Source organism: Chryseobacterium sp. Marseille-Q3244, assembly GCF_940807095.1.
Taxonomy (GTDB): domain Bacteria; phylum Bacteroidota; class Bacteroidia; order Flavobacteriales; family Weeksellaceae; genus Chryseobacterium.
In genome coordinates this window covers 1-57,671 of record NZ_CALNWX010000023.1, presented here as the reverse complement: position 1 = coordinate 57,671, position 57,671 = coordinate 1, and the positions used below count along the sequence as shown (strand labels likewise).

The 57,671-nt window shown below is 36.2% G+C and carries 56 protein-coding genes and 1 pseudogene (1 of these 57 running past the window's edge); 30 read left to right on the top strand and 27 right to left on the bottom strand.

Translation table 11 applies throughout. The features are described 5' to 3' along the window. Both NBX25_RS23370 and NBX25_RS23365 read left to right on the top strand, forming a co-directional pair. A protein-coding gene (locus tag NBX25_RS23370) for a DUF262 domain-containing protein (protein ID WP_250255665.1) crosses the window boundary here: on the top strand, positions 1-777 show its 3' portion. Its footprint begins 1,116 nt before the window's first position; the window shows 777 of its 1,893 coding nt (coding positions 1,117-1,893); the start codon falls outside the window, past its left edge; its stop codon occupies positions 775-777. Then, positions 764-3,223: a DUF262 domain-containing protein gene (locus NBX25_RS23365; protein WP_250255664.1), complete on the top strand. Its 2,460-nt coding sequence runs from the start codon at positions 764-766 to the stop codon at positions 3,221-3,223. The genes NBX25_RS23370 and NBX25_RS23365 overlap by 14 nt, the downstream gene beginning before the upstream one ends. 95 nt (positions 3,224-3,318) lie before the next feature. On the opposite strand, the gene NBX25_RS23360 is transcribed toward NBX25_RS23365, so the two are convergent. Beyond that, positions 3,319-3,807 (bottom strand): hypothetical protein, encoded by a 489-nt coding sequence (locus NBX25_RS23360; RefSeq protein ID WP_123856919.1) that lies wholly within the window; start codon positions 3,805-3,807, stop codon positions 3,319-3,321. Positions 3,808-4,114: 307 nt separating this feature from the next. On the opposite strand from NBX25_RS23360, the gene NBX25_RS23355 reads away from it, so the two are divergent. The 10 genes from NBX25_RS23355 to NBX25_RS23310 all read left to right on the top strand — a co-directional run bounded on the left by NBX25_RS23355 (position 4,115) and on the right by NBX25_RS23310 (position 19,490). Beyond that, the gene (locus NBX25_RS23355) at positions 4,115-5,248 is read left to right on the top strand and encodes a 1-acyl-sn-glycerol-3-phosphate acyltransferase (RefSeq protein WP_123856921.1); all 1,134 of its coding nucleotides are present in this window, start codon (positions 4,115-4,117) and stop codon (positions 5,246-5,248) included. A 737-nt stretch (positions 5,249-5,985) separates the two neighbouring features. Next, positions 5,986-8,364, top strand: a complete 2,379-nt coding sequence (locus tag NBX25_RS23350) for a TonB-dependent receptor domain-containing protein (protein WP_250255663.1) — start codon at positions 5,986-5,988, stop codon at positions 8,362-8,364. An 83-nt stretch (positions 8,365-8,447) separates the two neighbouring features. Continuing rightward, positions 8,448-8,636 (top strand): class I lanthipeptide, encoded by a 189-nt coding sequence (locus NBX25_RS23345; protein ID WP_123910793.1) that lies wholly within the window; start codon positions 8,448-8,450, stop codon positions 8,634-8,636. Positions 8,637-8,776: 140 nt separating this feature from the next. Continuing rightward, positions 8,777-11,872 (top strand): lantibiotic dehydratase, encoded by a 3,096-nt coding sequence (locus NBX25_RS23340; RefSeq protein WP_250255662.1) that lies wholly within the window; start codon positions 8,777-8,779, stop codon positions 11,870-11,872. After that, positions 11,859-13,085: a lanthionine synthetase LanC family protein gene (locus tag NBX25_RS23335; RefSeq protein ID WP_250255661.1), complete on the top strand. Its 1,227-nt coding sequence runs from the start codon at positions 11,859-11,861 to the stop codon at positions 13,083-13,085. Before NBX25_RS23340 ends, NBX25_RS23335 begins: the two co-directional genes overlap by 14 nt. Positions 13,086-13,089: 4 nt before the next feature. Next, a complete protein-coding gene (locus NBX25_RS23330; protein WP_123910790.1) occupies positions 13,090-15,297 on the top strand; it encodes a peptidase domain-containing ABC transporter in 2,208 nt (735 codons plus the stop codon). A gap of 271 nt (positions 15,298-15,568) precedes the next feature. Next, entirely contained in the window at positions 15,569-16,597 is a 1,029-nt protein-coding gene (locus NBX25_RS23325) for a hypothetical protein (protein WP_123910789.1), read from the top strand. A 3-nt stretch (positions 16,598-16,600) separates the two neighbouring features. Continuing rightward, positions 16,601-17,527, top strand: a complete 927-nt coding sequence (locus NBX25_RS23320) for a hypothetical protein (protein ID WP_123910788.1) — start codon at positions 16,601-16,603, stop codon at positions 17,525-17,527. Continuing rightward, a complete protein-coding gene (locus NBX25_RS23315; RefSeq protein WP_250255660.1) occupies positions 17,527-18,762 on the top strand; it encodes a hypothetical protein in 1,236 nt (411 codons plus the stop codon). The genes NBX25_RS23320 and NBX25_RS23315 overlap by 1 nt, the downstream gene beginning before the upstream one ends. Before the next feature lie 182 nt (positions 18,763-18,944). Next, positions 18,945-19,490: a hypothetical protein gene (locus NBX25_RS23310; protein WP_250255658.1), complete on the top strand. Its 546-nt coding sequence runs from the start codon at positions 18,945-18,947 to the stop codon at positions 19,488-19,490. Positions 19,491-19,582: 92 nt separating this feature from the next. On the opposite strand, the gene NBX25_RS23305 is transcribed toward NBX25_RS23310, so the two are convergent. From NBX25_RS23305 to NBX25_RS23290, 4 genes are all read right to left on the bottom strand, one after another. After that, on the bottom strand, positions 19,583-21,070 hold the full coding sequence (locus tag NBX25_RS23305; protein WP_250255656.1) for a serine hydrolase domain-containing protein: 1,488 nt from the start codon (positions 21,068-21,070) through the stop codon (positions 19,583-19,585). An 87-nt stretch (positions 21,071-21,157) separates the two neighbouring features. After that, positions 21,158-21,742 (bottom strand): helix-turn-helix domain-containing protein, encoded by a 585-nt coding sequence (locus tag NBX25_RS23300; RefSeq protein ID WP_250255653.1) that lies wholly within the window; start codon positions 21,740-21,742, stop codon positions 21,158-21,160. Positions 21,743-21,904: 162 nt separating this feature from the next. After that, positions 21,905-23,644, bottom strand: a complete 1,740-nt coding sequence (locus NBX25_RS23295; RefSeq protein WP_250255652.1) for an amidohydrolase — start codon at positions 23,642-23,644, stop codon at positions 21,905-21,907. Between the two features lie 235 nt (positions 23,645-23,879). Further along, the gene (locus tag NBX25_RS23290; RefSeq protein ID WP_250255650.1) at positions 23,880-25,388 is read right to left on the bottom strand and encodes a hypothetical protein; all 1,509 of its coding nucleotides are present in this window, start codon (positions 25,386-25,388) and stop codon (positions 23,880-23,882) included. A 411-nt stretch (positions 25,389-25,799) separates the two neighbouring features. On the opposite strand from NBX25_RS23290, the gene NBX25_RS23285 reads away from it, so the two are divergent. The 11 genes from NBX25_RS23285 (at position 25,800) to NBX25_RS23235 (ending at position 30,769) form a co-directional block, all read left to right on the top strand. Continuing rightward, the gene (locus tag NBX25_RS23285; protein ID WP_047400697.1) at positions 25,800-26,015 is read left to right on the top strand and encodes a RebB family R body protein; all 216 of its coding nucleotides are present in this window, start codon (positions 25,800-25,802) and stop codon (positions 26,013-26,015) included. A gap of 17 nt (positions 26,016-26,032) precedes the next feature. After that, positions 26,033-26,551 (top strand): hypothetical protein, encoded by a 519-nt coding sequence (locus tag NBX25_RS23280; RefSeq protein WP_250255648.1) that lies wholly within the window; start codon positions 26,033-26,035, stop codon positions 26,549-26,551. A 211-nt stretch (positions 26,552-26,762) separates the two neighbouring features. Then, positions 26,763-27,587: a hypothetical protein gene (locus NBX25_RS23275; protein WP_123910781.1), complete on the top strand. Its 825-nt coding sequence runs from the start codon at positions 26,763-26,765 to the stop codon at positions 27,585-27,587. A gap of 28 nt (positions 27,588-27,615) precedes the next feature. Beyond that, positions 27,616-27,996 carry a hypothetical protein gene (locus NBX25_RS23270; protein ID WP_123910780.1) on the top strand — a complete coding sequence of 127 codons (381 nt, stop codon included), beginning with the start codon at positions 27,616-27,618 and terminating at the stop codon, positions 27,994-27,996. A gap of 23 nt (positions 27,997-28,019) precedes the next feature. Further along, positions 28,020-28,247, top strand: a complete 228-nt coding sequence (locus tag NBX25_RS23265) for a RebB family R body protein (protein ID WP_250255646.1) — start codon at positions 28,020-28,022, stop codon at positions 28,245-28,247. A gap of 479 nt (positions 28,248-28,726) precedes the next feature. Beyond that, positions 28,727-28,987: a RebB family R body protein gene (locus NBX25_RS23260; RefSeq protein ID WP_123910778.1), complete on the top strand. Its 261-nt coding sequence runs from the start codon at positions 28,727-28,729 to the stop codon at positions 28,985-28,987. Positions 28,988-29,059: 72 nt separating this feature from the next. Then, positions 29,060-29,317, top strand: coding sequence for a RebB family R body protein (locus NBX25_RS23255; RefSeq protein WP_164464463.1), 258 nt, complete (start codon positions 29,060-29,062; stop codon positions 29,315-29,317). Between the two features lie 82 nt (positions 29,318-29,399). Continuing rightward, positions 29,400-29,678, top strand: a complete 279-nt coding sequence (locus NBX25_RS23250) for a RebB family R body protein (RefSeq protein ID WP_123910776.1) — start codon at positions 29,400-29,402, stop codon at positions 29,676-29,678. A gap of 85 nt (positions 29,679-29,763) precedes the next feature. Further along, the gene (locus tag NBX25_RS23245; RefSeq protein WP_123856959.1) at positions 29,764-30,042 is read left to right on the top strand and encodes a RebB family R body protein; all 279 of its coding nucleotides are present in this window, start codon (positions 29,764-29,766) and stop codon (positions 30,040-30,042) included. Between the two features lie 85 nt (positions 30,043-30,127). Continuing rightward, entirely contained in the window at positions 30,128-30,406 is a 279-nt protein-coding gene (locus NBX25_RS23240; RefSeq protein ID WP_123910775.1) for a RebB family R body protein, read from the top strand. An 84-nt stretch (positions 30,407-30,490) separates the two neighbouring features. Then, a complete protein-coding gene (locus tag NBX25_RS23235) occupies positions 30,491-30,769 on the top strand; it encodes a RebB family R body protein (protein ID WP_123910774.1) in 279 nt (92 codons plus the stop codon). Between the two features lie 67 nt (positions 30,770-30,836). Here NBX25_RS23235 and NBX25_RS23230 read toward each other — a convergent pair whose 3' ends face one another. The 4 genes from NBX25_RS23230 to NBX25_RS23215 form a co-directional block, all read right to left on the bottom strand. Further along, positions 30,837-31,514, bottom strand: coding sequence for a response regulator transcription factor (locus NBX25_RS23230; RefSeq protein ID WP_250255644.1), 678 nt, complete (start codon positions 31,512-31,514; stop codon positions 30,837-30,839). Between the two features lie 7 nt (positions 31,515-31,521). Continuing rightward, entirely contained in the window at positions 31,522-32,091 is a 570-nt protein-coding gene (locus NBX25_RS23225) for a sensor histidine kinase (RefSeq protein ID WP_250255669.1), read from the bottom strand. Between the two features lie 149 nt (positions 32,092-32,240). Continuing rightward, positions 32,241-32,861, bottom strand: a complete 621-nt coding sequence (locus NBX25_RS23220) for a hypothetical protein (protein ID WP_123910771.1) — start codon at positions 32,859-32,861, stop codon at positions 32,241-32,243. A gap of 10 nt (positions 32,862-32,871) precedes the next feature. Next, entirely contained in the window at positions 32,872-33,585 is a 714-nt protein-coding gene (locus tag NBX25_RS23215) for a hypothetical protein (RefSeq protein WP_250255642.1), read from the bottom strand. Between the two features lie 190 nt (positions 33,586-33,775). Between NBX25_RS23215 and NBX25_RS23210 the strand changes: the two genes are divergently transcribed. Then, positions 33,776-34,639, top strand: a complete 864-nt coding sequence (locus tag NBX25_RS23210; RefSeq protein ID WP_250255639.1) for a helix-turn-helix domain-containing protein — start codon at positions 33,776-33,778, stop codon at positions 34,637-34,639. Positions 34,640-34,795: 156 nt separating this feature from the next. Further along, entirely contained in the window at positions 34,796-35,518 is a 723-nt protein-coding gene (locus NBX25_RS23205; protein WP_250255637.1) for an FAD-binding oxidoreductase, read from the top strand. Between the two features lie 64 nt (positions 35,519-35,582). On the opposite strand, the gene NBX25_RS23200 is transcribed toward NBX25_RS23205, so the two are convergent. From NBX25_RS23200 to NBX25_RS23185, 4 genes are all read right to left on the bottom strand, one after another. Continuing rightward, a complete protein-coding gene (locus tag NBX25_RS23200; protein ID WP_250255635.1) occupies positions 35,583-36,161 on the bottom strand; it encodes an NAD(P)H-dependent oxidoreductase in 579 nt (192 codons plus the stop codon). Further along, the gene (locus tag NBX25_RS23195) at positions 36,158-37,183 is read right to left on the bottom strand and encodes a saccharopine dehydrogenase family protein (RefSeq protein ID WP_250255633.1); all 1,026 of its coding nucleotides are present in this window, start codon (positions 37,181-37,183) and stop codon (positions 36,158-36,160) included. Before NBX25_RS23195 ends, NBX25_RS23200 begins: the two co-directional genes overlap by 4 nt. 54 nt (positions 37,184-37,237) lie before the next feature. Continuing rightward, a complete protein-coding gene (locus NBX25_RS23190; protein ID WP_250255631.1) occupies positions 37,238-37,804 on the bottom strand; it encodes a Crp/Fnr family transcriptional regulator in 567 nt (188 codons plus the stop codon). 509 nt (positions 37,805-38,313) lie between these two features. Further along, entirely contained in the window at positions 38,314-40,083 is a 1,770-nt protein-coding gene (locus NBX25_RS23185) for an aminopeptidase P family protein (RefSeq protein ID WP_123910764.1), read from the bottom strand. Positions 40,084-40,534: 451 nt separating this feature from the next. On the opposite strand from NBX25_RS23185, the gene NBX25_RS23180 reads away from it, so the two are divergent. From NBX25_RS23180 to NBX25_RS23170, 3 genes are read left to right on the top strand one after another with little or no spacing between them, the layout of a single operon-like run. Then, the gene (locus NBX25_RS23180; RefSeq protein ID WP_123910763.1) at positions 40,535-40,972 is read left to right on the top strand and encodes a DUF6526 family protein; all 438 of its coding nucleotides are present in this window, start codon (positions 40,535-40,537) and stop codon (positions 40,970-40,972) included. Positions 40,973-40,993: 21 nt separating this feature from the next. After that, positions 40,994-41,161 carry a phosphatidate cytidylyltransferase gene (locus tag NBX25_RS23175; RefSeq protein WP_123910762.1) on the top strand — a complete coding sequence of 56 codons (168 nt, stop codon included), beginning with the start codon at positions 40,994-40,996 and terminating at the stop codon, positions 41,159-41,161. Positions 41,162-41,170: 9 nt separating this feature from the next. Continuing rightward, entirely contained in the window at positions 41,171-42,277 is a 1,107-nt protein-coding gene (locus NBX25_RS23170) for a DNA topoisomerase IB (protein ID WP_250255630.1), read from the top strand. Between the two features lie 295 nt (positions 42,278-42,572). Here NBX25_RS23170 and NBX25_RS23165 read toward each other — a convergent pair whose 3' ends face one another. From NBX25_RS23165 to NBX25_RS23105, 13 genes are all read right to left on the bottom strand, one after another. Then, positions 42,573-43,460: a helix-turn-helix domain-containing protein gene (locus tag NBX25_RS23165; protein ID WP_123910760.1), complete on the bottom strand. Its 888-nt coding sequence runs from the start codon at positions 43,458-43,460 to the stop codon at positions 42,573-42,575. Between the two features lie 157 nt (positions 43,461-43,617). Beyond that, positions 43,618-45,864 (bottom strand): TonB-dependent receptor, encoded by a 2,247-nt coding sequence (locus NBX25_RS23160; protein WP_123910759.1) that lies wholly within the window; start codon positions 45,862-45,864, stop codon positions 43,618-43,620. A gap of 168 nt (positions 45,865-46,032) precedes the next feature. After that, positions 46,033-46,920, bottom strand: a complete 888-nt coding sequence (locus NBX25_RS23155) for an urea transporter (protein WP_250255628.1) — start codon at positions 46,918-46,920, stop codon at positions 46,033-46,035. A 192-nt stretch (positions 46,921-47,112) separates the two neighbouring features. Beyond that, on the bottom strand, positions 47,113-47,814 hold the full coding sequence (locus NBX25_RS23150) for a hypothetical protein (protein ID WP_250255626.1): 702 nt from the start codon (positions 47,812-47,814) through the stop codon (positions 47,113-47,115). A gap of 189 nt (positions 47,815-48,003) precedes the next feature. After that, positions 48,004-48,792 (bottom strand): urease accessory protein UreD, encoded by a 789-nt coding sequence (locus tag NBX25_RS23145; protein ID WP_250255624.1) that lies wholly within the window; start codon positions 48,790-48,792, stop codon positions 48,004-48,006. Continuing rightward, positions 48,793-49,431, bottom strand: coding sequence for an urease accessory protein UreG (ureG, locus tag NBX25_RS23140; protein ID WP_045499433.1), 639 nt, complete (start codon positions 49,429-49,431; stop codon positions 48,793-48,795). Between the two features lie 113 nt (positions 49,432-49,544). After that, entirely contained in the window at positions 49,545-50,234 is a 690-nt protein-coding gene (locus NBX25_RS23135) for an urease accessory protein UreF (RefSeq protein ID WP_123910755.1), read from the bottom strand. Position 50,235: 1 nt separating this feature from the next. Beyond that, positions 50,236-50,745: an urease accessory protein UreE gene (ureE, locus tag NBX25_RS23130; protein ID WP_123910754.1), complete on the bottom strand. Its 510-nt coding sequence runs from the start codon at positions 50,743-50,745 to the stop codon at positions 50,236-50,238. Next, positions 50,735-51,385, bottom strand: coding sequence for a hypothetical protein (locus NBX25_RS23125; protein ID WP_123910753.1), 651 nt, complete (start codon positions 51,383-51,385; stop codon positions 50,735-50,737). The genes ureE and NBX25_RS23125 overlap by 11 nt, the downstream gene beginning before the upstream one ends. Before the next feature lie 204 nt (positions 51,386-51,589). Then, positions 51,590-53,311: an urease subunit alpha gene (ureC, locus tag NBX25_RS23120; RefSeq protein WP_250255622.1), complete on the bottom strand. Its 1,722-nt coding sequence runs from the start codon at positions 53,309-53,311 to the stop codon at positions 51,590-51,592. 1 nt (position 53,312) lies between these two features. Next, entirely contained in the window at positions 53,313-53,681 is a 369-nt protein-coding gene (gene ureB / locus NBX25_RS23115) for an urease subunit beta (protein WP_250255620.1), read from the bottom strand. A gap of 12 nt (positions 53,682-53,693) precedes the next feature. Then, positions 53,694-53,996, bottom strand: coding sequence for an urease subunit gamma (ureA, locus tag NBX25_RS23110; protein WP_089690243.1), 303 nt, complete (start codon positions 53,994-53,996; stop codon positions 53,694-53,696). A 157-nt stretch (positions 53,997-54,153) separates the two neighbouring features. Beyond that, positions 54,154-54,519, bottom strand: a complete 366-nt coding sequence (locus NBX25_RS23105; RefSeq protein WP_123910750.1) for a hypothetical protein — start codon at positions 54,517-54,519, stop codon at positions 54,154-54,156. Positions 54,520-54,928: 409 nt separating this feature from the next. Between NBX25_RS23105 and pruA the strand changes: the two genes are divergently transcribed. After that, positions 54,929-56,554 (top strand): L-glutamate gamma-semialdehyde dehydrogenase, encoded by a 1,626-nt coding sequence (gene pruA / locus NBX25_RS23100; protein ID WP_123910749.1) that lies wholly within the window; start codon positions 54,929-54,931, stop codon positions 56,552-56,554. A gap of 330 nt (positions 56,555-56,884) precedes the next feature. Continuing rightward, positions 56,885-57,094 (top strand): cytochrome C551, encoded by a 210-nt coding sequence (locus NBX25_RS23095; protein WP_250255618.1) that lies wholly within the window; start codon positions 56,885-56,887, stop codon positions 57,092-57,094. A gap of 449 nt (positions 57,095-57,543) precedes the next feature. Here the strand turns inward: NBX25_RS23095 and NBX25_RS23090 are convergent. Next, positions 57,544-57,671 (bottom strand): annotated as a pseudogene (locus NBX25_RS23090) (pseudouridine synthase); the annotation flags it as partial.

The following is a 57,671-nucleotide window of genomic DNA, read 5'->3' as shown; positions in this document are numbered from 1 at the left end:
TTCAAAAGCAAGAGTGATCTTACAGACTATCTGATCGGAAAAATTAAAACCGATTCAGCCTCCTGGTTTAATAATAAGAAGAAGATTACACTAATCTACGAACAAAAAAATCTTCAGAAACTCAGGAATCTGTTTTTCCTCTTCAATGTAGAAACCTGCATAAAAATATCTCTTTCAGGAGACGGAGAAGAAACCTACCGGCTTCCTTTTAAACTGAATAAAGACAACAACTATGATATAGAGCATATAGACTCTAAAACAGAAAGAGAGCCTTCAGAAATGGATAATAAAGAAAAAGCAGAATATCTGAGAGATCTTTATCTTGATTATGAAACTGAACTTTATTACAAAATACAGGAACTACATCCGGAGGCCTTTGCAGAAGGAAAATTTTCACAACATTGGGTTGAAACAAACATTCTTACAAACTTACCTAAACTGGATGTGATTCTGGAGGAGGTATTGGAAGAACTTGACAAAAAACTGTCCGGAGAAGGAGATCAGCTGCCTGATAAAAACTGTATTGGTAACCTGACCGCTTTAAACAGTACCATCAACAGAAGCTACGGTAATTCTTTTTACAAAACAAAAAGAAGACGGATTATTGAGGAAGATCAGGCAGGAACCTATATTCCCGTTACTTCTAAAAATATATTCCTGAAATACTATTCCAAATACCCACAGAAATATTCCAGATGGACTGCCTCAGATGTAAATGAATACACAAAAGAACTGGAAAGCTGTTTAAATAAATTTATGCAAGATGAGAACGTATAATTTAAAAGACTTCTTAACAGCTCCTATTACTTCCGTAATAGAAAACGAGGAGGATTACTGCTATGAAACGATCAGTTATGATTCTCAAAGGAACCATAGTGACGAAAGCGGAAATATTCTTTCATCATTAAAGATCCCTTTGATACAGAGAGACTATGCTCAGGGCAGAGAGTCCAATACGGATCTGAGAGAAGGTTTTATTGCCAAACTGCTTCAGCATCTTGAGTCTGGAGAAGAACTGAAATTAGATTTTATATACGGATCTGTAGACCGGAACAACGGAACAGTGTTTCTTCCCCTGGATGGCCAGCAAAGGCTTACCACTCTGTTTCTTCTACATTGGTATATTATTAAAAAAGAATGTGACCCGGGCTCAGATTATGAAGAAATGTTTACAAAGTTTTCCTATGAAACCAGAGATACATCAAGAAGATTCTTTGAAAAGCTCTCAGGATTTTGTCTGAAGGGCAATCCAAAAGAAGACATAAAAAATGCCTATTGGTTCAGTGACCAGTACCGTCTGGATCCTACCATTGATGCGGTACTCAATACCCTTGAAACGATTCATACTTTCTATAACAAACTTCAGGAAAAAGGTGCTCTTTATCTCAACCTTGATAAAATTGTATTCTACGTTCTTCCTATGGATCAGTTTAAACTTACGGATGATTTATATATAAAGCTGAATGCAAGAGGAAAATTACTATCTTCCTTTGAGAATCTGAAAGCTGATCTCATAGGATGGATCAAGAACTGTAGTCATTTTGACAAAGAGGTAGAAAATGGCAATCTCATACTCCCTCACTTTGACAGCATTGCCTTAAAATTTGATAACCAATGGTCCCGCTTTTTCTGGAAACAGGCAAAAACCAATCGAATCTCTAAAAAAACTGTAGACCCATATTTTTTCAGATTCATCCATCGTATTCTGATTAATGAATATATTGTAAATTATAAAGGTACAGCAGGAGATCTTCTGACTGATGAAACATATACATCACTTCTCTCAAGAGAAAAAGAACTGTATTTTACCAGTTTTGATTTTTACAGACCACTGATTTCAAAAGAATTTGTATTAAAGCTGGAAAAACTTCTGGATTTTTATTCAGATCATGGTTTTGAAATATTTGATCACCTACAGCCTCTATGGAATACTGATTATAAATGGGATATTTTCAAAGGAGATGAGAATAACAGGTTTACGATGGAGGACAGAATGCTGTTTGATGCTGTAAACGCCTATGCAGAAAACAATAATACTTTCGATCTTTCACGGTTTAAAGACTGGATCAGAATAGTATGGAATCTCATAACAGATCCTGATATTAGAAGTATAGGAGCCAATAAAACAGCAATTCAGTTTATCCGTAGGATTGCAGAATTCTCTTCTGATATACTAGGAAGCCTCACCAGCGGCTTATTGGATACCTGGTTAGATGATCATAAAAATATTCACAGTATTCAACTTAAAGAAGAAAAACAGAAAGCGTTGCTTCTGTCAGATAATAAAAAATGGAAGGAAGCTCTATTCAACGCGGAAAGCTTTGGTATGCTGCAGGGTAATATTTCTGTGCTTTTGAACGAAACAAGTTCTCCTGAAATACTTCATGATAAATTTGAGAAGTTTAAATATTTATTTTCAGAAACCAGTCCTAACCAATTAATTGAAAATGAAGACAATAGTATCATGCGCTATATTCTGGCATCCTTTACAGATTGGGAAAAGCTACAATCATTCAATTTTTCCAGCACAGTACTGAACTGGAAAACTTATCTCCGCAGAAATAATGAGGTTATAGGTGCCATAAGACAATTACTCCCGCTTGACGAAGATTCTATACAGGATCATATTCTTAAAGCTATCAAAGGGCAGTCCCGTATTGATACTGCAGATGAAAGGCTTAGAATCGCCCACGCTCATCTTTATCAGGATAATGCATTTCACATATGGATGCAGAAAGATGGAGTAAATAAAATCAAATGGTTATGGGCCCACTTCTTCGCTATCAGACCAAGTGCTTGGTACAGTAAAGTAATGATCGATAATTACCGTAATGAACTTATTGAAGAATTGATCCAGACTTTTGGAATTAATACCCTCAATAATCACCGATGCGGCGATTCTGCCTATTTTTGGGGTGAAAGCCTTGAAATCAATAAGCACACTGAAAACTATAACATAAGTTTTTATTTTGATAGTGAGAAAATGCTTTATATAGGCCTTAAAAAGGACCTTAATTCCCATTTACCCTATGAAGATACTGACATTCATGAAGATGCTGACAAAATATGGATAAAGAAATTTGAGTTTGATTATTCATCCATAATAAGTCCTCAAGAAATAGGTTTGTTTATAGAAGAAATTAGAAACCGCTTAGCAGATGACAGCTCATTTTCAAAGGAACTGGAAGTAGAATATGTGACAACCGATCAGACCACAGAATAATCAAATGTTCTGATTTGTATTTTAACATAAAAACCAGCTGAAAGAGATTTTTTCAGCTGGTTTTATTTGAATCTAGATGGAGACTACTTTCTGTTTTATATTTGGTCATTCTGACTTTCCCTATTCGCTTCAATTTTTTTTACTTGTTTTTTTACTTGCATAGCCAGGTAATCATTGCTTATAAGATAAATAAGAAATAAGAAAAATAGAGAAACCACGATATATAGGAAAATAATAATATGATAGATATTCTTTGGAATAAATGATTCTATCAATAGAATGGTTATAAACCCACCGCCAAAAATAAAAAGAGTAAAATACATTAGTGCATTTGCAGTATATTCCTGATATTTCGTAATGTTTACGATAATTTTCCCCTGTTCATTTTCCTGTAAATACAAAAAGATTTTCCGGTAGACACTCCAGTCATATTTTCCCCCTACGTATTCTTTAAAAGCCTTCAGTTTTTGAGCAAAGGCGAGGTTAGTCTTTATACCAGTCTGTAACTCAAAAAGTTTCTCTTCAGCAATTTCTTTTTGATTTTCCAGATGGTTTTCTCTGATAATGGTAAATAATTTTTCCAATTCTTCCGTTTTTTTTAAACTGGATTTAGGTTCAAAAAATTTGTCAACAATTTTGAATAATAAATTAAAAGCCTCGTTAATCATATATTTGATATTTTAAATTTAGTGGTTATTATATAAGAAAAAATGATCTAAAAATATAAAAGCACCTAAAATATCAATAAAAATTACGGTTATATTATGGTTTCCAGTAAATAGTGGTGATTTCCCCAATTCCTACGCCATTCATAATACTTTAACAACCTTTATACCCTATCCCCAGATAAATTTTCGTTCTTTTGCAAAAAGTTTTAATTTTTACCATAACATGTCGAAGTTTGATGAAATCCGGTATTTTCATGATCAGGAAGTGAATGAAAGATTACAAAGCATAGCCCGTGATCCGATGATGAAAGCCCTGATGAACTTTACTTTTCCCGGTGAGGATGAGCAGGTTTGGCTGGAACAGTTTAAAGATGTCCATTCTATAAGTGATTTTCAACATCAGTTTGTTGCGTATGCTGTTCGTCAGATTCTTGCCAAAAGCTCTGAAGGATTAACTACTTCAGGTTTCGATAAACTTGATAAAAATACCTCTTATCTTTACATTTCGAATCACAGGGATATTGTATTGGATACTTCCCTGCTTAACCTTGTTTTGTTGGAAAGCGGCCACATTATGACGGCTTCAGCCATTGGGGATAATCTGGTGAAAAGAAACTTTTTGAATGTATTGGCTAAACTGAACCGCAACTTTTTAGTTCAAAGAGGGTTGTCACTTCGTGACCAGCTTACCAGTTCACAGGTGATGTCTGAATATATTAAAGAACAACTGCTTCAGGAAAACCGTTCTGTTTGGATTGCGCAGCGTGAAGGTCGTGCAAAAGATGGGAATGATGCTACTCAGCAAGGGGTTTTAAAAATGCTGGCCATGGCAGCCGGGGATCAATCACTGATAGAATATTTTAAAACATTAAAAATTGTTCCTATCTCTATTTCCTATGAATATGATCCTACAGATTCCTTAAAAATGCCTCAATTATTGGCACAACACAGAGAGGAAGAATACATTAAAGGGAAAAACGAAGACTTCAACACCATACTCAGCGGAATTTTAGGTCAAAAGAAACGAATTCATCTGCATGCCGGTGATGTTATTGATACAGAACTGGATGGCATTGCAGCTACCATTGAAAATAAAAACAAACAATTGCAGGCCATTGCACAATTGATTGATGATTCCATCATTCAAAATTATAAACTTTGGCCCACGAAATATATCGCCTACGATCTGAAAAACAATACGGATACCTATGCTTCACAGTATACAGAACAGGAAAAACAATTGTTTATCCGAAGATTGGAAATGCGAATTGACCCATCTGATCCTGTTTCTAAAGAATATTTCCTGGCCATGTATGCCAATCCATTGATTAATAAGTTAAAGACTGAACATAAATAAATTATTTATCTACAAATTCAGATAGATATTCTCCTGTATTTTAGAAATATCACGGAATCTTAAAAGATTTTTTTGGCCACGGATGCACGAATGAATAAAAAATTGGTGCATTCGTGGCTAAATTATACATCAGCTTGCAAAGAATCAATGAAATGGATTCCAGTCTTTGATACTTTAAAAATAGAGCAACCAAAACTTAAAATTCTTTACGCCTAAAAACAGAAGGATCATAACCTATTAAGAAAAATAAAGGTTTAATAGGAGTTAAGCTTTTTTAAAAAATATGAATAATTTCTAACAACAGATTTTCTCATATCTACAAAGAGAGCCTCAATCATTTTTAATAGATTCACCACACGATATTTTTAAGCTTTGATAAATAGATATTCTTTTTATCCCTAAAATTGATTTACAAACTATCTAAAAACCACAGGTTCTTTTTCATCAATTTTTCATACAATAACCTCAATTAAGAAATAATTTACAAAATTAGAATCCATTCATTTAACATAATATCACAAAATAGAGAAATAATTACGTTTTTTTAATACAAATTCAATAAAAAGCAATTTTTTTAAAATTATGTAACCCATAATATATTGAAAATCAAAAATTTACAATAAAATATTTTTCAGAAAAATTAAAAATATTTTTTTATTCACTTTAAGATTTGGTCAGTTAATAAAATTTTATTTCCTTTGGAAGGAATAATAACCATATAAAACTGACCTAATAACATGATACTAAGTAAATTTACTACTCCTTTAACTGTATTTACACTTTTAAGTAGTGGAGTTGTATTTGCTCAGGAATTCTCTGTTACAGGTAAAATTACAGACTCTCATAAGCAGTCGCTTCAATTTGTTCAAATCAAGTTACAAAAGACTGATAAAACATTAGTAGTAAACGGATTAACAGACAGTAATGGTAATTTTTCTCTTAAAAGTGAAAAAGGTGATTATATTCTTATTACTGAATATCAAGGTAAAAAATATTTTGAAAAGAAAATTAGCCTCCAATCCAATATAGATTTAGGTCAGATGCAAATTGCAGAAGATCAATCTATAAAAATTGAGGCGGTCAATATCAAATCGTCAAAAAAACTTATTGAACGAAAAGTGGATCGTTTAGTATATAACGTAGAAAATTCTATTGCTTCTCAAGGGATGACAGGACTAGATGCTTTACGAAATACACCGCTTATCAGACTTCAGAATGAAAGTATTTCTATCGTAGGAAAAGGAAATGTAGTAGTGATGATCAATGACCGGTTGATTAATCTTTCACAGAATGAGTTAGCAGGTTATCTACAATCTCTGAGATCAGATGATATCTCTAAAATTGAAGTCATTACCACTCCACCTTCAAAATATGAAGCTCAGGGGAATAGCGGAATGATCAATATCATCTTGAAGAAAAATCCGAATCTGGGCTGGAGCGGAAATGCCAGTGCTTCTTATCAGAAAACCAGTTATTATGGGTTTGGATCAGGGTTGACATTAAATTATCAGTCAAAGAAAATCAGTTCATCTCTGAAGCTTCGCCAGTATAATAACTCAACAAGACCTAAAGGTACGAGAAGTCTTATAGGATCTGACAATGGGATCTATACTAATGAAGTAAGAAAAGATGAAGTAAAAATATTGGGCTTTAACTATAGCTTAGATTATAAGATTAATGCGAAACAAAATGTAGGAATCATTTACGATTTTAACAGGCAGCGTAGCACCATGAATGCGGATGGAGCCAGCAGGTATGAACAACTAGGGATTATTGACTCTACTTTAAGCACAGTACAAAAGCAAGTTTGGAAAACACCTACCCATACTTTAAATGCGTACTATGATCTTAAATTAGATACTTTAGGAAAAAAATTGAGCATAACAGCCAATTACCTCAGCAATGCACCTGATAAAGTAAATGATTTTAATACATTAAATAATTTTTCAGCACAGGAAACTACCATTCGGAATAGCAGCGCTATGGATTATAGCATTTATTCGGGACAGGCAGATCTTACCCTTCCTTACCAATGGGGAAATATTGAAACAGGGGTAAAATATACATCATTTGATAATAAATCCAATGTTGAATATTACAATCTTATAGGTCCGGATTATATTATAAATCCAGCGAATAGTAATCGTTTTCATTATAAAGAACATAATTATGCAGCTTATGTAAGCTATCAGAAAGATTTCAGTGAAAAATGGTCTGCAAAGGCAGGTTTAAGGTATGAGTATACTCAATTTAACGGGACCAATCCGGGAGTACAAGGGTATGTAACAGAAGGTAAATATGGAAGATTATTCCCTACCGCTTATGTACGATATAAACCAAGTGATGATCATGTATTTTCCCTTAGCTATTCCAAAAGAATAGAAAGGCCAAGTTTTCAAACGCTTAACCCTTTCAGATGGTATACCAATCCTTATATGTATTTTACCGGGACCCCTACCCTGTCTCCTTCATATAATGATAATGTTGAGCTAACCTATACGCTTAAAAGTAAGTTCAGTGCAACGCTATATACTCAGTATAATAAAAACGGATTATCAAATATAGCCCGTCTTGTAGATGGTATTTATACCAACGTTTTTGAAAATGCATATAATGAAAATAAAGTAGGTTTACAATTAACATATAATGATACTTTCTTTAATATATGGGAAACATCGCTAAGCGCAACCGGAACTTATGCGTCCACAAGACCGATCATCCCTGAAGCTGAAAAAATTAAATTGTCTTCATTTTCATATACCATATATAATACAATAAGCCTTAATAAAGCAAAGACCTGGTCCTTATTAGTGAATTTCTGGCATGATCTGCCTTATGTATATTCTAATATAAAGATCAAAACTCAGATGAATTTCTCTCCGGGAATTAAAGCATCATTTCTGGATAAAAGACTTAATGTCAGCGCAGTAGTAAGTGATGTGTTCAGAACATTAACAAGTGAGGGATATTCTTACAATGCAGGTTATCGCAATGAGTTTTACAACTACTTTGACCAAAGAAGACTTAACCTGAGTGTCAATTATTCTTTTGGAAATAGAAAAGTAAAAGGGGCCGGAAAAAATATAAGATTCGAAGAAAAATCAAGAGCTAACTAAAGCAAAAATACACACGCGCGTGCAGGAGGAACTCGAAAATCCTTTAAAAGAGTAGAGACTAAAAATTATAAAATTTTAATATCATGAACAACAAATTCAGCCAACTGCAATTAAACAAAAAAACAATTGCTAAACTAAACGAAAGACAACTAAGCACTGTAAAAGGAGGTAACAAAGTAATTGCACCAGTAAGAGATGGTGACTGTACTACTACTTCAGTGACTAACAATTGCACCACTACATCAACAACTGGAGCAACAACTAACTTATAAATTCCTGAAACCTTCCCAATTGAAGAAATTGGGAGGGTTTCTTCTATTTTCTAAGCTAAAAATCCAACATATTTATTGGCAATTTATAGCATCTTGATCTTATCTTTTATCGTAAGAAGTCTCATTTATAATATAAAAATTTGAAACCAAACTTCCTTATTCCTACAAATTTTTTTGTGGTCAGAATTTCGACCCTTTCATTTGCCAACATGCAGCACCTGAATGATGCCATGATGGCAAAAGATATTCATGCGGTTAAAAGATATTTTGGGGAAACAATCTTCCTTAATGCCGTATATCTTGCTAGTAGAACTTTTTATTATACCGCTTTGGACTGGCTGAATGACGAGAAAACAGCATTTGATCCTTCAGACCGTATTCTTCAAAGTTTATACAAATATTATTCCAGAATGTGTACCCGATGTACACCTTATGGGCTATTTGCAGGTTTTAATTCAGGAAAAACACACCAAGGAGAAACAAATATTCTATTAAAAAGTAATGATTATACTTTAAAAGTACGAACCGATGTCCTTTTTCTCAGAAAATTAAAAGATCTTATCATTGCAGAGGATAACGAAAAAATCCCTTACTTTTTAAATAACACCCTTTATACCAGTGGGGATAACTGGAGATACATCAGCTGGAGTAAACGGTACGATTATGAAATAGCTGAAGTTTCCATCAATCCTATATTGAGTTCTATTATTGATCAGGCTCAAAACGGAACTACGATTTCCGAAATAAAAAATCTTATTTCAAAACAGATATCAGGTATTGATGACCAAGAAATTATAGAGTACATCAACTCCCTGATAGAAAGTAAAATATTAGTGGATAAACTTCCACCTTATATGACAAGTCTGGAAGATCCATTATCAGAACTCCAAAAATATCTTTCACAGTATGGGTATAAAACGGATTCATTGCAATCCATTGCAAAAATACAGAACAAAACATACGATGTCTTTACATCAGACCGTATCGTAGAAGAAATTGAAAACAAGGCTGAGGAATTTGCTGATATTATTGAAGAAAACAGGCAAATTGTTCAAATTGATTCTATTATCCCTCTAAGAGAACAGTCCATAAACCAAAAGGTAATTTCTTTATTATCCAAAAGAACTGAAGAACTAATTCCGTTGGTTAAAAGTAAACCTCATCACAGGTTAACAAACTTCACCAAAAGGTTTATCAGGAAGTTCGAATCAATGGAGGTTCCATTGGTTAAAGCTCTTGACCCCGACTTTGGTGTAGGATATGATTATCACATAAGTGGCAATCTTGAAGAGACCCCATTACTGGATGAGCTTTATTTTACTTTTGAAAGTCCTGAGAACCATGAAAGCGTACCCCCTATTGTCAGATTGGTTCTTGATAAATATATTCACTGTTTTTCCCCTGAAAACTTCACGCCTATCATCCTAACAGAACAGGATGTAAAAGCAGTAGGCAAAAAACAGGATCCCCCTCTTTATTTTGGCTATAACAACCATATTTTTGGTTCATTTATATGCAAATCTCAGCAGGATGTTGATAGTGGAAATTTTAAATTCCTTACCGTCTCTCCTATTCCTACTCCATTGGCTAATATTATATTATCAAGATTTGCCTATCATGATCCGGAATTGGCAGAGAACTTAAAAACAATTTCGGAAAAAGATTCCGAAGACTGCATTTATGTAGAACTCCTTCATCATAGAGAAGATAGGCTGGGTAATGTTTTACAACGTCCCAACTTTCATACCTATGAACTTCCTTATGCTTCGGAGAGTAAAAATAATGATGACTCCGTTATATTGATTAATGATATTTATATCCGTTTTGAAAACGGAAGATTAAAACTAAGATCAAAAAGACTAAACAAGGAAATAAAACCTAAATATACTAATGCCTATAACTATGGCGAAAACCAGCTGCCGGTTATTAAATTTTTAGGCGATTATCAATTCAGTGGGATTGATTTAGGATTTCTTTGGAATTGGGGATTCCTTGAAAAAAACAGTTTCCTTCCACGAGTAGAATACAAAGAATTTATCCTGTCTGAAGCCTGCTGGCGAATTGATATGGACAAAGAGATGACCGCAGAAAAATTGAAAAAGCTTGTCATCAACAAATGTATTCCTCAGTTCTGTACCATCAAAGAGAGAGATAATGTCCTGGTTTTAGACACTACTAACGAAACCTGTCTCCACATTTTAGCCAGAAATATTACAAAGGAGGATATCTTCTTGTATGAGTATTTTGAACCTTTACAATTACCTGACGAAAATGGAAAAGCATTTGCTTCTGAATTTATCTTCCCTTTTACAGTAAAAGAAGAAAAAACTTCACCTGCCAATCATTTTTCCCATCACACTGAAACGAAGAAAAGAAAATATATACCGGGTGATGAGTGGAGTTTCTATAAGATCTACACCAGTCATAAATATGCAGATACCATCATCACAGAAGTTCTTGCAGACTATGTAGAACATTTTGAGCAGGATGACTCTGAACACCCTTGGTTTTTCCTAAGATTTCAAGATCCTGAATATCATGTCCGTTTCCGTATTAAGAGGAAGATCAATGAAGAAAGCCTTCAGTATCTGAATAATAGACTTTCTGTGCTTTTGGAAAATGACATGATCAGCTCTTTTGAAATTGACACCTACAAACAAGAAATCGAAAGATATGGTGCTGAAAATATAGAGCTTTCAGAGAAATTCTTTTATTATGACAGCTTAGCGGTAATGAACTTTCTTAAAATTGAAGATCTTAACGAAGAGATCAGATGGAAAACAGGTGTTTTTTCACTCAACCAGCTGATGAATGATTTCCAGGTTTCATTGGATGATAGAATTTATCTATTTGAACAGCTCTATCAAACCTTTCTTCCTGAGCATGTGGATCATTCCAATCCGGAATATGTACAAAAATTTAAAAAATCAATCGATAAAAAATACAGAGATAACAGAGATTACCTGGAGGCTGTTCTCCGTCAGCATGATTACAGTGAAATAGAAGACTTCATTCAACCATTTATAACAAGGTCAGAGAATATTAGAGAACTAACCTCTCTAATAAAAAATACAAAATCAGGATCTTCCTACATTACCTTATTGCAGGACTATGTTCATATGAATATGAACCGTATTTTTTTAACAAAAGCAAGAATGCATGAATTCGTTATTTACTTTTTCATGTTTAAAACCTACAATTCGATAAAACACAGAAAGCAAAATGCAGAAGCTTGAAATTCAAAATATTATCAATAACATTATAACACAGATTGATCAAAACATCTCTATTTTTTCAGATGCTTCGATAGAATATGGAAAAATGGGAGCTGCATTATTGTATTATTACGGTTACAAACATTTTGATAATAAAGAATTTCTGGATAAAGGAGAACTGATGATTGAGGAATCTATTCAACTTATTTCTAAAATTTCTACTGATGATGAATATATTCCCAAATACAAGGGAGACTCTGTTGCTCAAACGCTGGCAAGTTTTGGCAAAGGGTTGATGTTTATTCAAAATCATTTTGATCTTGACTATGATTTTTCCGAATACTATGAATACCTCAATGATACGCTGCACGAAACGGTAAAGCAGGATCTGGCCAGGAAAGATTATGATTATTTCAGTGGAAGCCTTGCCAGTGGTTATTATTTTCTTAACCGGTATATTCATGATAAAGATCCTTATGCCCAAAAGGTTTTAAATGAAATTGCAGCTTCTATCATTAAGAATGCGGTTATTCTTAATCAGGAAGAAGTGTATTGGCCTTCGCCAAGCTATAACAATCAGGTTTATCTGGGACTTTCCCATGGCTCAGCGATGATTCTCAATTTCCTGACTAAGATTTACGAACATGGAATTCTGGAAGCAGAAGAACAGAGATTCAAAGAAATCATCTATAAGGCTGTTTATTTTTTAATGAAGCAAAAAAGAAATCAAACCAACGGTTTTTTCCCTTATAGATACCCTAACGCTGAAACGGTAAATGAAACTCAGCTATCGATGTGCTATGGAGATCTTGGGATACTCTATGCATTATATAATGCTGTAAAAAGATTCCAACTGCAGGAATTTGAAGATGAGATTGTACAAATGTTGCATGAAAGCTCACAACGAAAACTAAAACACAGTCATACCCAGGATTCAAGTATTCTTTATGGCTGTTCCGGTCTTTATTATATGTTTGCTGATCTTTACAACAGAACTTCCGAAAAAATCTATGGTGAATCATCCCAGTATTGGTATGACCAGATCATTTTTTACTGGAATTCCGATAAAGAAACACTGGCAGGTTTTCAATTTGATTATGAAGACGATCAGCAAATTCACCCCTCAGCAAAGTATTCTTTCTTTTGGGGAATCGCCGGAATTGGAATTACCTTGATGCAAGGCAGCCAGAAAAAGCTCCCTTTTCCTCACGAATTATTATTAACTGGAATCTAAGCTTATGAAATTCATTCCTCAACATGATCAGATGGATTGCGGACCGGCTTGTCTTTCCATGATTGCCTCTCATTACGGACGAGATATAAGCCTCCAATATATACGGGACAGATCTTATCTTACCCGTGAAGGAGTTTCGTTGCTTGGTTTGCAGGAAGCGGCTACAGAAATAGGATTTGAAACCATGGGCGTTCAGTTACAGGTTGAAGATTTGGAAGCCCTTCCACTCCCTTGTATCATCCATTGGAATCAAAATCATTTTGTTGTTTTACAAGGGATAAAAAAAAGGATATTCAGTAAGAAAAAAAGGTACAAAATTGTTGATCCCGGTCATGGGTTCATCTCTTTTAATGAAGATAAATTTAAAAAAAGTTGGGTAGATGATGCAGAATCCGGCATCGCATTACTTCTGGAACCTGAGGAGAAGTTTTATAAAAACACCAATCAGAATACCCAGGACCCTATTTCCTATAAAGAATTGGTTTCTTACCTCATGCCTTATAAAAAGCAATTGGTTTTACTATTCTTTTTACTGATATTGGGAGCTTCAACAACACTTATTTTCCCTATTCTTACTCAAAAACTTATAGATAATGGGGTCAATAAAAAGAATATCAACCTGATTGGGATCATCCTGTTGGCCCAATTAGCTTTTTTTTCAGGAAACATCATATTCGAAATTATCAGAAACTGGATTACGCTGAAGATTGGAACCAAAATCAGCATCCAAATTATATCAGATTTCCTCAAAAGGCTTTTACGTCTTCCAATAAAATTTTTTGACACCCGTCTCTTAGGAGATTTTAGTCAGCGTATTCAGGATCATGAAAGAATAGAACAGTTCTTAACATCGCAAAGTATTCTGACCTTATTTTCTTTAATCACGTTTTCTGTCTTCTTCGGAGTCTTATGTTACTACGATTACAGAATAATGCTCGTGTATATTGTTTTAACCTCTATTTCTGTAGTGTGGTCACTTTTCTGGCTGAAAAAGAGAGAGATTATAGATTATTTTAAATTTCATCAGCGTGGAGAAAATCAAGAGACCATTTATGAAATCATCAATGGTGTTTCTGAAATGAAATTAAATAATTATGAAGAACTGAAAAGAAAAGAATGGGAAAATATACAACAGAAACTCTTTAAAACGAATTTGAGAATCCTGAAAATCAATCAAATTCAGCTGTCTGGTTTTGAAATTCTTAACCAGTCTAAAAATATTCTTGTTACGTTTCTTGCAGCCTATTTTGTGGTGATTGATTCGATGTCTTTGGGAACCTTATTAAGTATCTCTTACATTATAGGACAGATGAATAGTCCTGTTAATCAGTTAGTCAATTTTTTCCGCTCTTTACAGGAAGCTAAACTGAGTCTTACCAGGCTTAATGAAGTTCAGAACCATCCTCAGGAAGAGCAGATTGGACTAGAGGACTTGCGTATTCATCATTCTGTTTTTACAGAAAACGGAACTCCATACGGAATTCGTTTTGATAAGGTATCCTTTCAGTATGAAGGCCCCAAATCACCATTTGTACTAAAAGATATTGATCTCTTTATTCCTCAGGGTAAAATAACGGCTATCGTTGGTGCAAGTGGCAGTGGCAAAACAACACTGATGAAACTTCTCTTAAAATTCTATGATCCTACAGCTGGAAAAATATATTACAATGATCAAAACGTACACGACCTATCTCCTAAAAGCATAAGGGAAAACAGCGGAACCGTAATGCAGGACGGATTCATTTTTTCTGACACCATCGAACGTAATATTGCTACCGGAGATGAAGTTATTGATGATAACCGAATGCAGCATGCTATTAATGTAGCGAATATCAAAAGCTTTATAGATGAACTTCCCCTAGGTCTCCGTACAAAGATTGGTGCTGCCGGTAATGGAATATCCGGGGGACAGAAGCAGCGTATTTTAATTGCAAGAGCTGTATACAAAAATCCGCATTATATCTTTTTTGATGAAGCTACATCAGCTCTGGATGCTGATAATGAAAGAATTATTCACAACAACCTTCAATCATTTTTTATGGGAAAAACGGTAGTTATTATTGCTCACCGCCTGTCTACCGTTAAAAATGCAGACCAGATCATTGTTCTTAAAAACGGTCATATTGTGGAGCATGGAAATCACAGGCAATTGGTAGATACAAAAAAGGAATACTACAACCTGGTTAAAAATCAATTGGAATTGGGAAATTAAACCCTACTTTCCTTTATTTCGATTTCGAATAATTCCAATTTAATTTTTCTTCTACTTGATCATTATATTCAGAAAATTACATTATTTACTTTTAAAAATCTTCTTTATCTCCAAAATCTACGTGAGATAACTCTTCAAATCACCATTCAGATCAAATCATAAGCGTTGTCCTTTACGGGTTCCCGTAATGTTCCTCAGCCTGTTGTTCGTAGTTTCGGGCATTATAAAACAAAGTGTTTTTTATAACCTCATTCAAAACAACAGATACATTATGAATAAAAAAACAACTCCTGCAGATCTCTTTTTGGGAATTCTTGCCTTATTACTTATCAGCGTAAGTTTTTACCAAACCTGGCTTGGATTACAACAGATCTTTGGCCCCGCATCATTTGTCATTGCTTTGGTATTATCACTGCTGCTCCTCTTCCTATGCTGGATGCTGAGAAATGCCAAAATGGAAGGTAAACCTACCGGAAGCCTGGTGGGGATTTACATTTTCATTGCTTCTTTCTGTTTCATAGCCAATTTTAATGCCCTTTATACCAGGTTTATGAAAACAGATATTTATACGGATGAACTTCGTGACATCAATAAAAATTTCACGACTCTTGAAAATGATGTAGAATCGAAATTAAGCTATAAGTATAATAAAGCGACTACCCAGAATATTGAGATCAAGAAAAAACAGATGATGGAACAGATCAAAGATCCCGGTAATAAAGGAATTGGAACCCGTGCTCAATTATTGATTAAAGATATTGAAAGGTTAACGGGGCAAAAGGTAGATTTACTGACTCCTGTTGGGGAAGACTACGAAGATCTTGCAGAAAGAATGGGAAAACAGATCGACAATATTGTATCTGATCTTTCGCCTGAAGAAAAGGCTCTAAAAACGGACATCAATAATACAGCTTTTAAGTGGAATAAAAATATTCAGGAACTGCTTCTTTTGTCTAAAAAGGATAAAGACGGATTGTCTCAGGGGCTCATTGATGAATCTCTTTCTGATTATAATAAACTGGGAAGCAGAGCACAGACTGTTCTTGGAAATGATAAAATACATTTTGAACCTGCTGTTTCAAAAACCCAACAGGTAGGAAAAATCGGTTTTGCGTTTGAACATGCCATCAAAAATTTTGGAATGTACCAGTTTGTAGTACTGGCGGGCTGTATCTTACTTGATTTTGTGATTGTGATTATCATTTTACTGGTTACAGATTCAGGAAACTACAATGGAAATAATAATAGAAGCGTCTTCACCAATAAAAGAAGCGGTAAAACCATCATCCCTAACAACTAAGCCATGGAAACTAAAGATCATTTAAAACCTCTTTCTTTTGAGACAGAGGAAGCATTGAAACCGTTATCATTTGATTTTCAAAATGATACTAAAACAGACTTTGTCCCGATTGCCAAAACCATTTCCAATGACATCAGGAATAAAGACAGTAATTTTGTCTTTTTCTTCGGAACAGCAGAGTCCGGAAAATCTGTGATTCTCTCCTCAATGCTTTACTATCTCAGATCGTATGCTGGCGTTCTGAGACCCAAACTGGGAACTCCCAACTCTAAAGAAGCTAATGTTTTGCTCTCAGATTTTTTTGAAAATATCAGACAAGGTGTGCTTCCCAACAGAACAACGAGGGATCAGGTAACCCGTCTGGATCTTGTTTTTGAACCAAATAACCGATCTAAAAGAGTGGTTCCTATAGATCTTACGTTTCTGGAAACTTCCGGGGAAAACCACAACGATATCCGAAGAGGCGGAAGCTACCACAGCAGTATAGAAACCTTTCTGAATGCCAATATTCCGCTTACTTTTATCATTGTAACCAGTTATGAAACTGCGTATAAAGATGATTCTTTAATCAATGAATTTCTGGATGAGCTTGAAAGAAAAGGTAAGAATTTAAAATCGGTGAATGCTATTCTGGTTATTTCCAAGTGGGACAAATCGGGAAGAATGGATGTGGAAAGTGCTGAAGCTCTTGATGCTTTTATTTCTGAACATCTTCCCATGACCTCACAACGTATTGATACGTATGGATTAAGCAAAAGCTATTATACCATCGGAAGTATTCAGAATACCACCGGAAGTGAAAAAATTGACCTGTTGAATCTTTCTACGGCTGAAGTACTTGCAAAATGGCTCTACAGAAGTATTGTAGGTTATGATCTTGATTATGAAGGAACATTCTGGGAACGTATCAAATTTAGCTTTACAAATTAATGGATAGTACTTATTTTTTTTCGGCATTCGGGACTTTTGGTAACCCGAATGGCTTCAGGCAATCCTTTTTTTTGGGTGGAAATCAGAATATTGCTAAGGAAATCAGAACATTTGATCTTAAAACCGATGCCATCAAACTGTTTCCTCAAAGCAATATTTACTCAATAAGAAAAGATTATTCCGCAGGATACAACCTCATCTCCTACTCTGTTTACACGTTCGCAAAAGAACAAAACTCAGACAGAGGCGGAACATTTATAGGTTCAAGCTTACTTTTTGTAAATAAAATTGCTTCGGAAGGGCTTATCATCAGTACATTAAATGACTTCCAGCATATTCTTGAAAAAAATAATTTGTCAGAAGGCATTATTACAGTTAATCATTCCGATCAATTTTCCATCCAAAAACCTAAAGATTTTGATAAAATAGGATTCAATGTCCGGGAAGTGGATGAGCTGAACTTTACCCAATCCGGTGGTAATTATCTCGTCGTTTACTGCGAGACGAATGCCGCTCAATTGCAGACCTTTTTTAAAAAATCTATTGACCTTTTGAATGTTTTTGACACTATTTACTTTACTCAAAGTCATGAAATTGGAGAATTTGTAAAACAAAAAGGAATCTTTAAAATTGTAGATGCTGACGGTTTTAAAAAGGAACTGGATAACCTTGAAGAAGAAAGACGCAGAATTCTTCAAAACGCGATCATTGATCTTAAAAAGGAAAAAGAAGATTTAAAAGAGGTGAAAACAAAACTGCTTGAAGACCTCAACATACAGATCTCACAAAATGAAAAACGACATCAGGACAATGAAACCAAAATAAAGGAATCTAAAAAGGGAATTGAAATCATCAGTAAAGAATACGACCAATATTCAGAAAAAATTGAAGAAGTGATCCGTCATCTTACTGCCGATGGAAAGATAGAAACAGCTAAAAAAAGACATCAGGAAAATAAACGTGCATTTACCAATACTGTAGATCAGAACAGAAATGTAGAGTCACTTTCTCCTCTATCCTCTTCCTCGAATGGAAGAATACAGCCACAAAAAGACAATCAACCTTATCCTCAAGGACTCTCCGGCTTTCACAGTTCCGACAGAAATCAGGAAAAAGAGTTCAGGCTGGACGGTTTCAAAGTCGCTACACTGATTTTATCATTGCTGTTAATCGGAACTTTCGTCCTATGCTTCATGTGGATGCCGGAGAAATATTTGGAAATATTCTCTAAATAATATGGTGATTCACGATCAGAATAATATTGACAAAAAACTGTATGCCTTTTTCTTTGAAACGGTAAAGAGCTGGGTACAGTAAAATCTAAACCAATAATCCGACTTATATAACCTCCAGCTCCCATCATTGATCTTCTGCCTTATTAAACTTAAAGCCTTATCTTCGTAAAAAATTTGACAATATGAAAAAAATGATATTTCTGGCTTCGGCTGTTCTGGTATTAAATTCATGCGTGGTAAGAACTGCAACTAAAGTAGTGTCGGGAGCTGTAAATATTGGTTATAAAGCGGTAAAAGGGACTGTGAATGGTATTAGCTGGGCGGTAAGCAAAGCAAAGGGAAAAATAGATGAAGACCGTTTAGATGGAACCTGGAAAGTAGTAGGTGCATATAAAGGTTCTTTCGAAGATTTCACCAAAGATCAGAATCCGGAAAGCACATTTTCTTCGGATTGTACAGAAGGTTTTGACCAAATGATCTTTAAAGCTAAAAAATCTAAGTTTAAACCGGTACATTGCAGTTCTGATAAGGAAGACTGGGTAAAATACTCATTAGAATTTGGGAAAAACCCTATTACTAAGGAAAAGGAAAATTATATTGAATACAATTCCAATAATTATATATCCGTGATTGATGTCAACAACAAAACAATGGTTTTAGAAGGCAACCTGATGCCTAAACTGGCATTTTCCGGTGCCAAATTATATCTTTTGGAAAAGGTAAAATAAAAATAACAAAGCCTGTCTTCACAATGAAAGACAGGCTTTTCATCAATAAAAAGTTTATTGGTTTTTTCTAAGATATTATCTGCCTAAATTCTTTATTTGGTTTCTATATCAACAATTTTTCTTCCCTGTTCTCCCAGATAATGAACAACCAGTTTTTCATAAACTTTATAACCATCATCAATATTGGTAAAAATGATAATTCCTTTCCCAGAATCAGGAAGTACAATGGCAATACATCTTGTGCCCTGATCAGCACCACCGTGGGATAACGCATATTCGCCACCACCCAGATCATAGATTTCAAGACCTAGCCCAAAATACTTATTTTCTTTAATCTTCACCTGTTTTCTTATCATATCTCTAAATATTTCAGGTTTCAGATTTTTTCCCTTCATGATGCTGACCATAAAGTTTCCATAGTCTTCTATCGTTGTATGCAGATCATCGGCAGCATTAGCCTTTTTAATTTTTTCTATTGGGTATGTCTCTCCTTTTTCATTGTATCCTGTCACAAATCTTGACTCATCTGTATTTTGGTCCCAAATATAATTGGTATCTTTCATTTTAAGAGGCTGAAAGATCAGTTCTTTTGCAAGTTGTTCCAACGGCTTTCCAAACTTCTTTTCGAGAGCTTTCCGAAGGTATTCAAAACCTTCCCCGGAATATTGATATTGGGTACCGGGATCAAACTGAAAACTTAGCTTCTTATCATTATTCATCCATCTCCAGTTTGGAAAACCGCTCTGATGGCTCAGAATCATCCTGGTTGTAAGCTTATTATGTCTAGGATCATTGATAACATCCGGATCTATCCAATAAGCATCCAGAGGTTCGTCCAGATTCCAAAGTCCTGAACCGGCCAGGCATAAAGCTACCATTGCGGTAACCGGCTTGGTGAGAGATGCTACATTAAAATAGGCATTACGGGGAGCGGGAACTCCTTTTTTAAGCTGGCCAAAAACTTTTACCTCCTGAAGTTTTCCTTCATTAATAATTCCCAATCCAAGGGCAGGGATTCTATTTTCTGTCAGCCAGTTGGCCATAGACTGGTCATTATCAAACATCGTTTCACTATCGGTGATTTGTTTTGGATGATGATTGAAGCTTAATGAATTCTTAAGTTTCCACTCATTATTTTCCAGCACCCAAAGATGAGTAAATCTGGCTTCTCCTACCAGTTTCTCAGGCTGACTTCCCACCCTTTCATAAAACAGATGGTCTGCATTCTGAATGGCTGCATATATTTTTCCGTCTTTATACATAGGATAAATCTCATTGCTTTTCTCAAGCAGGACTCTCTTCACCTGATAGGTTTCCGGAGATTTACATAATCCGTTTTTAAAATGGGTTATAAATACCTTCCTGTCTTCAAAGCCGCCTTTATCGTGATAGAATTCAAACCCGTCACTCAACAGACTTTCCATCTGCCCCGTGTTGCAGGTATTATAACCTACGGAAAAAAGCAGACTGTCTTTTGACATAATAATTTTATAAAGAGAATCTGTTTTTGGTAATTGGGCTTGAATACTATTAAAAATCAAAGTAAAAAAAAGAAGACCCAATGAAGCTGTCTTTGTCATGATTAAATTTTTGCCAAAGATTAGATTTTCGTCTGTTTTATGACGAAAAAAGAACCCGACAAAAACCCGACAAAGCCCTGACAGGTTTTATATCATACTGAAATTCAATCTAAAATACAATTTTCTCTTCTTATCAATCTCTGCAGCGTTGCGAAGGATAATAAAAACATTGGAGAGGACAATGGCAATCATAAGAACCAGAGTAAACTGTCTTCCGAACTTTAAAAAGATCCCCAACATGAAAACAATAGGTGCCATCACCGTCCATATCATCTGAACAGAAATGATTTCTTTCACCAGACTGTTTCTCTGCTTCATCGTAAACATCAGGAGAAGTGGAACAAGGATGTTTAGTGGTGGCAATAGCGTGAAGAGCAATGAGGAAAGATTGATAATTTTAATGAGAGAATAATTGACATCCGATTGCTCTTTTTCCTTCACCTCCGGAATACTTTCCTCAGATACCTCATCATTGATCTCAGGAATTACAATAGTATCTTGTAATAAATTTTCCTCTATTTCCAATGCCCGAGCCAGTGCTCTTAGCGTATGTCCTTTCGGTTCTGTACCTGCTTCAATCCGTTGAATTGTTCTGACAGAAATTTTCGATTTTTCTGAAAGTTCTTCCTGGGTCAGGTTTTTCTGTTCTCTTACAGTTTTTAGTTTAGACATAGAATAGATTACGATGGATGTGTTTTCAATTCATCTTCACCGGCTAATTTACAGTTTTTTTCAGTGTTCTGTGCATTTAGATTTCCCAGTGTTGTAAAATAAAAGAGCATTCTGAAAATTTCAGAACGCTCTTTCTCCGGAATATTTTATATTTGAAATCTATTATTTTTTATATACCTGCACGCCGTCTTTATAAGTTTCCATAACACTTATTTCCTTAATGGTAAAAGGATCTACTTTAACAGGATTTTTATCCAGAATAACAAGATCTGCTCTTTTATTTTTCTCTAGCGTTCCTTTCTCTTTTTCTTCTCCCCATTGCCATGCAGCATTGATAGTGATTGCTTTAAGAGCTTCATAAGGACTGATCCGAAACTCCGGCCCCAGTATATATCCGGAACGTGTTTTTCTGTTTACTGCTGCATATACCGCAGTAATCAAATCGGGAGGAGTGACCGGCGAATCATGATGAATGGTAAATAGTATTTTCTGATCCAACCCCTCTTTCAAAGGGCTTATCCTTCTTGCTCTTTCTTCCCCAAGCACATTGGAACGGTGCCAGTCTCCCCATAGGTAAACATGTGTAGGAAACCAGCTTGGCATTATTCCTATCTGTTTATAACGGGGAACCTGGTCTTTGCGGCATACCTGACTATGGATAAGAACACAGCGCATATCTTTTGTAAGCAGCTTTTCTTTTTTAAGACGTTCCAGTAAGTTAAGGCCTTCATCTATTGCTGCGTCTCCATTACAGTGAATATGAACCTGCATTCCCTGCTGAAAGATCGCTTTTAGTCCTTTATAAGCGGCTTCTGTTGAATAGATTGGCTGTCCCCGGAATCCTTGCTTTTCTCCTTCCGGCGCCACCAGATAAGGTTTTGTAAGCCAGGCTGATTTACCTTGTGGAGAGCCATCAAAAGTCATTTTTATACCTCCTATCTTAATATGCCCATTGTACTTTTTATAGAATTGTTTCCAATGTGTCAGTTTATCGGCATTCAAGTCATAATCCGGCATAATGATATAATCACCTTTCAACAATCCTTTCTTGTCTGCATCCATAATATTATCAATATTATCCGGCGCAGCACGTCCTTCACATATGGTAGTCTGTCCATCGGCAAACCAGGCTTTTTCTGCGGCAAGTAAAGATTTGTACTTATCGCTTTCTGCAGGTTTCGGAAGCTGTGTTATTACATATTGTAAGCTATTGATATTGGCATTCTCCTGCATTTTTCCTGTAAGCTGCTTGGTAGCCGGATCTTTGCCAATGATTCCTCCGACAGGATTCGGAGTATCATATGTGATATTCATATTTTTCAGCAATAAAGAATTAGCAACTCCCATATGCCCTGAAGTATGTTCTATATAAATTGGATTAACAGACGAGACTTCATCCAACTCCTGAGCTGTCGGGTGACGGTGTTCTTCCATTATGGCATCATCGTAACCATTTCCAACAATCATAGTTCCGGCAGGAATTTTATTTTCGGCTATATAATCTTTGAGAACCTTCTGTAGCTGCGGAATTGACATTACCTTTCCGTAAGGCTCAGGCTGCAGATCGATCATCTGTAAAGCAAATCCATATTGCGAAATATGACCGTGGGCATCTATAAAACCTGGCATCAGCGTACGGCCTGCAAGATCGGTTACCTGTGTTTTATTTCCTTTAAGGGCCATAGCCTTATCTTTTTCTCCTGCAAAGACAATTTTTCCGTCTTTTACGACGAGAGCTTCTACATAGGCAGCTTCTTTACCTGCCATTGTGAGGATATCACCGTTGTAAAAGATCTGATCTGCATCATTCTTTGCATTGCATCCAGTGAGCATAAATGAGGATACTGATGCTAAGACAAAAAAGAGCCATAATTTCATGATTGAATGAGGGGTTTTCAACATAATGTATTGGTTTTAAAGTTTAATTAGATCATTTATTATAATTCTAAATATAGTGATTTTTAACCGTTATTACCTTAAAATCCGGAACAGATTATATCTGCCTGGATTTCGGTGTATAGTCATATAAAGTTAGGTACCTGATTATCGTGCTGCAAAACAGAGAATAAAATCCCCATAGGAAAACTGTGGAAATACGAATTTTAATCTGTTAGTATTGTCTTTGATTTTAAAAATATCAGGAAGGCTGAGTTGCTAATTCTTCAAATAGTTTATTTCTTTCATTCTGATCCAAACCTTCGGTATGCTCCTTTGAATAATGTTTCTCTTGTCGTATAATTCTATCTTCAATTCCATTCCAATCTGCAGGGCGTAAATATTGATTAAAGAGAATATCCAAATCTGTATCATTAAATCCTCTTAAGTACTTATCACGAATCTCATCAGGTTTTTGGGCTCCACCTTTATTACCAGGAGTAAAATCTGGCCGCCTCCATTTTTCTACTTCATCTTTCCCCCATTTAATTCTCTCTCTTTTTACTTCTTTTAATTCTTTGTTATAGGTGTTTTTAAAATTTTTCCTAGCTTTTTCATCCATGACACTTATTCTCCTTCTGACTTCTTCATCTATTGCATCTTTATCAATTGCATTGCTATTGATTTCCAACTTTTTATCCTGAAGAAACTTCCCTGTTCTTGTAGGAAGGTCAATCAACTGGATCCGTTCATATCCAATTGTCAATCTCTCATCTTCGGGAATACTTTTATCCATAAGGCTTTCACGGCGGTCATTCCATGCAGTCATTCTATATCCACCTTTACTTTCATCTCCTGCTCTTTTACCTTCTTCCATATATCTGACCTGATATCCTAACATTGCCATCACTTCAAGGTTTCCACTTCTGAATCCCAGATGCTTTACATCCTTAAAATTGTTCTGAAAATATTCATACAGCTTAAATTGTCCCACGCGGGTATTCCCGTCCCATTTTGGAAGATCATTTGAATTTTCATCATTCCAGAATTCAGTGATGTTAAAAACTTTGGAAGCGTTTACCTCATTGGCAATTTCGTCAAACTGATGCCCTCTTTTTTTAGAATCTCTTTTGCTTCTCAGGTCTTTTTCTCTTCTTTCTTCCTGATATCCTTTATCACCCGTAATAATTATGCCATCATACATATTCACTGCTCTCTTTACAATTTGTCTAATCCCGAAATAACTCGTGTCATGTTCTATATGAATATCACCGTTTTTGCCACTGAACCGTGACCATAAAATAAGTAAGCGGCCTCCAGTAATGGGTATCCCTTTTTCTGTCAACCATTTTTCTATAGCTTTATCTTCACCGTTACAGCTATTAACCTTCCATGCGTTTCTTACCTTTCTCTTCATGCTTTTTGAAAATTTTCTTGCAACGTAATCAGTTCCATAATCAATCCTTCCTATTACTTGAAATCTAGCAACTTTCTCATTTAACTCTTCTTCATTTTCTCTTAACTTACTTACTTCCACAAGATGTATTCTCTTTTCAGCAATTCTGGAATCTTCATAAAATTTTTTAATAGAATCTGCCTTATCTGTAGGATCATTACAATTCTCATCACCTTTTGAAATGACTACATGAAGTTCATCATCATCAATTAAAGCAGCGGCAATCGCAAACATATCTCCTGTTGCATATCCAGGCTGAATGAGTACTTTAGGTTTTATTATTGATTCTCCACTTTGATTATTTGTTCTTTCCATACTGTTGATTATTAAATAGGTTATTGCACAAATTTCAAGGTAAAGCTCATGGCAGAATAGAGGGGATATCCCCATTTTTAGAAATTCAGGGTTTACTCTTAGTATCAGATCGTTTTAGTATATATAGCTATTAACTTATGGAGTACCAGTCCTATAAAGATCACTACATATTATAAGGATGTTTCATTTTTTATTAAAAAAATCACTCATGGGAGAATTCCCTTATTTTTAAAAATTCAGTCTTTTCCCTTAATGAAGATTTATTTTTATTAATGAAATTTGTATCAGACAAAAGAGGTCAACAATCTCATTCTGAATACTCAGCCGAAAAAAGAATGGTTGGATTGAAAGAATAATCTTTGAAAAAAGATCGTGAAAGTTAAAATAATAATAACCATTTAAACCCAAAATATGGCAGACACCGTAAACAATCAGACTACAGACGCCGTAACGCAGACGAATGTTACCGTGCTGGGTGAGTCTCCCGCACAGGCCATGAGTATGCTTTACCAGATGGCTACCCATGCCAGTGGAATTTCCATTCAGAATTCGGTAACCAATCAGCAGAACTTGAATCAGCTCAACCCTGCAATTGTTGCTGATGCCATTAAAATCTTAAAAGGATAATCTAAAACCTTTCCATCATGAATGAACTTAACAGTGAAAAAACACAATCTCAGGCAGTGGAAGCCATTACTCCGGCAGAGAAAGCTGTAGTATTTGTGAACAGTGAGGTACTTGCACCTCCTAAAGCTTCCCCGATGACCGGAGTTACCAAAGTAATGATTGAACAGTCTACAGGAATGATGGTTCAGGATTTACAGTCTTTTTTAAAAGGATTTGAGCAGGTAGGTCTTATCGCATTAAGCAGACTTGCCAATAATTTACTCACCTATGGAACCACTTTCGGGCCGGCACCGGGGAGTAAAGAGGCATCAACCCACCCAACAGAACAGTTGCAGGGCCAGGATGCGGGAAAAGGAAATGAAATGATGAAAGACTTATTTAAAATGGTAAGTGATTATGCGGAAGTAAAAGCTAAAGTTTCCAATACTATTTATAATGTTAACACCCTTCCTGTTTCCAACGAAGCCCCTTCCACTCCTACTTCTTTTACAGAAGTTCCTAACAGGACTGAGGAGAGCGAAAAAAAAAACGGATAACTCATTCGGTTCAGGAAAAAACCTCATCAGAAAAAGAAAATATGAAAAAAAACTTTATCACGGCTGCACATGAGGGAAAATTAGTATTGAAGTCAGTAAAACTGACACAGCCACTCGTAAAACCAGTAATTACTTCGGGAGAACCTGAAGAACAAACAGACAAAAAAACAATAATAACCCAACTCATTAACAAATTCAAAAATAATAAGACATGAATTATTCCTCAGTAACCAAACCTGCTAAAATTTTAAATCTAGCCAGTTTAAGTGATTTAAATGAACGTCTTTATCTGACCAGGGCTCATGATAATTCTTATCTGGATACAAAAAGTACAGATCACAAAAGAACTGAAAATAATGCAGATCGTTTTGTATTCAATCTTCAGACATCAGACATCAACATTCAGCCCACGGTAAGATTGGTGAATTGTAAAAGCCTCAGGAAGTATACTAACTATCAATGTTTTGTAGTAGAGCCCAAAGAAAAATCTACAGGGATAGCTGTTGTCATGATAAAACTGGATGATCCCAAATCTTTTTACTGTAATGTAAGAATCCTCCCTCTTACTGCGCTCAGTGATATTGCAGCTCCGGAATCTGATTCAAAATTACTTACCATCAATCTTGAAAAAGCAAAATGGATCCTCAAAACGGATATTACGATTACTCCCTCTGATACAGGAGAAGCCTTATATTCTGTACATGATGTGGATGTATCAGCGGTTTCAGATTTAATTACTCCCGAGCAAACTGTAGAATTGAAAAGGGAACTGGAGTTTCAGGTTTCGAGACTGATTGCTCACTATTTTCAGCAAATTCTAAGTATTATAGCGAACGAAGCAACTGAGAACCATCCTAAAAATTCTTACTTTCAGAGTGATTATATTCTAACGCTTCCTCAAAATCAGTTAAAAGAAATGCTTTCAGCTAATGCTATTTCGGCGTGTATTGCACTGGAAGCAGTTGGATATACTGTTATTCAGGATCTCAATCGGGATTGGAGAGCGGCGGCAGCATTCATTAATTATTTACTGTAATTCTCTTTCAATCATAAAAGACACTCTTATGAATAGAAAAGTTCCCAAAAAGACTCCTGTGCCTCAACGGCCCGCAGCAGTAACTGAACCTGAGATGGTTCAGGAAGAGATTATGCCTTTTGTTTTGAGGCATGAAGACGAAATCGTTAATTATATTAAAGAAAAAGCGATCAAAGAGACCATGAAATCACTGGCTCCTTTGCTTGGAAAGCTCGAAGAAGCTGTTAAACAGCAGGAAGCGGCTCCTGCTCCGGTAGCAACAACTCCTACTGAAGTGCCTTCCATGAATTATGAAGAACAACTGAAAAAGCTTCAGGAAGCCTCAACAGCAAAATTAAGACAGAAAGAGATAAAAATCGTGGACAGGATGAATAAACTGAATGCAAGGTTTGGTAATATCCGTCCATAAATCTTCAAACATCAATAGTAATTATGAACGAAATCAATACAATAATCACAGGAATGTCCACCGCTGTACCTCAGGCTATTTCTGCACAGGTAAGTGCCCATTCTACAGGATTAATGCAGATCAACTCTGTATTGAACCAGCAAAGGGACTCTATGATGGGAATGACCAATTATGTCATGGGAATGAAAAAAATGAGTTCCGGAAAACTGAAATACAGAGAATTGGGAATTTTAAAAAAAGGAAAATTGTAATCCCAATTTTTTAATACTACGGATGCGGTTTATTTTCCTGTAATCATAAGATCCGGTGCTATCCATATATACAATCAGGTCAACGTCAATTTTTGCACCGTCTTCAGATGCTGTCAATCTCAAAAGCAATCATTCAGAATCCATTTTCCAGCCCAAAGGAAACTAACATTGCCAGCAAATGTATCACAGGAATTCATTTTTAAGACAGATATTAAAAATGGCAGCCGCATCCTTTTTTCAACATGACTCTTTGCATGTTGAGCTTAAAAAAATATGCTTTAAACCCCACAGATTTTACAGGTAATGGTTTCAACCATTGTAATGAGAATCACCCTTCAGATCTAATCATCAATTAACAGTCTATATCAATGCCTTTGAAATCTATTTCATCTGCAGGATCTGTTGTGGGTTTAAAAATATAATAGAAAACCTTAATAATTATTAACCGAGATCAAATCTCAAAAAAAACAATCACAACTATGGCAACAGTCAATGAACAAATCACAGACGCAGTAACGCAGTCCAACGTAAAAGTAGTGGGAGAATCTCCTGCAATGGCTTTAAGCAATGTATATCAATCTGCCGCACATTCAACAGGTATTATGTTTGAAAATGCGGTGACAAATCAGAACCAACAAAATATCTTAGGTCAGGCAGCAACCACTCAGGGAATTCTGCAGATCTATAGCCTGGATACGGTAGCAGATGCGGTTTCTATTGCTAAGATTCTAAGACCTTAATATTTTTAGATCAAAAATTTATTCTCTCAGCCGGAAAATCCGGTTGTCTCTAACCTATAAACAATAATCATTATGTCAGTAAACGGACAAATCACAGACGCAGTAACGCAATCCAATGTAAAAGTAGTCGCAGAATCTCCTGCAATCGCTTTAAGTAACGTGTATCAAACAGCTGCCCATTCTACAGGAATTATGTTTGAAAATGCAATTAATGCTCAAAATCAGCATAATATCTTAACCCAGGCAGCAACAACGCAGGGGGTCACTCAAATTTACAGCAAAGACACCATCGCTGATGCGATTTCTATTGCTAAAATCCTCAACCCGTAATTCATTTTTGCAAAAAGCAGAATATCATTCTAACCACCGGAAAAGCCGGTTGTTTTTTAAACTCAAATAAACAATAATCATTATGGCAAACGAAAAAGCTGGAACAACAGTAAACGAACAAATCACAGATGCAGTAACACAATCTAACGTAAAAGTAGTCGCAGAATCTCCTGCTGTAGCTTTAAGTAACGTGTATCAATCTGCAGCGCATTCTACAGGAATCATGTTTGAAAATGCGGTGAATTCACAAAACCAACAAAATATTTTAACGCAAGCTGCAACTACCCAAGGAATTTCTCAGATCTACAGTCTGGATACCATTGCAGATGCGGTTTCTATCGCTAAAGTCCTTAATCCGTAATCCATTTTTTGCAATCAGCAAATATCATTTATCCGAACAACCGGAAAAGCCGGTTGTTTTTAAACCCCAATAAACAATAATTATCATGGCAAACGAAAAAGCTGGAACAACAGTAAACGAACAAATCACAGACGCAGTAACGCAATCCAACGTAAAAGTAGTCGCAGAATCACCTGCAATGGCATTAAGTAATGTGTATCAATCTGCTGCACACTCTACAGGAATCATGTTTGAAAATGCAGTCAATTCACAAAACCAACAAAATATTTTAACGCAAGCTGCAACTACCCAAGGAATTTCTCAGATCTATAGTCTGGATACCATTGCAGATGCGGTTTCTATCGCTAGAGTCCTTAATCCGTAATCCATTTTTTGCAATCAGCAAATATCATTTATCCGAACAGCCGGAAAAGCCGGCTGTTTTTAAACCCCAATAAACAATAATCATCATGGCAAACGAAAAAGCTGGAACAACAGTAAACGAACAAATCACAGACGCAGTAACGCAATCTAACGTAAAAGTAGTCGCAGAATCACCTGCAATGGCATTAAGTAACGTGTATCAATCTGCTGCACACTCTACAGGAATTATGTTTGAAAATGCAGTGAATTCTCAGAACCAACAAAACATAGTTACCCAGGCAGCTACCACCCAGGGAATTTCTCAGATCTACAGTCTGGACACTATCGCTGATGCGGTTTCAATGGCTAAGATCCTTAATCCGTAATTCATTTTTGTTAAAAGCAAAATTTCATTATCCAAACAACCGGAAAATCCGGTTGTTTTTAACCCCAAATAAACAATCATTATTATGGCTAACGAAAAAACCGGAACAACAGTAAACGAGCAAATCACAGACGCAGTAACGCAGTCTAACGTAAAAGTAGTCGCAGAATCGCCTGCAATGGCACTCAGTAATGTCTATCAATCCGCAGCACATTCTACTGGAATTATGTTTGAAAATGCAGTGAACGCACAGAACCAGCAGAATATTTTAGGTCAGGCAGCCACTACACAAGGGGTAATTCAGATCTACAGCCTGGATACTTTAGCCGACGCAGTCTCTATTGCTAAGGTATTAAATCCTTAATTATAGTGTGTTTTTTAGATTTCTTGTGATCAGGGAGTGCATTAATGTGCTCCCTGATTCTTTATGGTTATTTATCAAACAATACGATTTCATTGGCATCAATGATGTTATTTTGTATGGCATATATTACCAATCCGGCCATATTTTTCACTCCTGTTTTAATCATGAGGTTGGTCTTATGGGTTTCCACCGTTTTTGGGGAAATAAACAGGGAGTCTGCAATTTCCTTAGTGCTTAGCTGCTGGCAAACCAATCGTAAAACATCAACTTCCCTATCGGTTAGTTCATTTTTAGAAAAAGCATGAAACTCCGGAAGTTTATTGGAAAACTGATTCCGCATGACATCAATCTGTTCGTTGGAGAAATAATGTCCGGTATTGTAAACAGTGTTGATAACCACTAACAGTTCCTCCAGTTCAATTTCTTTGGATAAAAAAGCATGAGCTCCCATTTTAAGCATCTGCCCCATAAAAGAACGTCTGTAGAAGCTGGAAAGCACTATAATCCTGGTTTCAATCTCTTTTTTTGACAAGGCGGCCATCACTTCAAGCCCATCCCCGTTGGCCATCTTTAAATCCAGAATCAAGATATCCGGGACAGCCTCCTCCTCAGTGAGATACTGATTTCCACCGGTTGATGTAAGGATAACTTGATAATCCCCATTAGTTTCAATATAATTTTTTAAAAGCTGTACAAACAGCAGGTCATCATCTACAATGCCAATTTTAATTTTTGAGTGTTCCATGTTTATTTTATTGTATGGCCATACAGGCTATAAATTTTGTTCCTTTTTCAGGCTGTGTTTTAAGTTTATAATTGATTTTAATTTTTTGTGCCCGCGACTTAATATTCCTCAGGCCAATACCTCCGGATTGATTTCCTATAATGAAACCTCTCCCATTGTCTTCAATGGTAAGCATCAGATAATTCAGAGAGATTCTCAATGAAACCTCGATCCTGGTTGCTTCAGCGTGTTTCAGAATATTAGTAACAAGCTCCTGAACAATTCGGAAAAGGTTTAATTTTACCAGGTTACTTATAGGTATCCCTATCGTAATAGCATGAAAAATTACTTCTATATTTTTATTAATCTGTTCAAGGTAATCTTCAAGCAAATTTGCCAGATCAATCTCATTAAGATCCGGAGGCGTAAGATTATGTGACAGTTCACGAATCAGCTGCATGGACCTTTTTAAATCCCGGCTGAGTTCTTCCGGCTTTTTTTCATTAAGATTCAAGCGAATAAGGTTCAGCTGAGAAATAATATTATCATGAAGTTCTTCCGCCAGACGTTCCCTATCCTGTTCCTGTAGAAGCAGCATATTCTCCAAGTATTCTTTTTGGGTATTACGGACCAGCTGAGAAACTTTCTTCTTGTTTCTTTTTATGCTTTTTAGATAGTTAATAACCAATAGCGTAATTAATAACGTTGTTAAAAAAAACAGTCCAATACCGATCCATATCCATATAACTATCTGATCCTGATTCTCCCAACGCCACATCCCAGATTAATAAAAGCAATATAAAAAGACAATAATAAAACGCCTCTAAAAAGCCAAATGGGCGCTACCCAGTTCAGATGGTTGCTGATTAAAAAATTAAACGCAGTGGATATGAGGCATTCGACAGAAAAAAATAAAAAAACAATGACATTAACAATGAACATGTTCTTTTCTACCCGTCCTTCTCTGATGATCTTCATAAAATAACAGGCTGCATAGCTGCAAATAATAATACTGGTTATAATATTGGAATAAAAAGTAACCCGTATATCATTTTGTACATACAGTAGATTCCCCATCAAAACCAATCCAGCATACCCATAGATAATCCATCTTACTTCACGGGAAAGCTGAATATAATAATTGTTATAGATCACTGTAAGAATCATCAAACCAAAAAACTGGCTCAATGCATAATTATAAGTGTTGAGGGTATTGAACTTCATCATCCGGTCAATCAAATCCGTCAGTTCCAGAATCAGCTCTCCTGAAAGAAGTATCATCACAGGAAGTTTTGTTTTTACCCATTCTTTTATCAACATGGTCAATCCTACCAGCAGGACCAGATTAATAATAATTTGAAGATACAAGGACAGGCTGTTATACGAGAACACTATTGATTTGCTTCAAAAGTTGATAATCATTGAGAGTATCAACGCTGAACGGAGGTCTTGGAGTAGAATAATTTTCCGCTGTTTCACTCATATGACTAATCGCAAGGCTCTTTACGGTAATAATTTCTATATGGTAAGGAAAATCCGAATCTTTCTTTTCCATATCTTCAGTAAGCCCAAAAAAGCTGGTACAGGTTTGCGCCCCTTCAATCCCCATTCTTTCATAATCTGAAAAAGGAATTGATACCAACTGGAAAAAATCTTCCTCTTTCTGAGACTGCAGCCAGGCTGTACCGAACATATTCCATCTGAAGTTACGGTTAATGGCAGACTCAGCAGTAATCGGAGGGAGAGGATTCACCACCATATCAGTGCTGCTTTCAATCTTCGCTTCTGTAAAATCACGTAAAAAATCTTTCATGATAATGGTACTAAAATTGGCGTCTTTATCACTTTTAGAATCAATCAGAAAAAACTTCAGCTGTTTTTCATGTATACCCATGTAAGCATGAATTCTTTTCAGATCTTCCTTTTCAAGATTCATTCTCCATTGTTCAATTTCTTTTCCCGAAACGCTGAAATGAGTCCCTTGATTTAAATAATTCAAAATTTCGGCTCCATTCGCATCATTGTCGATTGTATAAGAATCGACTAGGTTTTTCCAGGTTCTCAAGGCTTCAAAGATGTTTTCCGTGGTCATGATAATAAATATTTTTGAATGATAATTATTTTATGAGTTGAAATTTACAAAAAAAATGCACTGATATCTATTTTAAATCACATTTGAGTGTAAAATACTATATAATTGAATGAAAGTTAATATTCTTTTGTTTTTTATAAAACAAGATCAAATCACCTGGTATTTCGTAGCTTTGTGAAACCCTTAAAAGATGAAGCATTCCATTCCAACTTACGATTTAAGTGATATTTCCAAGCACCGTTTCCATATAAAAAGGATGGACCGGAATACCTATCATGCAGAGGATATTCTTATAGATAAAGGAATACATCGCGACAGCCATTACATTTTTACTTTCATGGAGAGTGGGCATGTAAAGATGATGGTTGATTTCAATATCATTGAAGCTAAAAGCTCTACTATTTTCTGTGTGTTACCTGGGCAGGTGCATCAAGGTCTTTTAATGGACAAAGTAAACGGTTGGTTTGTAGCAATAAAGTCTGATTTGGTTCCGGATACCGTACGCTCCGTTTTTGAGGAGTCTCTGGAAGAAATACAACCTCTGACAGTGGACAAAATATGGGTAGAAAAGCTTAGTAGTACTGCTGCTATACTTCATACTTTTTATAAGGATGAGATGCAGGCCTCCAAAGAAGGTTCTTTGGTCATTCAATCCTTATTGCATTCTTTTATAGGGATATTCGCCTTAATTTATTCAAAAGAAAACTCTTCTCAGATTGGTAATGAAAATCGTTCTTTACAATTGACACGGGAGTTTAAAATCATGGTTCGACAAAGCTACAAATCCGTGAAAAGTCCATCTGAATATGCAGAAAAATTAAATATCTCCAGGGGATATCTCACAGAAGCAATTCGTGAAGTGACGGGTAAACCCGCTCAGCATTGGATCCATCAGGAAATTATAATTGAAGCCAAGCGTCTACTTGCGTTTACCCACCTTACCGTAAAGGAAATTGCTTACGAATTGGGATACAACGACCATACCTATTTTAGCCGTTTGTTTTCAAAATTGGAAGATCAATCTCCTTCAGAGTTCAGGAATGCCAATAGATAACTAAACTTCGTTTTCTTCATTGCACCCAAGAATCATCCAGTCCTATTTTCTCTACTTCTTTCTTTCTCAACATCAACCACGAATAGTCCAACTATTCCCCTGAAACAGCTATCGGATGATTTTCTTTTTGATGCTTCCTTTGCAATAAAAAATATTATGCCCAGCTTGCCAAAATGGATCAATGATACTGTAGAAAATGTATTGTCCTCAAAGTTTAAAGAATGTACTGTTATTTCCATAGAACCGGTGGCCCAGAACCTTCGTCACATCCGTTTTTCTGCAGATTTACAAGACGTAGAATTTGAACCGGCTTATGCCATAGGAATCAGAATCAATGAAAGGGATTACCGCAATTATTCACCTTTCAATTTTAACAAAGATTCAGGAACTTTTGATGTCATCTTCCACATGCATGATCCGACTGCTGCAGGAAGTCATTTTGTAAACAGTCTTATCATTGGAGATTCTTTAAAAATATTAATGCCTAGAGGAAAGCGCTTCTTTGAACCTAATGCCAAAATTCATTTTTCTATTGGAGATGAAACTTCATTGGGAAGTTCTCTTTCCATCAAAGAGGCTGTTGAAGAAAATGGTTGTCAATTCATTTGTCTCCATGAACTGGAAGAAGCTTCTATGCTTGAAAACCTTAATTTATACGGATACCACACTCCTAAAAACAATACCATGAGACTCATAGAAGCCTTAAACGATTTTCTGATAGAAGAAAGGGAAACAATCTATAATGATGATGCTATTTTTTATCTTACAGGAAATGGTGAGCGTATGTCATTGATTAAAAAATTTCTTAAAGCCAAAGGAGTTTCTCCAAGATGTATCAGATCACAAGCGTATTGGATTGAAGGAAAAAAAGGATTGTAAAAGAAAGGAAACTGGAAATTATACAGTATTTATACGAATTTCCAGCTTCCATTTTTATTCGATTCTATTTCATTTTCTGGCCCAATGATTTTACGCTCTTCAGCCATGTTTTCCGCTGCCCTTCATTAGAAGTCCTGATAATGCCCAAATAGGTTACTTTAACCGGTTTTATTCCGCAGAATTCCAGCGTTGACTTTTTAAGTTGATTCACACTTGGTCTTCCATACATCAAACGGTAATACCAACCCGGTTGGTCAATTGTTGTAATAATATGGGCAGTTTTCCCTGTTAAAAGCTTATCCCACCATAAAGAATTTTCCCTGTATTTATAAGCCAAACCAGGTAGGAAAAGTCGATCTATAAAACCTTTCATAACCGCTGGTAGCCCTCCCCACCAGATAGGATGTATCCAAACCAGATGGTCAGCCCATTGAATACTCTCCCAGGCTTTCAGCAAGTCCGGCTCCAGCTCTATCCTCTTTTGATAGCCAAACTCTAGATTTGGATTAAAATTAAGATTTGCGATGATAATTTCTCTGATTTCTGCTCCTGCTTCTATCGCTCCGTTTTTATAGGCCTCTGCAACACCAAAATTGAAAGACTCTTTATTGGGATGCCCGTTAATAATGGTTATTTTTTTCATGGTATTATACGGGTATTAATGGTTTCATATGCATTAAGCTGAGCCAGTAATGATAAAGGTTCATGCAGCTGGTGACTGAAATACACATTATTTTCATGAGGGTTTCTCAGTAATTCCTCGGTATGTAAAACCGCAGATAATGCTGTTAACTCTGCCTGCCCCTTTGTACTTTGCAGACTTAACCTTTTTTGCCCGTTTTTACTTTCTACAACAACTTCAAATACAGCCTGGTCTCCATTTCCGCTTGATCCAAAAATCATTTTTCTTTCTTTTAAAGACAAAATATTAAAGATTCTTAGGTATTGAAAGCCCCCCAATAGCCAGGTAATAAACTTAGAATTATAGGTCATTTTTACACTTACATTGGGAATTCTTTCAATCCTATTCAGGATATACAGATCGGGAACATCAAAATTATACGCATTTCTTTTTCCGATTCCAAAAGAAAAATCAAAAGTTTCAGTATCTAAAAAATGTCTGATAGAATTAGGTTGATCATTTTTATAATCTTGAAAAGGAACTGCCACATTTTCTGCCATAAAATGGGCCGAGCTTTCCCCCGCCAGATCCTTAACAGAATAGTATACAAAGAGTTTTACTCCCTTAATATCATTTGTCTCTTTTGAAAGGACGCCCGCTAGCCCTGGTACAATTCCCCCCATCCATCCGGAACTGAAAACAATCCGACTGTTGATATCTGATTTTCCGGCAATATCATAAGCTCTTACCAATGCTGGAGTAGGTTTTGTGATATCCAGATAATCAATATGGTTTGTTATAGCATATTTCAAAACGTTATCTGATCTATCATTCACGGAAAGAATGATAAGTTTTATTTTTTTATCAGTGATAACCTGAAAAGAACCGGGATCAGTAACATCAATTGTAAGATGTTTATCTGTACTTCCGCCTTTACGTCCTCCAATAAAAATATTGAAATGAGGGTTTCTCTTGTGTAAAATACGGGCAATCGTTTTGCCTACCAATCCATTTCCTCCGATAATCAGAATATTGTGCTCCATTTATTTTTTTTGACAAAATTATAGAGCTGGCAAGTCAATAAACAGGACAAATGTCTAAAAAGAAATCTCCTTTCTGATACGGCTTAAATGCCGCTGTGTAATTCCAAGGTAGGAAGAAAGGTACTGTAACGGAATTTTCTGAATATAATCAGGATAATTTTTAAGAAGGGCTGCATACCGTTGACTGGCACTGTCTCTCTGAAGCTGAAAAAACCTATTTTCCAGCTCAAGATACTCCTGTTCAGCAATCATCTTTAAAAATTTGGTCCAGTTGAGATTGTCCTGGATAAGAGCATCCATTTTTTCTTTCTTCAGGATAAGCAGTTCTGCATCTGTAATCGCCTGCATACTTTCTTTGCTTAAACTTCCGGAAATAAATGATGAATAAGCAGCCATCATCGTATTGGGAAACCTGAAACAATAGGTCATATCTTTTCCGTCATCAGAAAGATAGAAGGAACGGAAAATCCCAGATTGTATAAATGCCACTTCTCTACACTTCTCACCTTCCTGAATAAAATACTCGTTCTTGCTGACTTTCCTGATTTCAAAAAGCTTTAAAAATGCTTCAATTTCTTTTTCTGAAAACAGTTCAAAACTTCTAAAAAAATCATGTACCATTGATTGGGTTTTTCTTGATACCGCGAAAATAAATAAAACTTATTAGAAAACTAAGCTTGGAGGAAGGAAGTTAAAGGTAAATAGCTGGAAGATGGAGGCTGGGAGTTACTGCTAATGATGTAATTACTCTTAACCACTATAAATGAATTGAAAAGAAAAAAGAATATCTCTTCTTTTGATCTTCATAACTTTCATCTTCCAGTTCTCTATTCCATACTCAAGAAAAAAATCATCCCAGGATGGGATGATCTACCGTTTTGAATAACTAAGTTATTATATGAAGATATGAATGATGTTTTGTTGTTACAAAGATAAATAGAGTGGTAATTCCCATCATCAGGAGAATCCCTACAATTTTATCCGTAAAAATACGGTTGTATAAACAAAAAAGCCCTGCAAGAAAACTCACAGGACTTTTACGGATCTAACAATTATTTTGTTTAATATTTTTAAGGTTGAAAGTTCAATGTTTGAGGTGCTCTCTTTTTTTCAACATTGACTTTATTTTCTTACAACGGGCTTACCAGCTGTAAGAACCATTCTTTCACTTCTCCTTCCAAATGAGGAGCAAGCTTTTCTTCACATGTTTTATGATAAGCATTCAGCCATGCAATTTCACTTTCTGAAAGAATTTCTTTTACCACTGTATCTTTAAAGAACGGGCAGAACGTTAATGTTTCAAATTCATAAAATGTTCCGTGAATTGTTTTCTCTGCTTCTTTCACTGCGATAAGATTTTCATGACGGATTCCGTAGTGTCCTTCAAGATAATATCCAGGTTCGTTGGAACAAACCATTCCCGGAAGAAGATCCTGAGGGTTTAAATCTTTTCTGATGTTTTGTGGCCCTTCGTGAACGTTCATAAAGCTTCCTACCCCATGTCCTGTTCCGTGGTTAAAGTCTTTACCTTCCATCCATAACGGAAGTCTTGCAATGGCGTCAAGATGTACTCCTTTTGTTCCTTTAGGGAATTTCACCATAGATAAACGGATCAGGCCCTGTAAAACCAATGTAGAATTTCTTTTGAACTCTTCGGAAGGTGTTCCTAACGCAAAAGTTCTCGTGATATCTGTAGTTCCTTCAAGATACTGACCTCCTGAATCTACAAGGATTGTATCTTCATTGGTGACTTCTTTACTTCCTTCTTTCTTAGCAGAATAGTGCATGATCGCTCCATTATCTTTGTATCCAACAATAGAACCGAAGCTTTCTCCCACAAAGTTTTCACCAGCTGCACGGAATCCTCTCAGTTTTTCACCGATAGAATATTCGTTCATCTCTTCTTTTCCTGCATTGTGAGTTAACCAGTAAAGGAATTTTACCATTGCTACTCCGTCTCTTACCATTACTTTTCTGAAACCTTCCAACTCAGTTTCATTTTTCTGAGCTTTCATCAGGTTTCCTGGTACCGGAGCTTTGATAAATTGATTGTCTGTCTTTAATGTTTCAAAAATCTGCTGGTTGCTGTTTGGAGAAACCAGTACTTTTTCATTTTTGAATGCTTTCAGATAGTTGTAAAACTCTTCGTAAGGCATCATTTTTACGAAAGAATCATCCATTTGTTTTCTGGCTTCTACTTCAAGCTTTTCCAAACCTGTAAATAGAACAGCATCATTTTTCGTGATAACAATATATCCTAAAAATACAGGATTGCTCTGTACATCACTTCCTCTCAGGTTGGATGTCCACGCCACATCATCTAAGCTTGAAATAATGTGAACGGTTGCTTCCTGTTCTTCCATTTTCTGACGGATGGCAGACAATTTATCTGTTACAGATTTCCCAGCTCTTTCTACAGGATGTACGAAGATTGGGTTAGCAGATGGAGTTCCTCTTTCTTTCCAAACCTCCTTTAAAAGAGGAATATCGGCAAGGGTAATATTTTTTGAATTAAATTTTTGAGAAAGTAGTTCCCAGTTGGCATTAGAAGCAGCTAAAGCATTGACAGCCACTTTACCTCCTGCTGGAATTTCAGAAATAATCCAATCTATATAATTAGGAGTTCCTTCTATTCCGTCTTTGAAAAGTTCGATTCCTGAACCGTCCAGTTCAATAGCAGCTTGTGTAAAGTATCTTCCGTCTGTCCAAAGCCCTGCTTTGTCCTTAGTCACAACCACAAAACCGGCAGAACCTAAGAATCCTGACAGCCAAGCTCTTTCCTGCCATTCTTCAGGAAGGTACTCACTCATGTGCGGATCTGCAGAATATACTATAAATGCATCAACATTATTTTTCTGCATTTCTTCGCGAAGCGCAGCAACTTTTTCCTTTGAAGTCATTCTTTTCATTTTTAAACACCGAAAGTTACGAAAAATTTAAAGTCGAAGGATCAAATCAATAGCCTATTTTCCTTAATAAACTGTTATTTTTCCATGAATGTTGATTGGGAATACGAAGAACCTATTTTTTAATAGCCACAGATCCATAAATGATCTTTATTTGCGCATTAGTAGTTATACAATTATCAATGTCATAAGGTAAGCAAAAACATCTGTGTAATCTGTAGTTAAATCTTATGTACAAAAACTTTACATCCTTTTTCTCCTCCATTGTAACCTATGCAACGATGTGCTTCAAATACAATGGTTCTATTTTTAACCACAAAAATCTATAGATAATAAGGTTAGGCTCAACACATATATTTCTTTAAAAAATAAAATCCATACCATAAAATGTGATTTTTTATTAAAATAATAATGTTTTGGAAAGGTTATTGCTGCATTACATCCTATGAAACAGCAAAACTACAATAACCACAGAAAATTTTATCCACCTCATCATTTTATTTATCTCCCTTTATTAATTATCCTGGAGATCTTAGGAATCTATAAAATCTGGGACGATCCCAGTAATAAACTGGTCTGGATCTTATTTTCAATTGTCATTTTTCTGCTTTTTTATCTGGCTTTTATGACCAGACAGCATTATGCCTTAGGACTTCAGAACCGTATGGTGATTCTTGAATTTAGACAGCGATATTTTGAGATTTTTAGTAAAAGGTCTGATGAAACAGTTGAAAAATTAAAATTTGACCAGATTGCAGCCCTGAGATTTACGTATGATGATGAATTTAAAGAGCTTTTGTATAGAGCTCTGCATGAAAATATTTCCGGAGATGAGATCAAAAGATCGATCAAAAACTGGAAAGCTGATAGACTCAGAATTTAATTAACACCAAAAATATTACTTATGAAAAAGTGGAGCTTTTACAGTATTACGATATTAAGTTTATTAACACTAACAAGTTGTGAAGCAGTAGGAACAATTTTTAAGGCCGGAATGTGGTGGGGAATTTTCTTAGTCTGTATAATAGTAGTGATTCTTTTACTGATTTTTTCAAAGGGTAAAAACTCTTAACCATTTTCTATGGAGAAGAATACAGATTTAGAGATCATTTCTCACCTTAAGCCATCAAAGATTGTTAAAATCATGAAGGATCCGGAAGCTTCTGCAAAGGCGGTACATCTCATTTATACCACCGATGCAGAAACTGACGGAATCAGTCGTAAAAAAACAGGAAAGAAGTACTCTTATTATAAGGATGGAGAAAAAATCCGTGATGGGGAAGAAATAACAAGAATCAATAAACTTGTTATCCCTCCGGCATGGGAGAATGTATGGATTTGTGCTTTGGAAAATGGCCATCTTCAGGCAACAGGCTTTGATGTTAAAAAAAGAAAACAGTACCGGTATCATCCTTTATGGAGTGCTTTAAGAAATCATACAAAATTTTACAGAATGCTTCAGTTCGGGTATGCATTACCGGGCATCAGACTTCATATTGAGCAGGATCTGGCGTTAAGAAATTTTGAAAAACGAAAAATACTTGCCCTGATTGTCAGTCTTATGCAGAAAACGAATATCCGAATCGGCAATACTATTTATGAAAAGTTGTATGGGTCGTTTGGACTGACCACTTTGAAGGGTAAGCATGTTGAAATCAAAGGACAAAAAATAACTTTTTCATTCAAAGGGAAAAAAGGCATTATGCACAATGTTGATCTCAGAAGTAAAAGATTGGCAAAACTTGTGCAAAAATGCAAGGATATTCCCGGCAGGGAGCTTTTTCAGTATCTGGATGATGAAGGAAACAGGCATTCTATTGATTCCGGAATGGTGAATGAATATATTAAGGAAATAAGCGGCGATGATTTTACAGCCAAGGATTTCAGAACATGGTCCGGAACGGTGAATGCTTTGATTGCTTTCAAAGAAATCGGATATGCTGAAAATGATACTCAGTATAAAAAAAATGTAAAGGAAGCCCTGGATATTGTTGCTGAGCATCTCGGAAATACCAATACCGTCTGCAGAAAATATTATGTTCATCCTTTAGTAATCAATCTTTACGAAAACAATACGATCAAAAAATATCTTGACGAACTGGAAGTTATTGAAGAAAATGACGGAAAAGCCGATCTGACGAAGGAAGAGAAGCTGGTGATTAAGATGTTGGAGAATGAAAAACTGTAAAGGGTTTGGCTGGGAGAGGGAAGCCTGAGTCTGGAAGTACTATCAGACGATGTTGTTCTAAACGGCATTTTAATTAAATTATTTGAGTTTTTTATTAGCATCCTGACAAAGGAAGAGTTTAAAAATGTGGATGAGATTCTTCCCTCGTCAGAAGGACAGGGCATAATAACTAAATAATTGATGTAGTTTACAAAACTGTAATACTTATGTTATTTTAAAAATAAACCTGTTAAAGAACCAACAGTCGATTCTTCAGGCTACGAGAACTCCTATATTCCAGTACCCAACATCTATCCTATCCTGAAACTCTATTGCTCAAAAACTGAGTTCTGTATTCCTTCGGTGTAATTCCTGCAATTTTTTTGAAAAGCTGGGTAAAGTGGGAAGCCGTATGGAAATTCAGTTCGTAGGCAATTTCCGCAATGTCTTTACTGGAATGCAGGAGTGCCTTACTGTAATTGATATCAATCTCGTTGATCCACTGTTTAGGCGATTTTTGGGTCACGCTTTTCACACATTTATTCAGGTAACTTTCTGTTACGGATAATTTGTATGCATAGAAGGCCACGCGCTTTTCTCCCACATGATATTTGAATAAAAGATCCCGAAACTGAAGAGACAGCTCCATCGGACGTGTAGCAGATTTATGATGCGTATCTGAATCTGTGCTCAGCATTTTGATCAGAATAAGATGAAGCATCGTGACTACAACATCATTAATGTTCAGATTATTCAGCCATAACTCTTGTTCCATGATAGGAAGAAGTTGTGTAATCGTTCCGTAGGTCAGACTATCCAGATTCAGGAAAGGGGTCATAAAGAAAATACTGCTCTTATGTTTGGGTAATTCCTGCTCAGAGAGGATATTATTTTCGTAGGCAAGAAAGAATCCTTCAATATCATCGGAAAGTTCTACCGTAGCAGTAATCGTTCCTTGCTTAATAAAGATTACGCCGCCTTTTTCAGCATGATATTCTTTATTTTCAAGATATTGCTTGATATGTCCGTTGGTCACGAAAATAATAAAGTTAAATGTAGTGCGGTATGGGATCACCGGCATCAAAATTCCTTTAAGATAATTTTCTATCCGGTAAAGCTGTATATCTGCATTATTAGCTAGTATTTTCTCCGTGATATTAGGCAGAAAAAGTTTTTTATACTGAAAATTGGATAATACTTCCATATCCGATATTATGATAAATTAAAGTTAAACAAAATTTATAAAGCAGCACTAAAAGGGGTTGAAAATTTGAGAATGAGTTCATTTGAAAATCATTGGTTCTATCGCAAAAATCTCTCAGCTTTAAGACAATCAATCCTCACTCTCAAACGCTCCCACTCTAGAACTTGTAATACACCCCCACTCTAACCCCAAACGGACTTCCCGGTGTATAGGTAAGGTCTGTGATAGGTTCAGCTTCACCTTTCAATTGGGTTTCTGTAGCAAACTGGGCTTCATTCCATTTTACATTGAACAGGTTGTTAACCTGAATGTTTGCTCCCCACTTCTGGCGGTTGTAAGACAGCATCAGATCATTAACGAAATAAGCTTTTGTTTTAATGCTATTGTCTTCTACTGCCGGTCTTTCTCCAAGATAACGGTATTGAAGACCTAAAGAAAATCCATTCAGGAAATCCCAGTTTACAGATCCTGTACTGGTCACTACGGGTGCCAATGGAATATAATCCTGTCCTTTTTCTTCTTCAATAAACCTTGCATGAGAATAATTGATGTCTGCATTCAGATAAAAGTTTTCCAACGGCTGAAAACGGATTCCCAGATCAGCTCCGAAACGTCTCGACTTTCCGGATGGCTCTACTACGGCATCATCTCCAACATATACAAATTCCTGCTGCAGATCCATATACCAAACGGCAGGAGTAATAATCAATGATTTGAACGGGTGTAATCTTACTCCGAAATCAGCTCCAATAGAATAAGGAAGAGTGTTCTCATTTTTATTGGTTACTACCACTCTCATATCATTAGAATGGAATCCCATCCCAGTCTTCAGGAACCACATGACGTTATCATTCTGGGCATACGAAAAGTTAAGCTTAGGACTTACTCTGGTTGCTTCTTTTGACTGTCCTGAAGGCAGTTGTTCAAGATCCAGCAGATTATGCATATTGAAGATAAAATGATCTACCCTTACCGCCGGATTAATCGTCCATTTTCCTGTTTTCCAAACCAACCCTGAATAGGCATGAAGATTCGTTTCTGTTCCGTTTACATCAGAAAGTCTGTCAAGCAGCATATCTCTGTGATAAACGTGATTGAGCTGTAAGGTATTGATATCATCATTTCTTAAGCCAATTCCTGAAGTCCAGTTTAATGAACTATTAGCAAGAGAAAAGCTTTTAGTATATTTTACTTCTGCTCCATAGATGTTTCTTCCGTCAGTCTGCTGGATTTCATCTCCGTGATCTTTATCTTTTAAGAAAAATGTAAAATCGGAATACAGATTGAAATTATATTTTGAATAAAAAGCCATAGCATCAATCTGTTCAGACGGAGAAATGATATGTTTAAAGTTCATCTGAAGGTTTGTTCTGGAAGTTTTCCCGCCTTCAGTAGGATCAATACTTCCCCATCTTCCAATGATCCCTTCATCCACTGCACGTTCCGGAATCTGCCCGGAAGCATTCCATGAGGAATTGAATGTTGAAAACTGAATATTGAAGTAATCGTTATCAGTAAGCCATTGGTTATACTTCCCGAAAATATTAACCCTGTTGAAATTTTGTTTTACATCGAAAGGTCCGTCTGTATAATTATATTCTGCTGCGATATAAGCATTCTTTCTTCCCAGATCATCATGCAGAATATTGAACATACCCAAAACTCTTTTTGAATTGAATGAACCACCTTCAAGCTTAATCATACTATTTTTTAAGCCATTATACGTTTGAAAATCTACATACCCAGCCGTATTGAAATCTCCCCGGTCCATATAATAAGCTCCTTTTCCAAAATCAATATTATTTACCGTTTCAGGAATTACAAAGTGTAGGTCGGAATATCCTTGTCCATGAGCATGAGAGACAATATTCACAGGCATTCCGTCTACATTCACGCTTACATCGGTTCCATGATCGGCATCAAATCCTCTTAAAAAAAGCTGCTCAGCCTTTCCTCCTCCAGCATGTTGTGCAATAAACAATCCTGGTACTTTTCTTAATAAATCCTGTGCTGAATTAACAGGAAATTTATTCAAATCGACCTTCGTAATTGCAGATAAAAAAGAACTATGATTAATAGCAACTTCAGAGATCTGAAATGGTTTATGCTGTAAAAAGATAACTTTGTTTTTATCATCATCATTGGCAACCACCCATTTTACCTCATCATATCCCTGACGGCTGATGATTAAAGTATCAGGAAGTGATTTGACAGGAACCGTAAAAGTACCGTCTGTTCCTGTATGGGTATGGCTGTTTCCGTGATCATATTTTACCAATGCATCTGCAATAGGAAATTTGTCATCTGCATCTTTAATTGACAACTGCTTTTCTGCTTCCTGTGCCATCATTTTTCCACTGAATACCATGACAAGAAAAGCGGCTGCTATTTTAGTTATTTTCATTTTTTTATTTTGTTACATTAAAATTAGAGGGGAGATAATAGATGTTTTAGTTTTAGATTTCAATGGTCAATTTTGCTATACAAATGAATAGTTAATTGAAAATCTCCAGTGAAAGAATAATAACCTCACACATTTCCTTTCTTCACTCTAAAACACTCAAAAACAAGTTTATAATTTTGCTTTAAGAAATGCCTTTTGAATTAAAAGCGTGATCCATGTTCCGGCTACGAATGGGAAAGTAAATACTCCGCCTACTGCATCCAGACAGTGATTATCGATGAGAAGATCATCAATGATAATTGTTAAAAGAACGGCGATCAGTACCCATAAACCATCTGTTTTTTTAACGCCTGAAAATACAATCGCTGAAAGTACCGCATTAAATCCGAATAATCCCATGTGGATTTCTTGAATAGGCTCTCCATTTAATTGTGATAATCCGGCCCCTAAAATAGAAGCTGCTAATCCATACAAGGCAGCAATGGGTGAGCTGATAAAAACCGCCAGAAAGAAAATCATTCCTGAAAGTATACCGCCCTGAAAGATCACTTCTCCAAAACCGTTGGTACAGGTAAGAAAGTCATCGTATTTTGAAGGGATCACCTCAGCACTCAACATGGCAGATGGTGGAATATGGGTAAAATGATGTAAAGCAAATACCAATATCCAGGTAATCACAATAAAAGGAAAAGTAAACACCGGAATTTTCTTCTGAATAAAAAAATGCTGAATAACAGCTGCCAATGCACCACCCAATATTATAAGTATCCAAATCAAGGCTGTTGTTTCGAATAAAAAGGCCAATGCTACTCCTACAAGCGCTGCACTGAAACCATACAATCCGGCATTAATTTCAGATGGGTTATATTTAAGCTTCATGGCGGTAAAAGTTCCGGCTGCTGTTGATAGCAAAACTGCAACTCCGAATTGCCAGCTTCCCATAAATATTCCTATCAAAAACAGAAGTCCGGTCCATCTGTTTTCCTGAAGCATAATTTGCCCGATTCCTTTTAAAACATTGTCTAAAAAGGGTATTTTTTTGAAAAATTCGTTCATAGTTTTTTTAATTGTATTATTGATTGTAGGTATTCAGACAAGAGATGTATAGATGAGAGACAGGGCAGACTTAAATATCAATATTCAATTTTGCTCCACAAGTGAAGGGTAAATCATCAGTGAAAGGATGACAACCTTAAACTTTAAACCCTGAACTTTAAACTCTCCTACTCTAAAATCCTCAAACCTCACTTACCATCCAAGAAAGACCATTCCAACTCCGCAGACCGTCACCACAGCACCACTTACCACCCCCATATATCTTTCCAGTTTTTCAGTATTGAATAATGTTGAATAGCCATAACGTCCTAAAAGTACCATTCCAAGCATCGTTAAAACCGTAGTAACTGTAAATGAAGTTACCAAAACAGCAATTTCGGGCATAGAATGCTTAACTCCTGAATAGAATAACAAAGGAATCAGGGGTTCACTTGGTCCCATTACGAAAATCATGAAAAGAACAAGTGGTGTTACTTTTATTCTTGTCTGAGGCATTACCACTTCACTGTGATTGTGTTCATACACATAAACATCATCCCCCATCACATCGAAATGTTTATGGGGTTTATTTCTGATCGCCTGGATAACACCGTAGATTAAATAAACTCCTCCAAAGATCAGCAATGCCCATCCTGAAAAATTTCCTCTGATGTCCTGAAACCAGGAGATTTTATTCAACTGCCAACCCAAAAATACTCCGATAAAACCAAGGATCAGAGAGCTCAGAACGTGTCCAAGCCCACAGACCATTGTTAATATTGCGGTTTTCATTCCGCTCCATTTTTTTGATTTTGAAATCACGATGAAAGGCAGATAATGATCTGGCCCTGAAGCTGTGTGTATAAAACTTATTGAAACGGCACTCAAAAGAAGTGCCCAAACTGTACTATCCATTTTCTATTAATGCTGTTATTTCAGATTCTTTACTAAGTTTTGGCTAAAGCCAATGGAAAGTTTCTTTTTATTTGCGCGGGCTAAAGCCCGCTTCTGTTGAATATGTGCTCTCGCAGATTTTGGAGATTACGCTGATGCCAGCCTTGTTAAGGTTTAAAACCTTGACAAGGCTCCTGAATAACTCAACTCTTACTCCAGCGACCAAAGGATCTCCTGCACGTAAACGAAAAAGTTGTACATCATTTCCCCACCATGCCCTAAGGCTCTTACTACAAAACCATTATCTTCCATCGCAGAAACACCTACTTCCATCTCTTCAATATGTTGAGCTGCCGCTTCAACGATCTCTTCAATCAATCCATTTTTATCTATATTTTCTTTTGTACTGTAGAAGATCAATGTTCCCTGATGGGTATATTGTTCCAGATTACCAATACTGCTGATCGGAATCAAGTCAGGTTGGATCACCACATTATCCTTCACTACCAATTTATTATTATGATAGATTTCCATAAGGTTCTGGAAACGTCTCAGCTTGAAAACTTCTCCATAATGCTTTCTTCCGCAGGTGATAATTTCACTGATGATGATCTGACTGTTGTTTCCGATATGAACATTCGCTTTACTTTTAAAATTCGAATCTTCATGCGGAACAATAGGATGCGGAACATACGCGAAAGAGGTTTCGTCCTCCATGGTTACATTCAGTTCCTGAACAGCCTTATCTTTCATGTTGAAAAGTCTCTGATATGACTGCGACTGCAATTGAAGGGAGGATCCTTTTTCAAGCGCTATATCCAAATGGTAATGGTCACCATCCAGAATCCCCGGAGAGGAGCTCATTACCATCTGATAGAGCTTTTTGTCACTTTTTCTCTGCCCTACAGAAACAACTCTGAAAGGAAGCGAGACATAAAGATCTTTCACATATGATTCTCCTCCCTTGAATCCTGCGATAATATTTAAACGACTATCCATTTATCTTACTAAGTTCGGTTCTTCAATTTCTTCTAAAAGAGCGTATTTTTTGATCCAGCCAATCACTTTATCCAATCCTTCATCTGTTTTAAGGTTGGTAAAAACAAAAGGATTTCCTTTTCTCATTCTTCTGGCATCGTTCTCCATCACTTCTAGACTGGCTCCTACATAAGGTGCAAGGTCAATTTTGTTGATGATTAATAAGTCTGATCTTGTAATACCAGGCCCTCCTTTTCTAGGGATTTTTTCTCCTTCTGCAACATCAATAATAAAAATTGTAACATCTGCAAGGTCAGGGCTGAAAGTCGCGGAAAGGTTATCACCTCCACTCTCGATAAGAACCAGTTCAATTTCAGGGAAACGTGCTGCCAGTTCATCTACTGCTTCAAGGTTCATACTTGCATCTTCACGGATCGCCGTGTGAGGACAACCTCCGGTTTCTACCCCGATAATTCTGTCGTGAGGAAGAAGGCTGTTTTTGGCCATAAACTCAGCATCTTCTTTAGTATAAATATCATTGGTAATAACGCCAAGATCATATTTCCCGAATAATTTTCTGCTTAAACGTTCCAATAATGCAGTTTTTCCTGAACCTACAGGTCCTGCCACTCCTACTTTTATATATTTTCTGTTTTCCATTTTTTCTAAATTTTACTTTATTTGTTTTTTTAACGCTATGTGCGCTAAGATTTTTTTATTGATTGTGAAGATTTTTCTTTCGTAAAGGCATCTTCATTCATTTAACTTATTTCCTACGACATATAAAGTCTTGAATAAAGCCTTTCGTGCTGCATACACCTGATATCAAAAGCAGTATTACAAAGTCCCACCATATCTCTATCCAGCTCCATGGTTTCCCAAACTGTTTTTTCCATAACAGGATATAAGGAGAATAAGATATCTTGTCCATCAAGCTGTCCCAGGGGTACCAGCTTTACAGCATTGGTAATCATCCCGGCAACAGAAGTATAATAGAATCCTAACAATGCTTCATATAAAGGAATTTTCATTAAATAAGCATAGACTCCAAAGACGATACAGTAATGAGAATTGGCTTCTTTGTTACGAACGGCTTTTTCGAATTCATCCATTAATGGAAAGTTGTCTCTTCTTTTGAAGATTTTTATCAGTCTTAATCCTAATTTCTGACTGGCCTGACGGATTTCTCTTGGACATTTTATAGCATTACACTCATTGTCAAGATCCAAAAGTGCCTGCAAATCTCCTTTTTCAGCTGCTTTATAAGCCAGTTTTACAAAAGCACCATCATTAAATTTAAGGTTGTACTGAAGCATATTCTGTACAAACTCTTTCGCTGTCTCTACATTATGGACAATCCTTTCCTGAACGTAAGTCTCAAGTCCGTTGGAATGGGTATAGCCCCCGATAGGAAGAGTGGGATCTGCAAGATGAAGCAGCCCTGATAAAAAGTTGATGTTCATATTATTCATCTTTTGGAGCAGCCATTTTTAAGATTTTGGTAAAAATTGTAGAACCAAGACTTCCATGTCCGTGAGGTTCTACATTCGATTTTAGAAGATTAAGAAGTTTTACGGATTGTTTTTCCGGTTTAAAACCGCTTGCTTCCAGCCATCTGAACATAGGCATTTCAAACGGAAGCAATACTTTATCTTCCTGAATAAAAAGCGGAATATGCTTGTTTCCGATTTCATAACATACAGTTCCCATTTCCAATAAAGAGCCGGGAACCATTACGATCGCATCTGTTTCCAGCACATTGATCGCAATTACTTTTTCTGCATCCTCAAAAAGAATATCTCCTTCACGCAAACGCTGACCTTCTTTTAGAAACTTGATGGCAACATCTACTCCATTTCTGGTTCTTTTGCGTTGGATTCTTTTCGTGGTTTCAAACCACTCCAGATCCAGATAATCGATATTCTTTTCCGTAGGATTTTCGGTGAGATTGCCTATGGTTTGATTAATTATCATCTTTAGCCGATTTTTTTCTGAAGTCAAAGTTTTTAGAAATACCAACCCCGAATGTTGAACCACTAAGTCCTGCTACGTAACTCTTCGTCCAGCCTTCTTCTTTAGTTTTAGTCTGAAGCATTGAAAGTTCTGCAAATTTGAATTTCAGGGCCCAGCCTCCACCTAATAAGATTCCGATCAGAGGATAAGCACGAAGACGGAACCCATTAAAGTTCTGCATCGCATCCGCTGTTGTTGACTGTTGCTGCCCCCAAACGTAGTGAGCATCTATCTGCCCGATCAATACGAAGTATTTTCCAAGCATTAAAGACGGACTGTACCAAACTCCGGCTTCATTTTGTTTATACACAACATTATGATTTACAGAATTTTGTGAGTATGCATAATTAACCCCAACAAGGTCATTGTTATTGATAAAATATCCCACACCTAATGGTGCACTGGAAACGGTACTGCTGCTGCTGGTAGGAGTAGTAACTTTTGAATAATCCAATGAACCATACATCATAAATTGTCCTTTGGGTCCATCTTCATCACTCTTCAGCCTGTGTCCTCCTAAAAACTGAGCGCTTACATTACCAGAAAGTAAAGACATCCCGGCTATAGCAAGAGAAAAAACTGTTTTATTTAAATATTTCATTCTAAACGTAGTTCTATAATTGTTCTATAATTGTTTTAAAATTCTAACAGATCGACTTTGAGTAAAGAGAGTGTCTGGAAATGTCATTCTGACGAAGGAAGAATCTCTTTGATAATCCCATGGAGATTCTTCACTCCATTACATTTCGTTCAGAATGACAAAACCAAATAATTTTAGTTTTCAGACACTTCTTTAAAGCTTATCTTAGAACAAGTAATATAACTGTGTTAAAGGAAGTGTCTCTGCCGGTTCACAAGTGATGTATTCACCATCTACCGTTACTTTATAGTTTTCAGGATTTACTTCAATTAAAGGAGTCTTATCGTTATGAATAAGATCTTTTTTACCAATATTTCTACAGTTTTTCACCGGAAGAATCATTTTCTCTAATTTGTAAGAAGCAATCGTTCCGTTATCAATAGAAACCTGAGAAACAAAATTGGCACAAATACCATATTTTGCCTTTCCGTGAGCACCAAACATATTTCTGTAGATCACTGGCTGCGGTGTTGGAATAGAAGCATTCGGATCTCCCATTTTAGCGGCGATTACAAACCCTCCTTTTACAATCATTTCAGGTTTCACTCCGAACAATGCCGGTTTCCAGATTACTAAATCTGCCAATTTTCCTTCTTCAATAGATCCTACATATTCTGAAATACCGTGTGCAATCGCTGGGTTGATTGTATATTTAGCAACATATCTTTTTGCACGATAGTTATCGTTTCCGCTATCTTTATCTTCAGCTAAATCACCTCTCTGCTCCTTCATTTTGCTTGCAGTCTGCCAGGTTCTTGTAATCACCTCACCTGGTCTACCCATTGCCTGAGAGTCTGAACTCATGATACTGAAAACTCCCATATCATGAAGAATATCTTCAGCTGCAATGGTTTCAGGACGGATACGTGAATCTGCGAATGCCACATCTTCAGGGATGTTTTTGCTCAGGTGATGGCAAACCATCAGCATATCTAAGTGCTCGTCGATTGTATTTACGGTATAAGGACGTGTAGGGTTAGTAGACGCTGGTAATACGTTTGGATACATCGCAGCTTTGATGATGTCCGGCGCGTGACCTCCCCCTGCTCCTTCCGTGTGGAAGGTGTGGATTACTCTTCCGTTGATCGCTCTCATGGTATCTTCAAGGAATCCTCCTTCATTTAAAGTATCGGTGTGGATCGCAACCTGAACGTCATATTTGTCGGCTACTTTTAATGCTGCATCAATCGTTGCAGGTGTTGCTCCCCAGTCTTCGTGGATTTTTACTCCTAATGCTCCCGCTTCTACCTGCTCTTCGATAGGCTCTTCTGCAGAACAGTTTCCTTTTCCGAAGAAGCCTAGGTTCATTGGGTATTCTTCTGCTGCTTCAAGCATTTTCTTCATATTGAATTTCCCTGGAGTTACTGTTGTCGCGTTCGTTCCGTCATTAGGACCTGTTCCTCCTCCGATCATGGTAGTAATACCACTGTATAGAGACGTTTCAATTTGTTGTGGGCAGATGTAGTGAATGTGTGTATCAATACCTCCGGCAGTTACAATATATCCTTTTCCACCGTGAACTTCCGTAGAAGCACCGATGATCATATTAGGAGATACTCCATCCATGGTATCAGGGTTACCTGCTTTACCGATCCCTACGATCTTACCATCTTTAATACCGATATCTCCTTTTACAATTCCCCAGTGATCGATGATTACTGCTCCGGTGATACAAAGATCAAGAACGCCTTCGTCTCTTTTGGCAGTAACATTCTGTCCCATCCCGTCACGTACGGTTTTTCCCCCTCCGAAAACGGCTTCGTCTCCGTAATGGGTGAAATCTTTTTCGATTTCAATAATGATTTCAGTGTCTCCCAGTCTGATTTTATCTCCAGCGGTAGGACCTAATATATTGGCGTATTGTTTTCTGTCTACGTTTAAGCTCATCTTATTGATTTTTAAAGTTTAACTCTTCAGCTTTTGCAAGGCTTGCTTTTTTCTGATCTTCAGAATCTACCTGTCCATCAACAAGATTATTGAAGCCCATTGCTTTTTTGGTTCCTCCTATTTCTACCAATTCCACTTCTTTTTCTTCTCCCGGTTCAAAACGTACTGCAGTACTGGCTACAATATTCAGTCTCTTTCCGAAAGCTTTTTCACGATCAAAGCTCATTGCCTTGTTTACTTCGAAAAAGTGAAAGTGTGAACCAACCTGAATAGGACGATCTCCTGTATTGGTTACTTTTATTTTGACAGTTTCTCTGCCTTCATTGCAGATAATTGTACCTTCTTTTACAAAAATTTCTCCTGGTATCATAATCAATAGGAATTAACGGATTGGGTTGTGTACGGTTACCAGCTTTGTTCCATCAGGGAATGTAGCTTCAATCTGAACATCGTGGATCATATCTGCCACGCCAGGCATTACATCATCTTTAGTTAAAAGATTAGCGCCTTCCTGCATCAGTTCAGCTACTTTTTTTCCGTCTCTTGCTCCTTCAAGCAAAAAGTGGCTGATCAACGCTATTGATTCTGGATAATTTAATTTAAGGCCTCTAGCCTTTCTTTTTAGAGCCAGCTCTCCTGCCAGAAATAGCATAAGCTTCTCCGTTTCTCTCGGTGTTAAGTGCATAGTATTTTTATTTAAAATTGGACAAACAGTATCCTGTTCGCCTTTCTGAAAAGGCAAATAGATAGGTTCAAAAATTTGAAAATGGGGAATGATGCTTATGGGTCAGCACCTATAAAAGGATACAAACCACAGCAGATCATTAAAGTTTAAGATAAGATTAGCAGCCTGCTATTTGCAGGGAATGATACAGAATGTATCTTGGTGCTGTAATATAAACGCGGTTTTGAACGGCCGCAACGGGAGTCTCAAAAGTATACTTTGCAAAGAAATAGTGAAGCCACTGCTGAGCAAGTATTGAATAATCAAACTTTACTTTCTCCCAATCATTGGAATCCTGTACATCCTGCGCATCTGAAAAACTATAAATTTCAGGCTGGGTCTGCTGATCCGATTTTTGCTGAAGAAGGTTGATTTTTGATAAGACATCACTGTATGATTTAGTTTTCCCTGTATGGGTAAAGATACCTACACATAAAGCTGAGAAAAATAATACAAAAGAGAAAAATATGACTCTTTTTTTCATACCTGATTAATAATGATGTAAAAGTAGAGAAATCTTAAAACTCCGGCTATCAAAAAAATTATTTAAAATGTTCAAAATCGCAACAAATACAATTTTATATAAATTTAACATTTCTTTATAAATCCTTTATTTACAACACTTAAAGATAGCTTATCAACTATGACAAATATTTTATTGTCCCAATTCCAATAATTATAACAAATCTATATATCTTTTCTTCTATATAAAGGATTGAATAAATATATAGAATATCTCTAACATATAATACTCAAAAAACATTATATGCCAATGATTATCCTTTAATAAAGTTTATTTTACAAAAAGAGGTGTGATTTTTTTCTTTCCTTATAATTGTCGTAAATTTGTATACAACATACTTATTTAATTTAATAAAATAATAAAACGTAATATGTCAAAAGCAATTTCGCAAGTACCATTAGCGGTAAATGAGCCGGTAAATTCTTATGAACCGGGATCTCCGGAAGTAAAAAGCCTTATCAACACTTATAAGAAAATGTGGGCTGAGAAGGTTGAAATCCCAATGATTATCAACGGAAAGGAAGTAAAAACTGATAATAAAGTACAACTTCAGTCTCCTCAGGATCATGCTCACGACTTCGGATTTTATTACCAAGGTGGTATGCAGCATGTGGATGACGCTATCAACGCGGCATTGGCAGCTAAAAAAGAATGGAACGAACTAGGTTGGGAACAACGTGCAGCAATTTTCTTAAAGGCTGCTGATCTATTGGCAGGTCCTTACAGAGATGTAATCAATGCTGCTACAATGATCGGACAATCTAAAAACGTACACCAGGCTGAAATTGATTCTGCTTGTGAGTTCATCGATTTCTTAAGATTCAATGTTGAATTCATGACAGAAATGTATTCTGAGCAGCCGGTTTCTGACAATGGAATCTGGAACCGTGTAGAATACAGACCATTAGAAGGATTCTGTTTTGCAGTAACTCCATTTAACTTTACAGCGATTTCCGGAAACCTTCCTACTTGTATGGCGATGTTAGGAAACGTTGTGGTTTGGAAACCTTCTGATAAGCAGGTTTATTCTGCTAAAGTAATCATGGATGTATTAATTGAAGCGGGTCTTCCTGCTGGAGTAATCAACATGATCTTTACAGATGGTAAAGAAACTGCTGAGAAAGTATTGGCTCACAGAGATTTTGCAGGTCTTCACTTCACAGGTTCTACAAAAGTATTCCAAGGAATGTGGAAAATGATCGGTGACAATATCCATAACTACAGAACATATCCAAGAATTGTTGGAGAAACTGGTGGTAAAGACTTTGTAATCGCTCACCCATCTGCTAACGTTGAAGCGGTAGCTACTGCTTTAGTAAGAGGTGCTTTCGAATACCAAGGACAGAAATGTTCTGCGGCTTCAAGAGCTTATGTACCTAAGTCTCTTTGGGCTGATGTGAAAAAAGTAATGGAAGCTCAAATGGCTACTATTAAAATCGGTTCTCCTGAAGACACATCTAACTTCGTAAACGCTGTAATCGACAAAAATTCTTTCGAAAAATGTAAAGGATATATCACAAGAGCAAACGAATCTTCTGAGGCTACTGTAGCAATCGGTGGAACATGTGATGATTCTAAAGGATGGTTCGTACACCCAACAGTAATCGAAACTACAAACCCTCAATACGAAAGTATGGTAGAAGAAATCTTTGGCCCAATCCTTTCTGTATTTGTATATGAAGATCAGGACTGGAAAGAGACTCTTAAATTAGTTGATTCTTCTTCTCCTTATTCGTTAACAGGTTCTGTATTCTCTCAAGACCGTTACGCAATTGCTGAGGCTTATAAAGCTTTAGAAAATGCATCTGGTAACTTCTACATCAACGATAAGCCAACTGGTGCTGTAGTAGGTCAACAGCCTTTCGGTGGTGGTAGAGCCTCAGGAACAAATGACAAAGCGGGTTCTAAAATGAACCTTCTTAGATGGACGTCTGTAAGAAGTGTAAAAGAAACTTTTGTTTCTCCAAAAGATTATAAATATCCTTACCTAGGGTAATGATGAGTAATGAGTAATGGGCAATGAGTAATTGTTGTCTGTTCTTTCAATATAGCCTCGGAATTTCGGTTTCGGGGCTTTTTTATGGGATATGATAAAGTTTGAGAGTATTAGCGTTTGAGGGTAAGAATGTTTAAATTTCAAGGTTCTGATTCTGCTTGTCATCAACCCCTTTATTCAATTCTACTCTAATACTCTAATACTCTCAAACCCTCCTACTCCTTTACTACCTAACATCTTTTAACAAACTTTACCTATATTTTACGATTCCTTCCACCTTGTTAGGAATAATAGTTGTTTTTTCATGATTACACCCCAAAATAAAATTGTATGAAAAAGTTATTGTTAACAGCTATCGGCATAGGATTATTTGCAGTGAGCTGTGGAACCAAGGAGTCATCCATGTCTACAAGCAACAGTGATTCAGCTAATACACGGGCTGCATCACCCATGACAACAGACACTATGACTACAAAAATGACGAATCCGGACAGCATGAAGATGAAAAAGGATTCGATGGCAACACCTCCTGCCAAATAGCATTATATACGTTTAATTTAAAAATGGAAAATCTGCAGTTGAAAGCGCTGCAGATTTTTTTTGTTGAAAAGAATAGTAAATCATAGGAATTAAAAGAATGAAATTTAAATTTGATTCTTAGGTTTTGGCTAAAGCCAATGGAATTTGATTTTTTATTTATTGAGTGGCTGGGCTAAAGCCCACTCACCTATTGATGTTGATATCTGAATGAATATACATAAACGCAATAGTTCTTTAACGATAAGATCTTTTATCTTTTATCTTTTATCTTTTATCTTTTATCTTTTGTCTTTTATCTTTTGTCTTTTTAATAAAATCATTATATTTGATATAACACCAAACATAAAAAAGTATCATTATGAAAAAAATATGGGCAGGAGCAATACTTGGACTTCTTTTCCTTGGAGGTTGTGCTCAAAACAAAGAAAAAAGAGAGGAATTTAAGGCAGCTCTTTTTCGTGATTATTTCTGGCTCGTAGAATTTTATTTACAATGTCACCATCACTGGTTAAAAGAATAAGTCCTTCACTGGGTTTATCCAGCCTTCCGATTGGAAAAATTCTTTTGGGGTGGCTGA

What these genes read in the sequence shown, in the direction of transcription:
- NBX25_RS23365 (WP_250255664.1), top strand. Translation starts at nt 764, where the DNA reads ATGAGAACGTATAATTTAAAAGACTTCTTAACAGCTCCTATTACTTCC.
- NBX25_RS23355 (WP_123856921.1), top strand. Translation starts at nt 4,115, where the DNA reads ATGTCGAAGTTTGATGAAATCCGGTATTTTCATGATCAGGAAGTGAAT.
- NBX25_RS23350 (WP_250255663.1), top strand. Translation starts at nt 5,986, where the DNA reads ATGATACTAAGTAAATTTACTACTCCTTTAACTGTATTTACACTTTTA.
- NBX25_RS23345 (WP_123910793.1), top strand. Translation starts at nt 8,448, where the DNA reads ATGAACAACAAATTCAGCCAACTGCAATTAAACAAAAAAACAATTGCT.
- NBX25_RS23335 (WP_250255661.1), top strand. Translation starts at nt 11,859, where the DNA reads ATGCAGAAGCTTGAAATTCAAAATATTATCAATAACATTATAACACAG.
- NBX25_RS23330 (WP_123910790.1), top strand. Translation starts at nt 13,090, where the DNA reads ATGAAATTCATTCCTCAACATGATCAGATGGATTGCGGACCGGCTTGT.
- NBX25_RS23325 (WP_123910789.1), top strand. Translation starts at nt 15,569, where the DNA reads ATGAATAAAAAAACAACTCCTGCAGATCTCTTTTTGGGAATTCTTGCC.
- NBX25_RS23320 (WP_123910788.1), top strand. Translation starts at nt 16,601, where the DNA reads ATGGAAACTAAAGATCATTTAAAACCTCTTTCTTTTGAGACAGAGGAA.
- NBX25_RS23315 (WP_250255660.1), top strand. Translation starts at nt 17,527, where the DNA reads ATGGATAGTACTTATTTTTTTTCGGCATTCGGGACTTTTGGTAACCCG.
- NBX25_RS23310 (WP_250255658.1), top strand. Translation starts at nt 18,945, where the DNA reads ATGAAAAAAATGATATTTCTGGCTTCGGCTGTTCTGGTATTAAATTCA.
- NBX25_RS23305 (WP_250255656.1), bottom strand. Translation starts at nt 21,070, where the DNA reads ATGACAAAGACAGCTTCATTGGGTCTTCTTTTTTTTACTTTGATTTTT.
- NBX25_RS23300 (WP_250255653.1), bottom strand. Translation starts at nt 21,742, where the DNA reads ATGTCTAAACTAAAAACTGTAAGAGAACAGAAAAACCTGACCCAGGAA.
- NBX25_RS23295 (WP_250255652.1), bottom strand. Translation starts at nt 23,644, where the DNA reads ATGTTGAAAACCCCTCATTCAATCATGAAATTATGGCTCTTTTTTGTC.
- NBX25_RS23290 (WP_250255650.1), bottom strand. Translation starts at nt 25,388, where the DNA reads ATGGAAAGAACAAATAATCAAAGTGGAGAATCAATAATAAAACCTAAA.
- NBX25_RS23285 (WP_047400697.1), top strand. Translation starts at nt 25,800, where the DNA reads ATGGCAGACACCGTAAACAATCAGACTACAGACGCCGTAACGCAGACG.
- NBX25_RS23280 (WP_250255648.1), top strand. Translation starts at nt 26,033, where the DNA reads ATGAATGAACTTAACAGTGAAAAAACACAATCTCAGGCAGTGGAAGCC.
- NBX25_RS23275 (WP_123910781.1), top strand. Translation starts at nt 26,763, where the DNA reads ATGAATTATTCCTCAGTAACCAAACCTGCTAAAATTTTAAATCTAGCC.
- NBX25_RS23270 (WP_123910780.1), top strand. Translation starts at nt 27,616, where the DNA reads ATGAATAGAAAAGTTCCCAAAAAGACTCCTGTGCCTCAACGGCCCGCA.
- NBX25_RS23265 (WP_250255646.1), top strand. Translation starts at nt 28,020, where the DNA reads ATGAACGAAATCAATACAATAATCACAGGAATGTCCACCGCTGTACCT.
- NBX25_RS23260 (WP_123910778.1), top strand. Translation starts at nt 28,727, where the DNA reads ATGGCAACAGTCAATGAACAAATCACAGACGCAGTAACGCAGTCCAAC.
- NBX25_RS23255 (WP_164464463.1), top strand. Translation starts at nt 29,060, where the DNA reads ATGTCAGTAAACGGACAAATCACAGACGCAGTAACGCAATCCAATGTA.
- NBX25_RS23250 (WP_123910776.1), top strand. Translation starts at nt 29,400, where the DNA reads ATGGCAAACGAAAAAGCTGGAACAACAGTAAACGAACAAATCACAGAT.
- NBX25_RS23245 (WP_123856959.1), top strand. Translation starts at nt 29,764, where the DNA reads ATGGCAAACGAAAAAGCTGGAACAACAGTAAACGAACAAATCACAGAC.
- NBX25_RS23240 (WP_123910775.1), top strand. Translation starts at nt 30,128, where the DNA reads ATGGCAAACGAAAAAGCTGGAACAACAGTAAACGAACAAATCACAGAC.
- NBX25_RS23235 (WP_123910774.1), top strand. Translation starts at nt 30,491, where the DNA reads ATGGCTAACGAAAAAACCGGAACAACAGTAAACGAGCAAATCACAGAC.
- NBX25_RS23230 (WP_250255644.1), bottom strand. Translation starts at nt 31,514, where the DNA reads ATGGAACACTCAAAAATTAAAATTGGCATTGTAGATGATGACCTGCTG.
- NBX25_RS23225 (WP_250255669.1), bottom strand. Translation starts at nt 32,091, where the DNA reads ATGCTGCTTCTACAGGAACAGGATAGGGAACGTCTGGCGGAAGAACTT.
- NBX25_RS23215 (WP_250255642.1), bottom strand. Translation starts at nt 33,585, where the DNA reads ATGACCACGGAAAACATCTTTGAAGCCTTGAGAACCTGGAAAAACCTA.
- NBX25_RS23210 (WP_250255639.1), top strand. Translation starts at nt 33,776, where the DNA reads ATGAAGCATTCCATTCCAACTTACGATTTAAGTGATATTTCCAAGCAC.
- NBX25_RS23205 (WP_250255637.1), top strand. Translation starts at nt 34,796, where the DNA reads ATGCCCAGCTTGCCAAAATGGATCAATGATACTGTAGAAAATGTATTG.
- NBX25_RS23200 (WP_250255635.1), bottom strand. Translation starts at nt 36,161, where the DNA reads ATGAAAAAAATAACCATTATTAACGGGCATCCCAATAAAGAGTCTTTC.
- NBX25_RS23195 (WP_250255633.1), bottom strand. Translation starts at nt 37,183, where the DNA reads ATGGAGCACAATATTCTGATTATCGGAGGAAATGGATTGGTAGGCAAA.
- NBX25_RS23190 (WP_250255631.1), bottom strand. Translation starts at nt 37,804, where the DNA reads ATGGTACATGATTTTTTTAGAAGTTTTGAACTGTTTTCAGAAAAAGAA.
- NBX25_RS23185 (WP_123910764.1), bottom strand. Translation starts at nt 40,083, where the DNA reads ATGACTTCAAAGGAAAAAGTTGCTGCGCTTCGCGAAGAAATGCAGAAA.
- NBX25_RS23180 (WP_123910763.1), top strand. Translation starts at nt 40,535, where the DNA reads ATGAAACAGCAAAACTACAATAACCACAGAAAATTTTATCCACCTCAT.
- NBX25_RS23175 (WP_123910762.1), top strand. Translation starts at nt 40,994, where the DNA reads ATGAAAAAGTGGAGCTTTTACAGTATTACGATATTAAGTTTATTAACA.
- NBX25_RS23170 (WP_250255630.1), top strand. Translation starts at nt 41,171, where the DNA reads ATGGAGAAGAATACAGATTTAGAGATCATTTCTCACCTTAAGCCATCA.
- NBX25_RS23165 (WP_123910760.1), bottom strand. Translation starts at nt 43,460, where the DNA reads ATGGAAGTATTATCCAATTTTCAGTATAAAAAACTTTTTCTGCCTAAT.
- NBX25_RS23160 (WP_123910759.1), bottom strand. Translation starts at nt 45,864, where the DNA reads ATGAAAATAACTAAAATAGCAGCCGCTTTTCTTGTCATGGTATTCAGT.
- NBX25_RS23155 (WP_250255628.1), bottom strand. Translation starts at nt 46,920, where the DNA reads ATGAACGAATTTTTCAAAAAAATACCCTTTTTAGACAATGTTTTAAAA.
- NBX25_RS23150 (WP_250255626.1), bottom strand. Translation starts at nt 47,814, where the DNA reads ATGGATAGTACAGTTTGGGCACTTCTTTTGAGTGCCGTTTCAATAAGT.
- NBX25_RS23145 (WP_250255624.1), bottom strand. Translation starts at nt 48,792, where the DNA reads ATGGATAGTCGTTTAAATATTATCGCAGGATTCAAGGGAGGAGAATCA.
- ureG (WP_045499433.1), bottom strand. Translation starts at nt 49,431, where the DNA reads ATGGAAAACAGAAAATATATAAAAGTAGGAGTGGCAGGACCTGTAGGT.
- NBX25_RS23135 (WP_123910755.1), bottom strand. Translation starts at nt 50,234, where the DNA reads ATGAACATCAACTTTTTATCAGGGCTGCTTCATCTTGCAGATCCCACT.
- ureE (WP_123910754.1), bottom strand. Translation starts at nt 50,745, where the DNA reads ATGATAATTAATCAAACCATAGGCAATCTCACCGAAAATCCTACGGAA.
- NBX25_RS23125 (WP_123910753.1), bottom strand. Translation starts at nt 51,385, where the DNA reads ATGAAATATTTAAATAAAACAGTTTTTTCTCTTGCTATAGCCGGGATG.
- ureC (WP_250255622.1), bottom strand. Translation starts at nt 53,311, where the DNA reads ATGAGCTTAAACGTAGACAGAAAACAATACGCCAATATATTAGGTCCT.
- ureB (WP_250255620.1), bottom strand. Translation starts at nt 53,681, where the DNA reads ATGATACCAGGAGAAATTTTTGTAAAAGAAGGTACAATTATCTGCAAT.
- ureA (WP_089690243.1), bottom strand. Translation starts at nt 53,996, where the DNA reads ATGCACTTAACACCGAGAGAAACGGAGAAGCTTATGCTATTTCTGGCA.
- NBX25_RS23105 (WP_123910750.1), bottom strand. Translation starts at nt 54,519, where the DNA reads ATGAAAAAAAGAGTCATATTTTTCTCTTTTGTATTATTTTTCTCAGCT.
- pruA (WP_123910749.1), top strand. Translation starts at nt 54,929, where the DNA reads ATGTCAAAAGCAATTTCGCAAGTACCATTAGCGGTAAATGAGCCGGTA.
- NBX25_RS23095 (WP_250255618.1), top strand. Translation starts at nt 56,885, where the DNA reads ATGAAAAAGTTATTGTTAACAGCTATCGGCATAGGATTATTTGCAGTG.